Source organism: Saccharothrix luteola (genome assembly GCF_020859565.1).
In the GTDB taxonomy this organism is placed as follows: Bacteria; Actinomycetota; Actinomycetes; order Mycobacteriales; family Pseudonocardiaceae; genus Actinosynnema; species Actinosynnema luteola.
Genome location: NZ_JAJHUO010000004.1, coordinates 315,904 through 373,574 on the forward strand (window position 1 = coordinate 315,904; position 57,671 = coordinate 373,574).

Genomic DNA, 57,671 nt, shown 5'->3' on the forward strand with positions numbered 1-57,671 from the left:
GACCGGTTCAAGGGCACGTTGGACGAGTTCCGGGTCCAGCGCGGTGGCACGACGATCACCCACCTGCCGTTCGAGGTGGTGACACCGGGACCGTTCGCCCGGGGTTGATCAGGCGGCCCGTTCCTTGAGGGCGGCGAGGCCCTCGGTCAGCTTGCCGAGCAGCTGGCCGAGGGCGTCCTCGCCGAGCACGAGCGTGACGCCGTTGGTCACGCCGAGGACTTCGCTGCGCTCGCCGACGAACACCTCGACCTGGTCGTCCAGCAGCAGTTCGACGCTCACCTCCGAGACCGAGGCGACGTCCACGTAGGTGTGGCTGTAGACCGAGCTGTCACTGATGTGCATGTCAGGACGCTATCGGTAGACATCTACTGAGCACCATTACACGATTGAGCGATATACGGCTGGCGAGACGTTGGCTAGCGTTGATCACATGTTCGAGTTGGCCGCGCCATCGGCGCTCCAGTGGTTGATCGGCGTGGAGATCGCGCGCTACCGGAACGAGGCCGGCCTCTCGCTGACGCAACTGGCGGAGACCACCGGTATCGGTCGCCCCAAGCTCGGGCACATGGAGACCGGCCGCTCGGTGCAGTACCCGGCCGACATCCGCAAGGTCCTCAAGGCTTGCCAGGTCGACAAGGAGCACATCGACCGCATCGTGCAGCTGACCACGCGGGTGGACGAGGCTTCCTGGTTGGGCGCGTGGTCCGATGTCATGTCGGACTGGCTGCGCACCTTCGCGGGCCTGGAAGCCCTGGCACAGCGGGAGTTCGTCTTCGAACCGATCCTGCTGCCGGGCCTGCTCCAGACCGAGGACTACGCACGAGAGCTCACGAACGCGGCCATCAGGGTCCGACCGGACCATGCCGAACGACTGGTGGAGTTCCGCTTGCAGCGCAGCCGCCAACTCTTCAAGAACAACCCACTGCAATTGCATGCGATCTTCAACGAACAAGCCCTGCGGCTTCGGGTCGGCTCACGCGAGGTCTTGAACGACCAGTACCGCCACCTGCTGAAGATGGCGGAGTTGCCCAACATCACCTTGCAGGTGGTGCGCGCCGAGGCCGGACCCCACTCGGCGGTCAACGGGCAGTTCGTCCTGCTGGACTTCCGTGACGCGAGGCCGATCGTGTACGTGGAACTGCAGGACGCGGCGGTCTTCGTCGACGACTCGGTCCGCGTGCGTACGTATACCCTCAGTACGCAGAGCCTGGAGCGGGTCGCGCTGTCACCCGGTGAGAGCGCGACCTTGATCGAATCGTTGATCACGTAGGAGTCCGCCGTGTGGCGTACGAGCAGTTACAGCGGGGAGAACGGCAGCTGTGTGGCCGTCAAGTTCCCGGTCGCCGGACCCGTTGGCGTCCGGGATTCCAAGAACCCGACCGGGCCGCGGCTCGCCTTCCCGGCGAGTGTCTGGGCCGAGTTCGTCAAGCGCAGCAAGTGAGAACGGGCCGGGGCGCAAGTGCCCCGGCCCGATTCCACGAAACGGCTAGATCCTGCGGTCGATGAACCTCGGGGTGCCGTTCGGGCTGCGGAAGGTCACCAGCCACGATTCGCCGTTGGCGTTGGCGAACGGCACCGCGCTCGGGTCGGTGGCCGACGGGTCCGAGATGCCGTCGATCAACCACGACCACTCGCTCCACGTGTTGGAGCCCGTGGCGGTCTCCCACACCCGGTAGATCTCGTTGTCCGAGCCTCGGACCACCACGGCCACCCGGCCCAGGGCCGGATCGAGCACGGCGGCCGGAGCGCCGGCCGGTGCCACCGCACCGGTGCCGACCTCCGACCAGTCGGCCGGCCACGTGCCGCCGGCGTCCTGGAGCTTGGTGACGACCTTGCCCGCGCCGTCACGCACGAAGACCTGGAGCTGGTACCCGGGCCGCACGACCACGGCAGGTGCGCCGGACGAGCCGGAGCCGCCCAGGTTGGTCCACGGGGACAGCGAACCGTCGTGGTAGAACTGGACGGTCTTCACCACGCCCGCGCCGTCCAGGCCGAAGACCCGCACGCCGTCGCGCACCGCCACCACCGTCAAGCCGCCGACCAGGTTCTGGTCGCCCAGGTTCCGCCAGAACGGCACCGAGCCCTTCTGCTGGTACACCCACAGCTTGCCGTCGACGTCGACCGCGAACTGCGCCAACGTCCCGTCGGACAGCTTCGCCACCGACGGCGCCGCCGCCATCGAACCGCCGAAGTCCTTCCACGCGCCCCACGTCACCGCGCCGGCCGCCGTCTGGGTCACCGCCCAGATGTCGCCGTCACGGCGCTGTGCCGTCACCTGGATCCGCCCGTCGGACAGCTGCGCGATGGCAGGCTGCCCGGTGAACGCCTCGTTGCCCGAGATCACCGTCCACTGGACCGACCCGAAGTTGTCCACATCGGACTGGTGGCCGTAGACGACCCGGCCCGCGTTGTCGGTGTAGGCGTACTCCAGCGTGCCGACGCGCGCACCGGCCACCGGGGCGGCCTGGAACACCGTCGTGCGGCTGTTCGGCACCACCGGCACGGTGGGCAGCGGCTCGGCGAACCAGCCCTGGAGGTCCACGATCAGGTGCGTGCTGTCGGAGCTGCCGTTGCGGATGCGGATCTTGCCGTCGGTGCCCGGCTTGAGCACGATCGAGTTGGTCCGGCGGCTGATGCCGTGGTCCATCATCGTCAGCCCCGGCTCGGCCTCGCCCAGCGGCCACGCCTTGACGTAACCAGCGGCCTCCGAGGTCGTGGTGATCGACAGCAACGCGCCCGCGATGCCCCGCGTCGGCAGCCCGAACGTGCCGCCGACCTGCACGTCGATGGTGCTGTTCGCGGCCATCGGCACGCCCGCGCCCACCGACCGGGTGTTGATCAGGCGGCCGTCACCGGACCGGAAGCCGCTGCCCGTGGTGGCCGAGCCGGTGAAGTAGCCCTCGACGTTCAGCATGAAGTGCACGGCGGCGGTGCCCTTGTTGGTGAAGGTCACCTTGCCGTCCGCGCTCAGCTGCACGACCGCGGCCTGCTGCGTGGTGCCGTTCATGTAGTTCATGACCGGCCGGGTGGCCAGGCCCGACGGCGCGTACGCCAGCCAGCCCTTCGCCGACGCGCCCGGCACGGCCAGGTTCACGTACGCGGCCGACGCGCCGGTGGGGATGAGCCCGCCGGTCAGCGTCACGGTCCGGGTGCCGCCCGCCGGGATGGTCCCGGTGGACACGCCGAGCCCGCTGCGCGTGTCGATCATCCGGCTGTGCGCCAAGGGCACGAAGCCGCCGCCGTTGGTGCCCTGCGCGGACTTGAAGTAGCCGTGCACCTCGACCACGACGTGCGCCTTGCCCGCCGCCTGGTACACCGCGATCTTGCCGTTCGCGCCGACCTTCACCGCGACGAACGCGGACAGGTCCTCGCCCGGCCGTGCGGTGACGGCGGTGCCGTCCGACGTCCGGGGCGTGCCGTCGGGCCACAGCTCCAGCCACGTCTCCGCGGTCGGCGCGAGGACCGCCACCCGCACCATGACCGTGCCGACGCCGCTGGTCGGCACGCCGCCGACGCCGAGCACCGGGAACGTCGTGGTGCTCTCCGGGCCGCGCTGCCCGGTGACGCCGCCCGTGCCGTCACGGGTGTCCAGCACGTGCGCGTGCCCGTTCAGCGAGACGTAGTCACCGCCACCGCCGGACGAGTCCGCCTGGGCCGGTGGTGCGACCACCATCGCGAGCACTGCGGCGGCGACCGCCAGCAAGCCCACGCCGGATCTCTTGGACAACTTGATTCCCCTCACTCGGAGCCACCTGGGGCAACTCGGCTGCTTGGCTACTTGGGCTTGTAGGTGGGCCAGGCGTCGTGGGTCATGTTGACCGCGCACGCCATCGTCGAGCCGACCATCGCGCCGAGGGTGACGGCGGTGTTGTCGACCGTGGTCGACGCGCCCGTCACCGCGACCGGGAGCGCGATGCACTTGAGGAAGAACCGGGCCGGGTTGAGCGCGATGTAGTACCCGGTCCGCTTGCCGATGATCCGCGCGTGCATGCCGAGCCACCGGCCGGCGGACGCGACCCCGCGGCCGACCGCCTGCACGCCCCGACCGACGGCACGGGCGCCGCTCGCGACCGCCTTCGCGCCGCTGACCACGCCGTTCTTCACCGCGGTCGCGCCCGCGCGCACCTTGGCCAGCGCCTTGCCGCACCTGCCCGCGTTGTGCACGAGCACGTCCGCGTCACCGGCCACGACCTGGAAGGTGTGCACGGTGTCGACGGTCAGGTTGTGGACGGTCCGCTGCTCGGTCCACGACCGGACGCCGACGACCGTGCCCTCCGAGAGCCGTTGCCCGGCCACGAGGTCGCCTGCCTCGGCCCACGCGCCGTCCGCCCAGAACGGGTGGCCGTCGGTGGTCGTGAGGGTGGACGTGCGGCCCTCGGCCTCCACCGTCACCTCGACCATCTGCTTGACGCCGGCACGAGTGATCAGGTCGGTCACGGTGAAGGCACCGGACTCGCCGGTCGTCGGATCGGTCGCCGCGACCTGGTCACCGACGTGGACGTCCTCGATCCGCTTGGTCGAGCCGTCGCCCATGCGCACCGCCGTGTCACCGGTGAAGCTGTTGGACGCGACCAGCGCGCACGCCGCGCCCACGAGCTCGTCGGCGTGCTTGGCGCCCATCCGCACGCCCTTGGCCGCACGCACCGCGCCGACGCCGTACGGTCCGGCGAACAGCGACAGCACCGACACCCCGGCCCAGATGCAGCTCTCCACGTCGCCCTCGGTGACGCACCGCTTGCCGTCGTTGTAGCCGCTGATCTCGGCGAGGCCGTTCAGCAGGGCCTTGCCCTCGGCCTTCCAGCCCTGCCACTTCGGCCACTTCCACGCGAAGCCGCCGCCACCGGCGCCGGACTTGCTCGCCGCGGACGTGTTGCTCACCGGGTTGCCGGCCTTCTGCACGGCAGCGTCGTAGATCTTGTCCGTGCCGCGCTTGGCGTCGGCCACCACGTCGCGGTTCGCCCCGACCTGGTTCGCGGGCAGCTTCGGGTCGGAGGACACCGTCTTGGGCATGTTCGTCACCGGCGCGTGCGCCGCGCCCGACACGGTCCTGGGCGTGTGCCGCGCCGAGTACTGCGCCGCCGCCTTGGCCTGCGCGGTCACCCGCCGCTTGCGCTCGTGCTCCGCCCGCCGGGCCGCCTCGGCGCGTTCCGCCGCGGTGGGGCCGCCGCCACCCCTCTTGTAGCAACTGCCGCAGCTGCCGCCGCCGCCCGGACCCGAGTACGCCGGGCCGCGCGCGTAGTCCGGGTAGGTGCCGCTCGCGCCCGGCGACTTCTTCCGCTTCTTGCCCGACAGGTTGTCCGCCTGCTGGCGGATCAACCACGACAGGTCGGAGGCGTAGTCGCAGAAGACGATGCACTCGTAGGTCTCGACCCACTGGGACGGACCGTCGTCATCGTCGTCGTCGAACCAGTCCCACGGCCACGACCAGTGACCGTCCGGGTCGACCTGGCCGACCGGGTCGCCCGCGCCGTAGGTGTAGCGGTTGGCGCGGATGCCGTCGCCGCCCTGGAACGGGATGTCGTCACGCGAGGTGAAGACGCCGGCCGACGGGTCGTACCACCGCGCGCCCATGTCGACCTGGCCGGTCGCCGGGTCGGTCCAGTCGCCCTGGTAGCCGAGCGGACCGGTGTCGCCGGTCTTCGCGGTGACCTCGCCGAACGGGTCGTAGGAGGTCCGGTCGGACAGCGCCTGGCCGTCCGGGGCGATCGCGCCGATCACGTCGCCGTGGCCGTTGGCCACCGGCACGCGTGACGTTTCGCCCTTCCGGGTGGCCAGCAGCTCGTCACCCGGGCCGCGGGCGAACGTGGCGGCGCCGTCGGACACCACCTCGTCGTCCAGGCCCGCGTAGGTGAACGCGGCGCCGTTGCGGGTGGCGACCCGGTCCAGGCCGTCGTAGGTGAAGGTCTGGCCCGCCGCGCCCACCATCCGGTCGAACGCGTCGAACGCGAACGGCTCGGTGTGCCCGGAGCTGGTGCGGCTCGCCGTCGTGCCGCGCGGGCTGTAGGCGTAGGTGTAGTCGCCGTCGGACAGCAGGCGGTTGCGCTCGTCGTAGGTCGAGGTCTTCGCGCCCGCCTTGGTGCGGTTGCCCGCCGCGTCCCACTCGTACGGCGTGGTGACGCCGCCCGTGGTGGCGGTCTTCAGCCGGCCGACCGCGTCGTAGGTGTAGGTGGTCTCGACGCCGTTCTCGGTCTTGCTCGACACCAGGTCCAGCTCATCGCGCTTGTATGCGGTTGACGAAATGCTCTGCCCCGCCGAGCCCGCCAGGACGTCCGTGTGCAGTCGACCGTGGTCGTCATACGAGAGCGTTCGGGTGCGGCCCGCGCCGTAGCCGATCGTCTTCAGCGCGCCGGCCGCGTCGTAGCCGTAGGTCCGGGTGACGCCCGCCAGTCCTTCGGCGACTGCGTGCAATCGCCCCTTGAGGTAGCTGTAGGTGGCGGTGCCGGCCGCGTCGCGGCGGGTGGTCGGGTTGCCGTCGGCGTCGTAGCCGAACTCCGCCGCGCCGCCCGGACCGGCCGTGGTGAGCAGGTTGCCGCGGTCGTCGTAGGAGTAGGTGTCGGAGCCGACGCGGATCGCTCGGCCCACCACGTCGTAGGCGATGTCCCGAGCGGTGGTGGGCTGCTCGGCTCCGCTGCCGGTCTCGGCGGTGAGCTGGTCGGCCGGGTCGTGGGTCCGGGTCCGGACCACGCCGCCGGGCGCGGTCAGCTTCACCTCGTTGCCGTTCGCGTCGTACTCCGAAGTCCACGTCCGGTCGGTCGGGTGCGCCGCGGTGGCGGGCTCGATCACCTTCTCCGGCAGGCCCCACGCGTTGTAGGTGGTGATCGTGCGGTGCCCGCGCGGGTCGGTGTAGCGGGTCAGGTTGCCCGCCGCGTCGTAGCCGAACTCCTGCGTGACGCCTTCCGGCTCGACCTGCCTGACCAGCCGGTCGCCCGCGTCGAACTCGAACGTCGTGGTGTTCAGCTTGGCGTCGGTGACGGTGGTCGTGTTGCCCGCCGGGTCGTGGCCGAACCTCGTGGTGCGCAGGACCGTGCCGTCGGGCTTGAGCTCGGACTTCGCCACCTGGTCGCCGAACAGGTCGTAGGCGAGGCGGGTGGTGCGACCGAGGCCGTCGGTGACCCGCACGGCGTTGCCCGCCGCGTCGTAGCCGCGGTGCGTCGGCACGCCCGCCGGGTCGGTCTCCTTGATCAGCTGCCCGAGCGTGTCGTAGGTGAACGCCGCGGCGGCGCCGGAGGGCGCGACGGCCGAGGTCACGTTGCCCAGGTCGTCGTAGCGCTGCCACGCGGTGAACGTGCCGGTGGTGGGCTTGCGCTCGTACTGGGTCGCGGTGACCGGGCGGTCGAGGTCGTCGTAGGTCGACTCGGTCCGCGCGCCGTCCGGCAGGGTGGTGGAGAGCACCTGGCCGGACCGGGTGAACGCGTAGCGCGTGACGGCCCGGCCGGTGGTGGCGGGCTCGTCCCAGGTGACCACGCGGTCCAGCTGGTCGTAGGCGAGCCTGGTGGCGTGACCGCGGGCGTTGACGATCTCGGTGACGTTGCCGTTGCCGTCGTAGGACGTCTTCACGGTCGGCGTGACGCCCTGGTGCGTCGGCGAGCTCGCCGCGACCACGCGACCGAGGCGGTCGTACTCGGCGGTGGACACGTTGCCCAGCGCGTCGGCCGTGGCCACGACGTCGTCGAACGTGTTGTAGCCGGTCTTCGTGGTCGGCTTGGTGGTCGTCGGCGCGCCGCCGTCGCGTTCCACCGACACGGCCGCGCCGGTGGCCGTGACCTGGCGGCCCAGCTCGTCGAAGCCGTACGTGGCGGTGTTCAGGCGCGGGTCGGTGACCGACGTCTGGTGGCCGCGCTGGTCGTAGGTGAACTTCGTGACCCGGTCGGTGATGCCGTCGGTGACGGTCTCCTCGACCACGTTGCCCACGTCGTCGTGCCGGTAGCTCACCGCCTCCGGCGCCGCGGACACCTCCCACGGCGCGTTGGACGCCTTGCCGCCGGTGACCGCGCGGGTGACGTTGTCGCCGCCGTCGTAGGAGTAGGTGGTGGTGCGGCGCAGGCCCGTCGGGTCCACCACGACCGTCGCGAGCCGGCCGAGCCGGTCGTGGGTGTGCTCGGTGACGGACTTGCCGTTGGCGGCGACCTTGCGGGTCAGGTTGCCCGCGCCGTCGTAGGTGTTGTCCTCCAGCACGAAGTCGCGCTTGCTGCCGTCGGGGTTGCGCAAGTCCTTGAGCACCTTGCGGCGCAGCAGGCCGTCACCCCAGTACTGGAACTCCGTGCGGCGGCCCATCGCGTCGGTCTCGCTCGCGAGCCTGCCCGCGAAGTCGTAGGACAGCGACGCGAGGAGCAGGTAGCCGTTGGCCGGCGCGGGCACGCCCGCCGGGTCGCTGCGCCAGTCGCGCAGCCGCACCTCGGCGAGGCTGCCGCGGCTGGTGTGGGCGAAGTCGAACCGGTTGCCGTTCGGGTCGGTCTCCGAGGTCCGCTGCCCGAACGCGTCGTGCTCGTAGGACGTCTCGCCGCCCTCGGCGTCGGTCTCTCGGGCGAGGCGGTTGTGCTGGTCGTAGTCGTACTTGGTGACGCGCGGCGCGTCGTTGCCCTGGGCGTCGGCCTCCTCGACCTGGGTGATGTTGCCGTCGACGTCGAACGTGTTCGTGGTCCGCCGCTGGTGCTTCTCGCCGCTGACGGCGTCCGCGGTGAGCTGGCCGGTGGTGGTCCGGAGCCTCGACATGGCGTCGTAGGAGAACGTGGTGGTGACGCCGGCGGGGAAGCTGTCGGAGATCTCCTTGACCGTCACGCGGCGGCCCAGGTTGTCGTAGGTGTACTCGGTGACCAGGCCGTTCGGCGCGGTGACGCGGGCCAGGTCGCCGTTGTTGTAGTAGGCGTAGCGGGTCGTCCTGCCCCGTGCGTCCATTGTGGACGCGAGCAGGGCGGCGGGCGGTGAGCCGCCGTTGACGGCCGCCTCCGCGCCGTTGGTGTACGTGTGCTTGACGAAGCTGCCGTCCGGCGCGGTCTCCTGGACGAGCTGGCCGGTCGGGTGGTAGCCGAACGTGGTGCGGTAGGTGTTGTCGGTCGCGCTCGCCGAGCGGCCGTCACGCGACTCCAGCGGCAGGAAGTTGCGCGGGTCGTACTCGTCGGTGACGGTCGTCGGGTACGTCTCGTAGGTGGTGTGGCACTCGGTCGCGGTGCGGCAGGTCTTCTTCGAGGTGATGTTGCCGCGCGCGTCGTAGCCGAGGGTGACCGTGTCGCCGTTCTCGTCGGTGACGACGGTGAGCTGCCCCTTGTCGTCGTAGGAGTACGAGCGGATGCTCATGCCCTCCGCGCCGTAGCGGACGAACACCGGGCCGCCGGAGCCGTTCGGGATCGTGGTGCAGAACGACGGGTCGTTCGGGTCGGGCTTGCCGCACGTCTCCGCGGGTGGTGCGGGTGTGGAGGTCGGCTCGCCCGGCCGGTCCTCGGGGCGTGCCTCCAGGCCCAGCGGCTGGCCGAGGCGCAGCAGCCAGCCGCCCAGGGCGTCGTACTCGTACAGGCTCGGCCGGTTCGCCGGGTCGAGCACCTCGACCGTGCGGCGCAGGTCGTCGTCACCGCCGTAGACGGCGGGCGGGCCGACGCGCCACGTGCCGCCGTTGTCGTCGGTGTGCTCCTTCACGCGGTCGCGGGTGGTGTCGTAGGTGGTGGTGGCGGCGACCTTGCCGCTGGGCAGGGTGATCTTCGCCAGCTGGTCGGCCTGGTTGTTGGCGGCGCGGTGCGCGGTGGTGGTCGTCGGGCCGACCGGGCCGGCGTAGACGGCGACCTCGTCGATCACGCCCGAGAAGTGGCGCTGCGGCGTCGTGCCCCAGGCGGGCCACGTGCCGGTCGCGTAGGCCGCGCCGACCTGGTTGAACGTCAGCTTCTCGTGGTCGACCTGCTTGCCGGTGAGCTCGCCGACCTTCGCGCCGTCGAGGAACAACGTCTGGGTGGCGCCCATCGAGCTGAGCACGACGTGGTGCCACTTGCCGTCGTTGACCAGGACGCCGCTGGTGATCGGGCTGACCGAGCCGACGCCGAACTGGCCGCGCAGCTTGCCGTCCGTGCCGACGTACAGGATCGGTACGCCGGTGGTGGACGCGCTGCCGAGCGCCTTGTCCTGGTAGCCGAGCAGCGGACCGCCCGAGCCCGTGACCGAGGACTTGAACCACAGCTCGACCGCGCCGTCACGGCTCTTCTTCAGCGTGCCCTTGGGCAGGTCGACGGCGGACGTCGTGCCGTTGAAGGACGCGGCGGTGTCGGTGGCGTTGATGCCCGGGGTGTTGAGGGTGATGTTCTTGTAGGTGCCGACGTCCTTGCCGAGGTTGACGGCCACCTCGCTGGCGGCGGCCGTGCCCTCGGGCTCGCCGAGCCGCCAGTAGGACTCGGGGCGCGAGTCGAGCACGGTGGTGCGGTAGTGCGAGCCGGCGGTGTACTCGTAGCCGGTGCAGGCGGTGCCCACGCACGCCTTGGTGAGCAGGTCGCCGGTGTAGGTGTAGCTCCACGTCGTCTGGTCGGCCTTGACGGCGGTCACGCGGTCGCCGGTCCAGGTGAACGTGATGAACCGGCCGGCGGTGTTGGTCTGGCTGTTGGACACCTGGGCTTTCTGGAGCTTGCCGGTGGTGGTGTCGTAGGTCAGCACGACCGCGCGGTTGGCGCTGTCGGTGATCCGGTTCAGCCTGCCGTTGAGGGAGAACTGGTAGGTGGTGCCGGACAGGTCGAGCAGCCGCCACGCGGTCGTGTCGACGGTGAGCTTGGCCTGGCGGCCGAACGGCGCGGCGAACGTGCCGTCGGCGTTGCGGCCGAAGCGGACCTGTTGGCCGTCCGGGTAGGTGACCACGACGTTGCCGGAGCCGTCGTCGTCCGGGACGACCTTCATGTCGTAGCGGGTGGACCAGCCGGCGCCGAAGATGCCGTCCCGGCGCGGGTCCAGGCTGTTGTAGGTGCGGACCACGCGCAGCTCCGGGCCGACCGTGGTGACCGAGGCGTCAACGGCGGCGGTGGAGTAGTTGCCCGTCTGCGGGTCGAACTCCTGGTCCTTCGTGCCGTACGGGCCGCCCGCGAGGCGTGAGGTGATCTCCGGCTGCGGGACGCTGGTCAGGACCGTGGAGTAGGGCGAGATGATCTCGTTGGTGGCGTCCTTGACGTACGCGCGCCAGTCGTAAGCCTTGCTCCACTTGAGCGTGCCCGCCGGGACGGTCCAGGCGGTCTTCGCCTGGTAGCCCGAGTTCACGCAGTTGACCGGCTTGTTCGCGGCGTCGCGTTCGCAGACCTCGAACTTGAACTGCATGGTGACGCTCGGCGGCGCGTCGACGTCCAGCGCGCGTGCCCAGAGCTGCGGGGTGAGGGTGCGCGCCTGGTAGCCGTTCGGCGGGTACAGCTCCTGCACGACCGGCGGGATGTCGAAGACTTCCAGCACGATCCGGCCGGGCGGGACCTGGTGGTCGGTGAACACCGGACCGCCGGTCTTGACCATGGTGAAGTCGAGGAAGTACTTGCCCGGCGGCAGGGCCTTGATCGTGGCGTCGAGGGTGACGCGCTGGTTGCGGTTCACGGTGGCAGTGAGGTTGGCCGAGCGCTGCTGGACGACCGACGCGCCGGTCTTGGCGTTGTACGCGCGGTAGGCCAGGTAGTAGTCGCCGGGGGCCCAGGCGGCGGCACTCTTGTTGGTGACCGCGATCTTCACCTTGCCGTCCTGGTTCTGCAGCACGGGCGGGTTCGGCACCGGGTTGGCCAGCGCGTACGTCGCGTTGTACGGGCTGTGGGTGACGTAGAGGCGTGGCGGGTTGGCGGTGGCGGGGCCGGTGAACTTCTTGCCGGAGCCGTCGCCGCTCGCGCGCAGGGAGATGCCGTTGTCGGCCTGCGTGCCGTCGACCCACTTCTGCACCAGGTCGCGTCCGCCGCCGCCGAGGTTGATCAGCTCGCCGGCGGTGGGGCAGTTGGAGGACGACTGGCCGAACGCGATGTGGCCGTGGGCGAAGGAGCGTTCGGCGAGTTGGCGGCCGGTGCTCGGGCCGGGGAAGTCGACGTCGTCGCTGGACGCCCAGCTCTGCGTGACCGGGTGGACGGTGACGTTGCGCGGCTTGCACGAGTCGGCGTCGTAGTTCACCAGCCACAGCTGCGCGCCGAAGATCGTGTGGTGGCGGAGCTTGTCGACCAGGCCGCCGAAGCGGAGGTAGGAGGCGGCGTTGGGGCCGACCATCAGGGTGTTGCCGCCGGGGGACGACGAGGTGCCGTTGACGTAGAGGCTGCTGTCGGCGGCTTCGCCGGTGACCGGGAGCTGGACGGTCGGGTCGACCGCGACGGGGTAGGCGGCCTGGGCCAGCCAGGTCCCGTCCAGGGTGAGCCGGAGGGCTTGGCGGCCGTTGTGGCTGGTCAGGGTGTAGGTGACGGCGGTGGAGCGGACGCCGTTGGCGTCGACCATGTCGCCGGGCGGGATGACGGCCCTGGTCGTGTCGGTGCGGTCCTTGAGCAGGACCTGGTTGTGCTCGACGTGCGCGGTGAGGTTCTTGAGGGTGAGCGGGAACGTGAAGTCGGTGGGGCCGGGGCGGGTGAGGACCAGGGTCTCCTTCACGCCGCCCGGCTGCGACTCCAGCCGCAGGTCGACGCCCGGCTGGACCCCGGGGTAGGTGGCCGTGCTGCCGTTCGCGGCGCCGTCGACCTCGTTGGCGCCGGCGAGGCCGTAGGAGACCTCGTGGTCGGCGTCGACGGTGAGGGTGGTGAGGCGTTCGGCGTCGGCGTGGCGGGCCAGGCGGACGTCCACCTCGTCGGCGGCGTTGTGCCAGCCTTGGTCGTCCGGGACGAGCCGCGGCTCGATCGGCTTCCACTGGTCGCCGTCGCGGTAGTGGACGGGACCGGCGGAGAACTCGGTGGTCTCGGTGCCGTCCGGGTTCGTGTAGACCTTCTCGTGCTTGGTGCGCGCCTCGGGCTTCTCCTGGCTCTTGCCCTCTTCGAAGCCCTTGGTCTCGGTGGCGGGCGGCGTTTCCACCGAGGCGGTGTTGTGCGGATGGACGTCCCACTCGACCTTGGGGTAGCGGGATCTCAGCGAGTCGGGGACGGTGTGGTTGTCCGGCGCGCCGTCGAGGTGGTCGGGGTCGGCTTGCGCTTCACCCCACCGTTGGCCGGGTCCCGGCACGACCTCCGTGTCCGCCGCGTGGGTCTCCGACCGCCCCCACCCGTCGACCGCGTCCCCGCCGCTGGTCGCGGTGACGGCCAGCACCACGGCGACGGCGACCACCTTGGCCGGGCCGGACGCCCACAGCGCTCCGAGCAGCCCGGCTTTGCGCACACGCGACGACATACCGCTCCCCCAGTCGACTGAGCAGGCCGTCGCGGACGCTAGGCAACTTCACTTCCACCTCACTTCCCTTCCACTTCCACCCGCGAGAGTCCTACGTCCAGTGCGCGAGAGTCCTACGTTCAGGCAACCCGAGTTCAACGCTCAGCACAGCCGGCGGTGTGCTGAGCGTTGAACTCAGGGGTTCTGAACGTAGGACTCTCGAGGGCTGAAGGTAGGACTCTCGGGTTAGGTGAGGGTGGTGTGGAGGGCGGTTTCGGCTTCGGTCAGTTGCCAGGGGGAGCACCAGCGACGGGCGAGGGTGACGGCTTGGCGGTGGTGGAGTTCGGCGTCGAGGTGGTGGCCGGCGGCTGATTCGGCGTAGCCCAGGGCGATGAGGGCGCCCACCTCGGTCTCGCGGTTCTCCTCGCGGCGGGCGACGGCCAGGGCGTCGGTGGCGTGGGACAGGGCGCAGGCGAGGTCGCCGTGGTCGGTGGCGATCAGGCTCAGACCGGTCAACGCCGACGCCTCGCCGTAGCGGTTGCCCAAGTGCCGGTGCAGGGCGCACGCCGCCATGAAGTGCCCCCGAGCGCCGGCGAGGTCACCGCGTGACCTCAGCACGTGACCCAGGTTCACCCGCGCCACGGCCTCGCCCCACTGGGAGCCGTCCTCCGTGCTGATGGCCAACGCGCGGGTCAGGTGCTCAAGGGCCTTGTCCAGGCGGCCGGACTGGCGTTCGGCGAACCCCAGGTTGTTCAACGCCATCATCCGGTCGGTCCGAGTCCCCGCGTCCAACGACCGGGTGAACAAGTCACTCGCCTCGGTGAACCTGCCGGACGCCAGCAACGCGATGCCCAGGCTGTTCGCCGTCGCCGCCTCACCCTCCGGCCAGTCGGCCTCGCGGTGCGCCAGCAACGCCGCCTCCAAGTGCCGGATCGCCTCGTCACGCCGCCCGAGGTGCACGCACGCCGCACCGATGCCCTGCCGCATCAACGCCTCCACGCGCGGCACGCCGCGGGCCGCCTCCAGCACCGGGAACGCGACCTCCAGCCACTCCGCCCGCAGCCCGCGGTGCAGGAACACCGACCGGATCACGTCCGCCAGGTACCACGCCGCCGGGTGCGGACCGTGCACGGCGGCGTGCCGCAGCACGGCGGTCAGGTTGTCGTGCTCCGCCTCCAACCACGCCACCGCCTCGGCGGACGACGCGAAGTCCACCTGGAGCACGGGGTCGACGTCGCGCGGCAGCCGCAGCGGGTGGCGGCTGAAGTGCCGGTCCACCGCGTCCGCCGACGCCAGGCAGTACTCCACCAGCCGGTCCCACGCGCCCGACTCCGCGCCGAACGTGCGCGCGTAGTCGCGCACCAGGTCGTGGAACCGGAACCGGTCCGGCCCGTGCCGCTCCACCAGGTGCGCGGCGGCCAGCCGGTTCAGCAACCGTCCCGCCTCGGCGGGCGGCACGTCCAGCAACGCCGCCGCCACCCCGGGCGTGAAATCGGCGCCCGGCACCAGCCCGAGCAGCCGGAACAACCGCTGCGCACCGGGCGTCAGCGCCGCGTACGACACGTCGAACGCCCTGGTCAGCAAGCTCTCGTCGGCGCCGTCCACGGTCAGCCCGGTCAACGGGTCGGCCCGCAGCTCGGTCACCAAGTCCTCGATCCGCGCCTGCGGCCCGAGGTTCGCCGCGGCGATGCGCAACGCCAGGGGTAAGTGGCCGCACAGGCGCGCCAGCTCGTCCAGCGCGTCGGACGACTCGACGCCCAGCACCCCCGTGAGCAGGGCGCGCGAGTCGGCGGCGGGCAGCACGGACAGCGGCAGCGACCGCGCGCCGGTCCGCGCGACCAGGTCGCCGAGCCGGTGCCGACTGGTCACCAGGACCATCCCGGACGGCGGCAGCAGCGGCGCCACCTGGTCGGAATCCCGCGCGTTGTCCAGCAGCACCACCACGTCCCGGTCCGCCAGCACGGTCCGGTACAGCGCGGCCAGCTCGGCCACGTCGGACGGCAACCGCTGCTGCCCCAACGCCCGCAGCAGCTGCGCCAGGGCCGCGGCGGGCGGCACGGGCTCGTGGTCGGCGTCGAACCCGCGCAGGTCCACGTACAGCTGCCCGTCCGGGAACCGGTCGCGCGCCCGCCGCGCCCAGCGCACGGCCAACGCCGTCTTCCCGACGCCCGCCGCACCGGTGATCACCCAGATCCCGGCGTCGTCCAACCGCGCCAGTTCCGCGTGCCGCCCGGCGAACCCGCGCACGTCGTGCGGCAGTTGGGCGGGACGCGCCACCGGCACGGGCGCGGGCTCCTCGCCCTGCAACACCTGGACGTGCAGCTCCTGCAGCTCACGCCCCGGCTCGATGCCCAGCTCCGCGGTGAACCGCCGCCGCGTCTCCGCGTACACCGCCAACGCCTCGGACGTGCGGCCCGACCGGTGCAGGGCGAGCATCAACGCGCCCTGGAGCCGTTCCCGGAACGGGTACTCGCCGCCCGCCCGGCGCAGCTCGCCGATCACGTCCGCGTGCCGCCCGGCGCGCAGCTCGGCGTCGAACAGGTCCTCCACGGCGGCCAGCCGCCGTTCGTCGAGCAACCGGCTCTCCCGGTCCTGCAACGCCTCGGTCACCCCGCCGAGCACGGGGCCCTCCCACAACGCCAGCGCGTCCCGCAGCCGGGTGACGCCCGCGTCCACCCGTTCCTCGGCCAGGTCGGCGCGGGCCGCCGCGACCGCGTCGCCGAACACCTGGAGGTCCAACTGCCCCGGCGCGACCTCGATCAGGTAACCGGGCGAGCGGCGCACGATCGCGGACCGACCGAGGAGCTTGCGCAGCTCCCAGATCCGCACCTGGAGCTGACCGCGGGCGCTGGTCGGCGGCTCGCCGTCCCAGACGAGCCCGATCAGCTGCTCTTCGGAGACGACGCGGTTGGCGTTGAGCAGCAGGGCGGCGAGCACCGCGCGCTGCTTGGGCCCGCCGAGCCGCACCGGCTCGCCGTCGAGGTGTGCCGCCACCGGGCCCAGCAACCGGTAGCGGACTCCCCCCTCGACCACGGGATCATCCTGCCACCGAATTCGCCGAATTCAGGAGGGAAAAGTCTCGTAAATCACCTCAGGTCATTGTTCGACATTCCGACGATTCCCATTCAGATTGCAGTCACCCATTGTTCACCAGGATGCGGGTGGACGCCGTGCCGAGACCCGTCGGACCGCGCAGGGCCTGCGGCGTGAACGCGAGCTCCCGGCCGCCGAAGTGCTTGGCCAGGTCGGCGTCGTGGTAGCGGACGACCTGCTGGTGCCAGTTGAGGATGCCGGACAGCCAGTCCTCCAGCTCGCCCACGTAGTCGTTCAGCGCGTCGCGCACCTCGGGTTCGAGGCGGAATTCCTCGAACAACGCGGGCAGCTCGACCCGCACCGAGTGCTGGAACTGCGCCAACCGCGCGTTCGCCAGATCGGTCGCGATGCCCCACGCCCGGTCCAGGTCCACGTCGAGGAAGTTGCGCACGACGAGCACCAGGTTGTGCACCTCGCCCTCGAACTGGATCTCCTTGCGGTAGGAGAAGAGGTCGTTGAGGATCGTGGCGTAGTCCATCGCCGAGTTCTCGATGTTGCGGATGGTGCGGGTCCGGAAGAGCTCGTCGGGCACCAGCCTGCCGTGGCCGAGCCGGGACAGGCTCATGGTCAGCTCCGAGCCGAACGTGTGGCGGCGCATCTCGACGTAGTCGACCGGGTCGGGCACGCGGTTCTCGTGCTGGTTCTTCAGCTCCCACAGCCAGCTGTCGAGCATCAGCTCCACGGCGTGCCGCAGCTGCTGCCGGTTGTCCCGCGGCATCGGGGCGGCGGTGCGCTGCCAGACGTCGGCGAGGCCGCGTTCCATCGGGGTCAGCGGGGACGGCGGCGCGCCGTCCAGCGGCATCATCTGCTTGAACCGGTCGGTGGTGGCCTTCGCGGCGGCCAGGTCGGGCGTGCGGCCGAACGCGACCGGGTAGTAGTCGTCGCCGTAGGTGCCCCAGGTCAGCCACAGCGCGGAGATCTCCAGCTCCTCCGGGGTGGCGTCCGGGTCGATGCCCGCCGAGCACAGCGCGAGGTCCATGTCGCGCAGCCTGCTCTCGGTCCACACGCGCGGCACGTCGTCGAAGAAGCCCATCTCCCCCGCCCACGCGACGCTCTTCTCCCGCGCGTCGTGCCAGTGCGGGCTCACCGCCACCGCGAACGGCATGTCCAGCGCCGGTTCGGGCCTGGACGGCACCTCTTCGAACGGCACGTGGCTGAAGGAGCGCAGGCGTTGCGGCGCGGTGGCGATCAGCGAGCGGACAGCGCTCGTGCCGAGCCCGGTCGGGCCGCCGAGCACCGGGTTCGCGGTGACCGCGCCCTCGTTCATGTAGCGGCTGGAGCGGGCGTGCCACTCGTGACCGCCCGCCTGCCAGTCCTGCAGGCCCTTCACGTACGCCAGCACGGCGAGGCGGCCGGCCGGGTCGACGGCGTGCTCGTCGAGCAGGAGCGGCACCTCGGTGACGGCCGTGTGCTCGAACTGGTGCAGGCGGGAGGTGAGCAGGTCGTTGACCGCCTCGGCGGCCTCCTGGGTCGGGATGCCCAGGAACTTCTCCAGCACCAGCACGCCGTTGCTCAGCTCGCCCTCGTCCAGCACCTCGCGCTCGTAGGAGAACAGGTCGTTGCGCAGGTGCACGGCGTCGGCGAACGTGTCGCGCAGGACGCCGATCGGGCGGGTGAGGGCGATCCGGGCGGGCACTTCCAGGCCGGTGACGTGCTCGACCAGGTTCGCCGACCACGGCGCGCCGCCCACCTTGCGGCGCATCTCGACGTACTCGATCGGGTTGGCGAGCCTGCCCTCGGAGATGTTGAGCAGCTCCCACATGGACTCGTCGAGCAGGTGCTCGGTGTTGGCGGCGAACCGGCGGCGCCAGTCCGCCGAGTGGCTGCCGACGGTGCGCGCCCACAGGTCGGCGAGGCCCTTCTCGACCGGGTTCGTCGGTTCCTCGGTGATCGCGCCGTCGACCGGCATGAACAGCGGCAGCCGGTCGAGGTAGGCCTTCGCGCCCGCCACGTCCGGGTTGCGCTTGTAGAGCTCGACGAAGTGGTCGTCGAAGTAGAAGACCCACACGTACCAGTCGGTGACGAGGTCGAGGTCCTCCGGCGAGGCGTCCGGGTGGGTGTAGGCGCAGAGCAGGGCGTAGTCGTGGGAGTCGAGGTCCTCGTCGGTCCAGATGACCGTGCCGTGCTGGGGCACGTCGATCATGTCCATCTCGTGCGCCCACGTCTTCGTGTGGGCCCGCGCGCGCTCCAGGTTGGGATTGAGCCGTGCCGGGTAGGGCAGGTAGAAATCCGGCAGCTGGAACGGCTGCGCCATCGGCTCGCACCTCTCGTCGGGACCTGTCGGGTGTACGCAACCAGTGCCCGGCCGTGACCGCCAAGACCCGGCGGTGGTGATCCACACGTTCGAGCGCCGAGTCCGCCCGACCGGCGCAACGGGCCGCCGCTCTGGGTGGTCGCCCTCGGTCACCGCCGGATCGGGTGGTGGGACCCCGCAGTGCGCTCGCGCCGACGAGCGGTGAAACCGGCACGCAGGCCGCACACTGGAGGACGTGCCCCGCCTGGAGCCCTTCGACGTGGACTTCTTCGACTCGGCGCCGCAGCGCCGCAGCTACGTGCTGGACCTGCCGGTGTCACCCGAACGTGTCTGGCGCGGCCTGTCCGCCTCCAACCCCCTGTGGTGGTGCCGGCTGCTGTCCTCCGTCGAGTACACCTCCCCTCGCCCGTTCGGGGTGGGCACGACGCGGACGGCGGCGCTGCTCGGCGTGCTGCGGCTGCGCGAGGTGTTCCTGCGCTGGGAGGAGGGCAGGCGGCAGTCGTTCCTGGTCGACCGAGCCAACCTGCCGGTGTTCCGGCGGTTCGGCGAGGACTACCTGGTGGAGCGGTCGGCCGAGGGGGCGAGGCTCACGTGGACGTTCGCCTACGAGTCGGGGCTCAAGGTGGGCGACCGGCTGAACGTGCTGGTGTTCGACTCCCTGGTGGCCGACACGCGGCGCCACTTCAGCGGCTGATCTTGCTTGCGCTGCGTTACCGAATAGGCCGAGAAGTGCAGTAGATCACGGCCATATGGGTGATACTGGACATTAGGTTAGGCTCCCCTCATGTCTAAGGGAGACGCGCTGCTCGCCGGTGAGGGACTGGTCCTGGCGCACCACGACCGCGCGGTGGTGCACGGTGTCTCGCTCGGACTCCGCGCCGGCGCCGTGACGGCGCTCGTCGGGCCGAACGGGTCCGGCAAGTCGACCGTCCTGCGGTCGCTGGCGCGGCTGCACCGGCCGCGCGAGGGGAACGTCCGGGTGGGCGAGCGGTCCGTCTGGGGCCACTCCCCCCTGTCCGGCAAGGAGTTCGCCCGCAACGTCACCCTGCTCACCCAGCAGCGGCCGACGCCGTCCGGCGTCTCGGTGCGCGACGTGGTCTCCTACGGCCGGTACCCGTACCGGACCGGGTGGCGCGGGGTGGACCTGGAGGGCGGCGCCGCCGTCGAGCGCGCCATGGAGCTGACCGGCGTGACCGCGATGGCCGACCGCGGCGTGGACGAGCTGTCCGGCGGCGAGTTGCAGCGCGTGTGGCTGGCGTCGTGCCTGGCGCAGCAGACCTCCGTGCTCCTGCTCGACGAGCCGACCAACCACCTGGACCTGCGCTACCAGGTCGAGGTGCTCGACGTGGTGCGCGACCTGGCGAACGACCACGACGTCGCGGTCGGCGTCGTGCTGCACGACCTCGACCACGCGGCGATCATCGCCGACGAGGTCGTGCTGCTGAGCGAGGGCAAGGTCGTCGCGGCCGGCGGGGTCCGCGACGTCCTCACGGGTGAGCACCTGACCCACGCCTACGGCGTCACGGTGCACGTCGCCGACGACCCGGTGACCGGCGCGATCCACTGCCGCCCCCTCGGCAGGCACACCCCGCGACCGGTCTGATCCCTTCCCTTCACCCTGAGAGGTACCAGCGATGCGCTTGCTCGCCCCTGCCCTCGTGACGGCGGCCGTGCTGCTGTCCGCCTGCGGCACGACCGAGACCCCCACGTCCACGCCGACCGAGTCCGCCGGCGGGCCGGTCACCGTGACCGACGCCCGCGGCAAGGAGGTCAAGCTCGACGCCCCGGCCAAGAAGGTCGTCACGCTGGAGTGGGCCGAGACCGAAACCATCGCCTCACTGGGTGTCATGCCGGTGGGTGTCGCGGACGCAGCCGGTTACAAGACGTGGGACGCGTCGGTGCCGCTCGCCGCCGACGTGAAGGACGTCGGCAAGCGCAACGAGCCCAGCGTCGACTCGATCGTCGCGCTCGACCCCGACCTGGTGATCATGGCCAAGGGCCGGGACGAGACGCTGGCGAACCAGCTGGAGAAGTACGTCCCCGTGGTCGTCACCCAGGCCAGCGACGCCTCCCGCAACCTCGACCGGCTGCGCGAGGACACCAAGCTGATCGCGCGGGCGATCGGCAAGTCCGCCGAGGGCGACAAGCTGCTGTCCGAACTGGACACCGCACTGGCCGACGGCAAGAAGGCCGTAGAGGCCAAGGGTGCGACCGGCACGCCGTTCGTCATGGCCGACGGCTGGCTCGAGGGCAGCACGGTCAACATCCGCCCGTTCGGCAAGGGCTCGCTGGTGTCCGACGCCGCCGAGGCCGTCGGCCTGAAGAACGCGTGGACCGGCGAGGTCGACCCGCAGTGGGGCCTCGGCGCCACCGACGTCGAGGGCCTGACCGCGCTCACCGACCCGAAGACCGTGCTGTTCTACAGCGCTTCCGAGGACGACGTGTTCACCACCGGCCTCGCCGCGAACCCGGTGTGGCAGCGGCTGCCGTTCGTGGTGAGCAAGAAGGTCGTCAAGCTGGAGCCGGGCACGTGGACGTTCGGCGGGCCGAAGTCGGTCGTCCACGTCGCCGAGCAGTTCGTGAAGGCTGCCACCGCCTGATGATGCGCACCGCCGCCGTGACGGCGGGGATCGTGGCGCTCATCGCCGTGCTCTCCGCCGTCCACCTCACCCAGGGCACCGCGTCGACCGGTGTGCTCGACGTGCTCAACGCCCTGGTGGGCAACGGGGACGCGCAGACCCTCGCCGTGCTGGAGGGCTCGCGCGTGCCGCGCCTGCTGGCCGCGTTGCTGCTCGGCGTCGCGCTCGGCGTGGCCGGCGCGGGCATGCAGTCGGTCGCGCGCAACCCGTTGGCCTCACCGGACACGCTCGCCGTGAACGCGGGCTCGCACCTGGCCGTGGTCGCGATCGCGGCGTTCGGGCTGAGCCTGCCCACGCTGCCCGCGGGCGCGGCGGCGTTCGTCGGCGGGCTCGCGGCGTCGGTCGTCGTGCTCGGGCTGTCCGGCGGGGGTTCGACCAGCCCGCGGCTGGTGCTCGTCGGCTCGGCGGTCATGTTGACGCTCCAGTCGGCGACGGTCCTGCTCCTGCTGATGTACGAGCAGGAGACGACCGGGCTGTTCGCCTGGGGCTCCGGTTCGCTGACCGTGAGCGACCTGAACGCGACCGCGCAGATGACGCCGGTCGTGGTGGTCGCGGTGGCGGCGCTGCTGGTGATGGGCCGGTCGCTCGACATCCTGGCCCTGGGTGACGACAACGCGACCGTGCTGGGGTTGAAGGTGCGGCGCACGCGCGTGGGCGCGGTGCTGCTGACCGTGGCGTTGACGGCGGCGGCGGTGACGGTCGCGGGGCCGATCGGGTTCGTCGGGCTGAGCGCGCCGGTGATCACCCGGCTGCTGACGCCGTTCGTGCCCGGGTTGGGCAAGCACCGCGTGTTGCTGCCGTTCTCCGGGCTCGTCGGCGTGGTGATCGTGCTCGGCGCGGACGTGCTGCTGCGGGCCGTCATGGGCTCGGCGGCGGCCGTCCGGGTGCCGACCGGGGTGATGACCACGGTCCTGGGCGCGGTCGTGCTGATCTGGCTGGCGCGACGGGGGCGGTCCGGCGGGACGCCACGGCAGGCGCCGGCCGGACGGGTCGGCGTGGCGGGGTCGTCGCGCCGGCTCGTGGTGACGTCGGTGGTGCTGGGCGTGCTGCTGGTCGCGACGCCGACGGTGGGCCTCATGCTCGGGGACCGGTTGGTGCTGCTGGGCGACCTGGCGAACTGGTTCGCGGGGCGGACGGGCACCGCGCTGACGTTCGTGCTCGACCAGCGGCTGCCGCGCGTGCTGGCGGCGTTGGTGGCGGGCGCGGCGCTGGCGGTGGCCGGGTGCGGCATCCAGTCGGTGAGCCGCAACCCGCTGGCGGAACCCGGGCTGCTCGGCATCACGGCGGGCGCCGGGCTCGCCGCGATCGCGTTGATCACGGCGGTGCCGCTGGCCGGCGCGTGGCACATCGCGGGTGCCGCGGGCGTGGGTGCGATGGTGGCGTTCGCGCTGGTCTACGGGCTGGCGTGGCGGTCGGGGCTGGATTCGGACCGGCTGGTGGTCATCGGCATCGCGATGTGGTCGGCGGGGATGGCGTTGATCACGCTGCTGATCGTGACGTCGGACCCGTGGAACACGGCGAAGGCCCTGACGTGGATGTCCGGCTCGACCTACGGGCGGACGTTGGAGCAGGTGGTGCCGACGGCGCTGGCGCTGGTGCTGCTGACCCCGTTGCTGTGGGCGCGGCACCGCGAGCTCGACCTGCACAGCCTGGACGAGGACACGCCGCGCGTGCTGGGCATGCGGGTGGAGCGGTCGCGGCTGGTGATCCTGCTGGCGGCCGGTGTGCTGGCGGCGACGGCAGTGTCCGCGATCGGTGTGGTGGCGTTCGTCGGCTTGGTCGCGCCGCACCTGGCCCGGTCGTTGGTCGGCGGTCGGCACGCGCGCGTGCTGCCGGTCGCGGCGGCGGTGGGCGCGGTGCTCGTGAGCGCGGCGGACACCGTGGGCCGGACGGTCATCGCACCCGCGCAGGTGCCCGCCGGGCTGGTGATCGCGTTGATCGGCACGCCGTACTTCGTGCTGGTGATGTGGCGGACGCGCGAGATGCGCACCTGACCCCTGGTCGGCGCGGTCCGCGCCGACCAGGTCAGCCCAGGAGCTCCCGCAGCAGGTAGGCGGTCTGCTCGTCCAGGCCGACCGCCGCCCGCTCCAGCAACGCCCGCAAGCCCGGCGCCTCCGCCGCACCCACCTCCAACGGCGCGACGGTCCGCCGGCGCCACGGCACCGACACCAGGGAGTGCGCGATCCGCACGGCGTCCGCCCGACCGCGCCGCGCCAACCGGACGTGCGAATCACCCACCGCCGTCAACGCCGCGCGCAGCTCGGCGACCCGTCCGAGCCGCCGCGCCAACCGGTAGCCGGCGGTCCGCACCGCGGGCCGCTCGTCACCCAGCAACTCCCACGGCAACGCCGCCGGCACCGAGCGCAACGCCACCGTCGCCTCACGCACCACGACCGACGACGGGTCGCGCAGCAACGGCAGCACCAGGTCGTCGGTCACCTGCTCCAGCACCCGCAACGCCCGCACGGCACGTGCCCGGATCCGGCCCGTCGGGTGCGCCAGCAACTCCACCAGGTGCCGCCCGTCGCCGCCCACCTCGGCGAACCCGTCGATCGCGCCCGCGGTCACACGCGACCGGTAGTAGGCGGGCACGTCCACGCCCACCCGTGAAGCCGCCGCCCGCGCCAACGCGCGCACCAGCGACGACTTGTCGTCCAAGTGCGCCACCACCTCCGCGTCACGCCCCAACCGCACCAGGCCGGTCAACGCCTCCACCCGCACCTCGGCGTGCGGTGACGCGGCCAGCCGCCGCAACACCTCCACCCGCGCGGACCAGACGCAGTCCCGCGCCGCCGCCTCCGCCGCCGACGACCGCAGCCGCACGTCCGGCGCCGTCAACGCGACCGACACCTTCCGGTCCAGCCGCCACGCCCCGGCCTCGAACGCGAACGCGCGCACCTCCCGGTCCGGCGATCCCAGCAAGGACTCCAACGGCGCACGGGGATCGGCCGCGGCGGCCCGGAGCTGGTTGCGCACGAACGTGCCCCGCAGCCGCCCCTCGACCCACAACCCGACCCCCACCGCGGCGGGCAGCATCCGCGCGGGATCGCGGTGCAGCAGCACGGCCAGCCCCGCGCCGGCCCGTTCGCGGACCTCCGGCACCCAGTCCCCGGTCCGCAGCACCAGGAACGGCACCAACTCCGGCAGCCGCCGCGCGATGATCTGCTCGACCGCACGCTCCCGGAGCCGCCCGTCGCCGTGCGTGCTGGCCAACGCGACGCCCAACGGCGACCCGTCGCGGCGGGCACGGCCGGCCTTCGTGAGCTGCGGCGGGACATAGCCCTCCGACACGTGCCACCGCACCCGCCGGGCGGAGGAGTCCAGCAGGATCACCGCTCGCGGCCGACGGGCCAGCGTCGCCAACGCCGCGAGGCCCGCCGCCTCGTCGCCCGCCGCGTCGATCTCGGTGAGCAGCGCGAGCACGGGGTCCGGCTCGGTCCACCTCGCGCGGTAGGAGTCCAGGAGCCGTTCCAGTTCTTCCACCAGGGCATGGTGGCGCACCACCCGTGCTCGTGGCCTCCCTATTACCGAACGGCATCGGCACGGGTCTTGGACACCGCACCCTCCCGCTGCGGACGATCGGAACCATGGACGACGGGGACAAGGTGCGCCGACGCACGCTGTTGGCGGGCGCCGGTGTGGCGGGTCTGGTGGCTGCGGGGACGGGCGCTGCGGGCGCCGTGCAAGGGCAGCCCGGTGGCGAGTTGCGCGGGCAGGTCGCCCTGGTCACCGGCGCGGCGCGCGGCATCGGCCGGGCGACGTGCGTGGCGCTGGCGCGGGCGGGCGCGGACGTGGTGGCGCTCGACATCGCCTCGCCGAAGGCCATCACGCTCGACTACCCGCTGGGCAGCGCGGAAGAGCTGGACGAGACCGTGCGCGCGGTGCGTTCGCTCGGACGGCGCGCGGTGGCGGTGAAGGCGGACGTGCGCGACGCCGGGCGGATGCAGGACGTGGCGCGGCAGGCGGTCCGCGAGTTCGGCCGGCTCGACATCGCGGTCGCCAACGCGGGCATCACCACCTACGCGCCGCTGGACGCGATGTCGCCGCGCCAGTTCGCGGACGTCATCGACGTGAACCTGATCGGCGTGGCGAACACCATGCGTGCGGTCATCCCGCACCTGGTGGCGCGCAAGAGCGGGTCGATCATCGTGGTGTCGTCCAGCGAGGGCAGGCACGGCGCGCCGCGGCTCGCCCACTACCAGGCCGCGAAGTGGGGCGTGATCGGCCTGGTCAAGGGCGTGGCGACGGAGGTCGGGCCGGCGGGCGTGCGGGTCAGCGGCGTGGCGCCGACCGGTGTGCGCACGCCGATGGTGCTCAACGACGCCACCTACGAGTGGGTCGGCGGCACCACGGTCGAAGACCTGGAGCGCGCCCTGCGCGGCTACAACACCCAGCCGGTCGGGCTGATCGAGCCCGAGGACGTGGCCGACGCCATCGCGTTCCTCGCCTCGCCGCGCGCCCGGTACGTCTCCGGCACCGTGCTCGACGTGACGGCGGGCGCGAGCACCCGTTGGAACAGCTGATCAACCACCAGGAGTGTGAGATGACGGAACACCTGTCCCGGGCCGACGTGCTGCGGGGGCTCGGCGCGACCGCGGTGGGCGTGGCGGCGGGCTCGCTGCTCGGCACGGGCGGCGCGACGGCCTCGGCCGCCGCCGAGCACCCGAACGTGAGGCTGATCAAGGACTACTACGCGGCCTACGGCTCCGGTGACGTGAACGCCCTGCGCCGGTTCTTCGCCGACGACATCCGGTGGACGATCCCCGGCCACCACCCGTTGTCGGGCACCAAGGTCGGCGTCGAGGAGGTGCTGGCGTTCTTCGCCGAACTCGCCGAGGCGGGCTTCCGCGCGGAGCCGATCTTCCTGGCCGCGGACCGCGACTGGGTCGTCGACCTGCACCGGGGCTGGAGCACCACGCCGGAGGGCCTGGACATCACGTGGGCGCTCGCGTTCCGGATCCGCGGGCGGAAGATCGTGGAGGCGGTCAACTTCGCCGCCGACCAGCACGCGGCCGACCGGTTCTTCTGGCAGACCTACCCGTTGGCCCCCATCCCGAACCGGCTCGCCGGGCGCTGACGGCCGCCGGTCGCGCGGGCTCAGCCCCGTCCGCGCGACCAGGTCGCCGGGTCGGCGGCGGTCTGCGCGCCGGTGGCCAGGTCCTTCACCTCGTGCGGCCGGCCGTCCTCGAACGGCGGGAACCACACGAACGGGATGCCCTTGCGGGAGGCGTACCGGACCTGCTTGGCCAGCTTGTCCTCCTGGTGGTACAGCTCGACGTTGCAGCCGTTGTCGCGCAACGCCTTCGCGGTGTCGGTGGCGGTCCGGCGGCGGTTCGGCGGCAGGACGACGAGGACGTCGGCGGGCGTGCTCGGGCCCGTCTCGAGCAGGCCGGCGGACAGCACCTTGGCGAAGATGCGGGAGAACCCGATCGACATGCCGACGCCGGGCAGCCTGCGCCGGATGAACGACCCGGCCAGGTCCTCGTACCGGCCGCCGGAGCAGATCGAGCCGTACTCCGGCCAGTCCACGAACTTCCCCTCGTAGACGGTGCCGGTGTAGTAGTCCAGCCCGCGCGCGATGGAGAAGTCGGCGACCACCTCGGGCAGGTCGGACAGCTCGCGCAGGACGAAGTCCAGCTCTTCGAGCCCTTCGTCCAGGAGTGCCGACCGCACGCCCAACGCGCGCACGTCGTCGACACCGCCGCGGAGTTGCGCGAGGTCGAGGACGGACTTGATCCGCGTCTGGTCGAGCCGGTCGGCCAGCAGGGACGCCACGCCGTCGGGGCCGATCTTGTCGATCTTGTCCACGGTCCTGATGACGTCGAGCGGCTCCTCGATGCCGAGGCCTTCGTAGAAGCCCTGCAACACCTTGCGGTTGTTGACGTTGATGGTCCACGGCGGCAGGCCGAGCGAGGTCAGCACCTCGTGCACGATGCGCGGCAGCTCGGCGTCGAAGTGGATCGGCACCTCGTCGACGTTGATCACGTCGATGTCGCACTGGGTGAACTCGCGGAACCGCCCGTCCTGGGGCCGTTCGCCGCGCCAGGCGCGCTGGATCTGGTAGCGCTTGAAGGGGAAGACGAGCTCGTTGAAGTGCTGCGCGGTGTACCGGGCGAACGGCACGGTGAGGTCGAAGCGCAGGCCGAGCTGCCCGTCGTCCGACCCCTGGACCCGGCCCAGCGAGTAGACCTCCTTGGAGGTTTCACCCTTGGCCATGAGCACTTCGAGGCGTTCCGCTGCCGGCGTTTCGACGGAGCAGAAGCCGTAGCGCTCGAAGGCGGCGCGGATCCCGTCCAGCCAGCGCAGCTCGACCAGGCGCACGTGCGGCAGCCACTCCGGGAAGCCGCTGACGGGCGCCGGTCGCACTACGGGTTGGTCGGTCATGCCGGCAAGTCCACCGGAAACCCGGCGAACGCGCCAACGGCTTTTCCGATCGGGTGTACGTGCGGTGGCCGGAGTTCGACGTGCGGCTTTGCGCCGTTCGGCGCGTTGACCGCACTAGGTTTGTGATGCAAACTTGATTGCATCAGCGAGGAGTTGGGGGGCGCGCAGTGGCCGGTGATCCGAAGGACCTGCTCGACGAGTTGACGGCGTTGCGGCGGCGCGCCCGCCGCGACCGGCACGGCTACTGGGTCCCGTTCCTGCTGTTCGGGGCGATCGTCGCGGCGGCGATCCCGCTGTACCTGCCGGAGCGGTGTGAGTCCGTGTGCTACTGGTCGGCGAACGAGCTGCCGCCGCTGTGGCACTGGCTGCACCCGACGGGGCAGGCGAGCGGGGTGCTCGCCTTCGGCAACCACCCGTCCCTGTGGAAGGACTTCTACTGGATGGGCACGCTGGCGGTCGCGTTCCTGGCGACGGTCGGGTGGTACCGGTGGCGGGCGGGGAAGGTCGGGGTGGAGACCTCGACGCTGCTCTACGCCCAGGTGACCTTGTTCGTGCTGGTCCTCCCGCTGGTGGGCGTGCCGGTGGTCACCCGGTTGGTCTTCACCGGACTGGGTTGGCCGGTCGCGCTCCCGGTCCTGGTCGTCGGGGTCGTGGTGGCGACGGTGCTCGCGAAGCGGAAGCTGCGGACCGCGATCGTGATCCTGTCGCTGATCCTGGTCGCCCACCTGGTGATGATCTTCCCGTACGGACCGTTGCTCGTGGTGGCGGTGGGGGTGCTCGGTCTGGCGTGGGTGGAGCGCAGTGCGCTGTGCACGTCGTTCGCCGTGCTGTTCACGGTCTGGGCGCTGTTCGTGAACGGGTGGGCGACGTGGGTCTACGGCGCGTTCCTGTGGCCGGTCCCGCTGATCGAGGTCGGCGACCTGCTGTCGTCGGCCGTGATCCTCGTGCTCGGCGGGGTCGGCGGTCTCGTCGCCCGTCGGGCGCGGGGCAAGATCGCGACATGACCGAGCACCCCACGTCGGGGCTGGACGACACCGTCCACCAGCGGCACCGGTTGGGCATCCTGACGATCGCGGCCGAGGTCGAGAGGGTGGAGTTCGGCTACCTCAGGTCCACTCTGGACCTCACCGCGGGCAACCTGTCCCGGCACGTCACGGTGCTCGAAGAGGCCGGTTTGCTGGAGGTCGAGAAGGGCTACGACGGCAGGCGCCCGAAGACGTGGGTGAGGGTCACCGCCGCGGGCCGCGAGGCGCTCGCCGCGGAGATGGCGGTGTTGCGGGCGCTGCTGGAGCGGCACGGCCGGGCGTGACAGCGCCGTCACCAGCCGCGCGTGTGCCGAAAGGACTGGCGGGGGGGGGGCCCCCCCGCCGGGGCCGGGGGGGCAGGGCCGCCACCGCCACGGCGCGGCCGGGCGTGACAGCGCCGTCACCAGCCGCGCGTGTGCCGAAAGGACTGGCGGGCGATCACCCGGCGGCGTCGCGCCGGGTGATCGCCCATCCGGCTAGCCCTGGCGCACGTTCCAGTGCGGCAGTGGCGCGAGCGCGGTCATGATGTCGTCGACGGCCGCGCCCAGCTTGGCGTACTTCTCGGTGTAGAGCACCGGGAAGACGCCGGGCCGGTTGGCGGGGCGGTAGGCGTCGACGTAGTCGGTGCCCAGGTTGCTGAACGCGACCACGATGTAGTTGCGCCGCGCCTTGCCGGGCAGGGACTTCACGATGCCCGCGTCGCTGCCGGTCGTGTCGACCCAGCCGGTCTTGTGGCCGAACGTCACCTCGGCGACCGCGTCGCACGGCCGGACGTCGCTGTCGTACACCGCGTCGCCGACCTTCATCGTGCCGTCGGCCTGGATCCAGCGCGGCGGGGTGAGCTGCGCGATGCCCTGCACCGGGTAGTCGCGCCCGCAGTGGTTCGTGGTGGACAGCATCTCGTTGTGGCCCTGGTTGCCCAGCGACTTGATGAACTGCACGCGGGACGCCTCGGTGAGCTCGTTGCGGGTGACGAGCTTGCCCGCGTCGGTCGTCCACAGCACGCCGGAGCCGCCGTTGACCAGCAGGAGCAGCTTCGCGGTGTCGATGGCGCTCATGTTCGACCCGATCCAGCGCCCGCCGTTCTCCGGGTTGGTGCCGGTGACCATCAGCGTCGGCATGCCCAGCTCGACGAACGTGCGGTTGACCTCGTCCCACGCGCCGAGGTCGTGGATCATCTTGATCAACGCGCAGGTGGACTCGTTCTGCGACTTGGTGATCATCTCGTCGAAGTGCTGCCGGATCACCTTGCTGGACGCGGCACCGCACACCGGGTGCTGCGTCACCGGCCGGTAGTCGTAGACCGCGTCGAGGTCGACCCGGCCCTGGTCGGCCAGCCGGAGCACGCCGAAGCCGACCATGAGCTTGAGCACCGACGCGGGGTACGGCGAGGAGAAGTCGATGGGCGCGTTCTCCCGGCCGGCGAGCACGTCACGGGTCCCCCGGCCGCCGTTGACGTCCCACTCCGTGTCGTCCCACCAGCGGTAGCGCACCTTGTCGGTGGACAGCTTCCGCTCGTTCACCGGCACCACGACCCCGTTGGGGTACTGCGGGCTGAGCAGGACGTCGGCCACCGCGATCGGCCGGCCGAGGCGGTCGAGCTCGATCACCGCGAGGTCCACGTTCGGCGTCTGGTGCAGCGGCCGGGCCGCGGCGGCGTCGAGCCTGGCCGTCGACGCCTCCTCGGCGGACAGCGGGTCGTACTTCTCCGGCGCGCCCGCCTTCGACGCCGCCGCCGCCTGCTCCGGCGGGGTCAGGTCGAGCACGTCCTTGAAGTCCTGCGCGACCACGGCCTGCCGCAGCGACTCGGCCAGCAGGGCGTTGACGTCACCGCCCGCGGTCGCGGCCGGCACCGTGGCCAGGGCGCTGACCAGCACCGTCGCCGCCGTGAGGGCGGTCGCGGTGAGCAGTCTGCGTCGGAACGCTTTCATTGCACTCCCCCGTGAAGTCATCCGTCTGCGCCGCCGACGGTAGTGCATTCGGCGCTGACGCCTGATCGGACATCCACCGGGAGCGGCTAGCGGAACGTGGTCAGGAATTGGTCGCGGAAGGTGTCCATGGGGCGCACGGGCGCGCGAGGACCTGGCTTCAGGCCGTCGGTCCAGCCCCAGGCGTCGGTGCGGTCGAGCACGGCCCGGTCGCGGGTCACGATGGTGATCGGCACGTCCCGACCCGCGTCCGGGCCGGTGACGAACGGCGCGGGCTGGTGGTCGCCGAGGAAGACGAGCACGAGGTCGTCGTCGCCGTAGGTCTCCACGTAGGACACGAGGGTGTTGATCGAGTACTCGACCGTGCGCGAGTAGTCGGACCGCACGAGCGCCGGGTCGCGACCGAACATGTCCTCCGCGGGCGCTTCGCCCGAGGCCATGGAGTGGAACACCGAGCCGTCGCCGACGTTGTGCCAGCCGACCGCCGTCGGCGCGGGCGACCACGGCGCGTGGCTGGACAGCAGGGGGATCGCCGCCATCACGGGCGCGTGCCCGTCGGCGCGCTCGAACTGCTGGAACCTCGCCATCGTGAACTCGTCGGGCGCGGTGGCGTAGCCGAAGCGCGGTCCGCGGTAGCCGAGGTCGTCGAGCGCGTAGATCCGGTCGTAGTCGAAGAACCCGCCTTCGGGCCACGCCCTCGTGATGCCCGGCATGACGCCGACCGAACGCCAGCCCGCGCGCCGGAACGCGCCGCCGAGCGTCAGCCGGTCGCTGCCCAGGAGGGTGCGGTAGCGCTGCTGGTTGTCGATCCACAGCCCGGACAGCAGGGTGGCCTGGGCGAGCCAGCTGCCGCCGCCCGCGGTCGGCGAGGTGAGGTACGCGCTGCGCGAGGTGTACCCGGCGGCGGCGAGCCGGCGGGTGCCCGCGTCGAGCACCGGGGTGACGTGCGGCGCGATGCCCGGGTGCTCGACGGCGGAACGCCCGTAGCTCTCGACGAACGCCACGACGACGTCCTTGCCGCGCAACGAGGTCAGCATCTCCTCGGCCTCCGCGCCGGCGAACGGGTCCACCGCGGACTCCGCGGCGAACCGATCGCGGTCGCGCAGGCCGTCGTGCACCCTTCGTGCCTGGTCGTAGGCGAACGCCGCCGTGCTGTGCGACGCGATCGCGGGTTGGAGGCCGGCGAACGTGATCCACCCGACGGTGAGGACGGCGACGACGCGGGCGGCGGGGACCCGGTGGCGCACCACGACTCCGCTGAGCCGCACCGCGGACCGTGCGGCCAGGAACACCACCCCGGCGGCGAGCAGGACGGCGAGGACGACTACCGCCACCGCCGCGAACCGCCCCGCCGTCACGTCCACGTAGTCCACCGCGGGTTCCAGCAGCGGCCAGTCGAGCACCGGGTCGAACGGCCGGTGCAGCACCGCGTCGAACCCCAGGTCCAGCGTTTTCAGGACGAGGATGAGGCCGAGGAGGGCCCCGCCGACCGGCGCCGCGACGCGTCGCGCCCGTTCCGGCAGGACCAGCACCAGGACGACGCCGAGCAGCGCCTCCACCGGGAGGCGGAGGAACGCGGCCGGGGTCAGCGAGTCGGAGTCGCCGGGCACGAGCAGCGCGAGCAGGACGAGCGCGGCGGCCGAGGCGGTGACTGCCGCGCGGCGGCCACGGCGGTCCGGGGTGTCCTCGGTCATGCGGTCCTCTCTGCTCTCCTTGCCCGGTACAACGTGCGCCGACCCCTGGCGGGTTCACCGATGAGCCATTCCGCCACGGCGATGTTGATCAGCCAGCCGAGGCCGAGCAGCAGCGTCCTGGTCAGGCCGGTGGCCGGGCCGACGAGCACGACCCAGGCGATGGTGACCAGCGCCTGCGTGCCCGCGCCCTGGGCGATCGCGTAGGCCCGGATCATCCACGCGCGGTGCCGGACGACGTCCCGCCGCAGGATCGCCCGGACGCCGAGGACGAGGGCGAGGACCGTGGCGGAGCCGGTCACGAGCCGGAAGGCGGCGAGGAGGTCGCCGTCCCCCTCGGGGTAGGGGTAGAACAACGTCATCCACAGGCCGGTGAGGGCCATCAGCAGGCCGGCCGGGACGAGGACCCGGCCGAGGACGCGGTGCCCGGCCCGGTGCCGGCGGCGGAAGCCCGGCGCGAACTGGAAGGCGCCCCCGAGGCAGTACAGGACGGCGCCGACGATGTGCAGCACCACCGGCGCCGGGGCGGCGAAGAACCTGGCGTTCTCCGGGGTGACCTCACCGCCGGCCAGGTCGGTGAGGCGCATGGCGCCGCCGGCCATCGGGATGAGAGTGAGCGCGATCAAGGCGGTGGGCACGAGCCAGTCGGCCCTGCGGGAGGAGGTCACGGCGGAGGCCCTTCGTCGGTCCGGTCGCCCGGTCTCGGTGTGATCCGAGTCTGGTGATCGGCGACGTGGCGGACATCGGGAGAAGGGCCGGAGCCGGGCAGTACTCCCGGGCAGGCGCGACTAGTACTTTCGGCCGGCTAGGTCGGGCGGGTCCGGTCGGGCGGCCCGGTCAGGTCGGTCGGGGTCGGCCGGCGAGGCGGTCGGTCTCGTAGGCCCACATGGCGATCTCGACCCGGTTGCGGGCGCCCAGCTTGGTCATCAGGCTCGCGATGTGCGTCTTGACCGTGCTCAGGGTGATGTGCAGCTCGTCGGCGATCTCGCGGTTCGTGCGTCCGCGCGCCACGGTGACGAGGACCTGCTCCTCGCGGTCGGTGAGCGGTTCGAGGGGTTGGGCGGGCGCGGCCGGTTCGGCGGCGGCGAAGGTCTTGAGCAGCCGTGCGGTGATGCTCGGCGCGATGAGCGCGTCGCCCTCGGCGGCGGCGTGGACGGCCTGGGCGAGCAGCGCGGGACCGGCGTCCTTGAGCAGGAAGCCGACGGCGCCCGCCCGCAGCGCCGCGAACACGTACTCGTCCAGGTCGAACGTGGTGATGACGACTACGGCGAGCGGGTCGGCCACGTCCGGTCCGGCCAGGAGCCGGGTGGCCTCGATGCCGTCCAGGCCGGGCATGCGGATGTCGAACAGGCACACGTCCGGGCGCAGGCGTCGCGCGAGCTCCACGGCCCGTCGCCCGTCGCCCGCCGCGCCGACGACCTCGATGCCGGGTTGGGCGTCGAGGATCATCGTGAGCCCGGTGCGGACGATCTCCTGGTCGTCGGCGACCACCACCCGGATGCTCATGCGCCCGTTCCCGTCCGGGGCAGGGTGGCGGTCACGGTCCAGCCCCGGTCGCGGTCGGGACCGGCGGTGCAGGTGCCGCCGAGCAGGTCGACGCGCTCGACCATGCCGATGAGCCCGTACCCCGGCTCGTCGGCCGTGCCCGCGGAGGGGTCGCCGTCGTCGCTCACGCGCAGGTGCACCGACGTGTCGTCGGCGTCGACGCGCACCTCGATGCGGGTGGCGTGCCGGGCGTGCCGCCGCGCGTTGGTGACCGCTTCCTGGGCCAGGCGGTAGACCGCGGCGTCGACCGACGGGTGGACGCCGTCGAGGTCGCCCGCGAGGCCGACCTCGACCGACGGGCCGGTGCGGGTCGACGTCGCGAGCTGCCCGAGGTCGGCGATGCGCGGGCTGGGCGCCAGGTCGACGGGTTCGTCGCGCCGCAGCACGCGGACCATCGCGCGCATCTCGGTGAGGGCGCGCGAGGCCTCGGCCTCGATCAGGCGCAGCGCGTCGGTCGCGGCGTCCGGCTGCGTCACGGCGGTCGCGAGGCCGGCCTGGGCGCGGATCGCGATCGCCGACACGTGGTGGGCGACCGTGTCGTGCAGGTCGCGGGCCAGCCGTTCCCGCTCCACGAGCTTGGCCTGGTCGAGTTCACGCGTCCGCAGGCGGGCCCGGTAGCGCATCGCGACGCCGAGGGCGGTCGCCGTGAACATCACGGTGAGCCCGCCGATCGCGTCGACGGGTGCCAGCCGGCGCAACGCGATGGACACGCACACGCCGCCGAGCACGATCGCCAGGCCGACGACGGCCTCGCGCCCGGAACCCCACCTGACCACCGAGTACACCAGGATCAGCACGAACGCCGTCGTGTAGGGCTCGACGCGCTCGCCCGTGAGGAGCGGGACCAGGCCCGTGGCGGCCATGGCGATGACGAGCACCAGCAGCGGTCGGGTCCGGCGCCACAGCAGCGTGGGCGCCAGTCCGATCACCACGACGGCCCACAGGCCCGGCCACGGCAGGTCCGACCGCAAGGCCATCTCCAGCGCCGCCGCCGGCACGAGCGCGCCCACGAGCGCCCAATCGCGCCACACCCGCCGTGGCGGGTGGTGAGGTCGGGGTTCACCCCACGTCGAGCGGAGGACGGCGTGCACGGGCCGATGGTACGAGAGCCGGGCGCGCGCCGGATCGGCCTGAAGTACGAGAGGACGTCGGTACGGTGGGCTCGTGACCCGTCCGTACGTCCTGCTCAGCGTGGCCGTCAGCGTGGACGGCTACATCGACGACCGCAGCGCGCACCGGTTCCCGCTGTCCAACGCCGAGGACTTCGACCACGTGGACCAGGTGCGCGCGGAGTCCGGCGCGATCATGGTCGGCGCGGCCACGATCCGCTGCGACAACCCGCGCCTGCTGGTCAACGGCGAGCACCGCCGGGCAGCCCGGGTGGCCCGGGGCCACCCCGAGCACCCCGTGAAGGTGACCGTGACCGGCAGCGGCGACCTCGACCCGGCGCTCAAGTTCTGGCACCACGGCGGCGACAAGCTCGTCTACACCACCGATGCCGGCCACCGCCGGGCCGTCGAGGCCGTGGGCGACCTGGCGGAGGTCGTGTCGCTGGGACCGGCGGTCGACTTCGGGGCGTTGCTGGACGACCTCGGCGCACGCGGCGTCGACCGGCTCATGGTCGAGGGCGGCGCCACGATCCACACCGCGTTCCTGTCCGCCGGGCTGGCCGACGAGATCCGGATGGCGGTCGCGCCGATGCTGATCGGGCAGGCCGCCGCGCCGCGGTTCGTCAACCCGGCCGAGTTCCCCGGCGGTCCGGCGCGCCGCTTCCACCTGGCGGAGGTGGGCCGGCTCGGCGACGTCGCCGTGCTGCGCTACTTCCCGAAGGTCTGAAGGACGGTGGCGCGGCGGCCGAACGCCACCACGGCCGCGAGCCCGAGCAGCACCGCGGGCAGCACCGCGCCGTCCGGGTCGCCCAGGATGACCAGCTCCGTGGCGACGGCGCCGGCCATCACGCCGACCAGGCCGGCCGCGGCGAGCCCGCACAGCCTCGGCACGAGCAGGCCGAGCGCGCCGGCGAGCTCCAGCACCCCGGTCACGTACCGCAGCCACTGGCCGAAGCCGATCTTGTCGAACTTGCCGACGAAGTCGTCGCCCAGCAGCGACACACCGCTGTAGACGAAGTACGCGGCCAGCAGCACCTGCAACGCCCAGAGGGCGATGTTCGCGACGCTGATCTTCGTTCGGGCTGCGTCAGCCATGGCTGATTCCTTCCACCGATGCGGGAGCGTTGCGCCACAACCAGGCGATGTCGCGGCCGAACGACCAGACGAGCGAGACCAGCGCGAGCCCGACGAGGACGTCCGCGTGCGGCAGCAGGCCGGACGCGGCGACGACCAGCGCGATCCCCTGCACGGCGGCCACGACCTTGCGCGCTTGGCTCGGCGGCAGCGGTTCCCTCAGCCAGGCCAGGCCCCAGGACGCCACGACGAACGCGTACCGCAGCGCGCCGATCACCATCACCCACGGGCCGAGGGTGAGCGCCACGTGCACGCTCAGCACCAGGATCAGGAAGGCGTCGACCTCCATGTCGAACCGCGCGCCCATCGCCGAGGCCGTGCCCGTGCGACGTGCCACCTGCCCGTCCACGAAGTCCAGCGCCAGGGCGACGGCGGCGGCCACGACGAGCAGCGCCGGCTGGTGACCGCCGTCGGCCACCAGCGCCGTGACGCCGCCGACCAGCAGCCCCCTGACCACCGTGACCCGGTCGGCCGGCCCCAGCGCCCCGCGCGAGGACCGCTGCACCGCACCGCTCAGCAACGCCTGGTTCGCCACCGCGTACGCGATGCCCGCGAGCCACCCGAGCACGCCCAACCCGACCGTGCCCTCCAGCACGGCGAGCAGGACCACTTGGACGCCCGCCCAGGCGACCGGCTCTGTGTTGGATTGCCGCTGCTCCGCAGACGGCGACCCGGTCGCCCGGAAGTCGGCCGCTCGCGCCTGATTCACCGACGATCGAAAAACGTGATCGCCGGCGAACGAGCCGCGAACGACCGACGCGACCTCGGTGTCGGATTGCCGCTGCACCGCAGACAGCGACCCGGTCGCCCGGAAGTCGGCGGTGGACTGCCGCCGCCAGGCAGCGCTGTGGTGAAGTGTCGTCATCGTGCCCCTCGTGGCGGTGGCCCCGTTGTTCGGAGGTTGTACAGGTGACACGCTCTGCGAGGGCCCTCTGGTTCACCTCATCGGGAAAAAGTGAGATCCGCGAGGTGTCCCTGCCCGAGCCCGGGCCCGACGACGTGGTGGTGCGCACGCTGTACTCGGGGATCAGCCGGGGCACGGAGAGCCTGGTCCTGCGCGGTGGGGTGCCGGAGAGCCAGCACGACGTGATGCGGGCGCCGTTCCAGGAGGGCGACTTCCCGTGGCCGGTGAAGTACGGCTACCTCAACGTCGGCGTGGTGGAGCGGGGACCGCTGCTCGGCCGCACGGTGTTCTGCCTCTACCCGCACCAGACGCACTACGTGGTGCCCGCCGACGCCGTGACGCCCGTGCCGGACTCGGTGCCCGCCGCGCGCGCGGTGCTGGCCGGGACGGTGGAGACGGCGGTGAACGCGCTGTGGGACGCCCGGCCGTTGATCGGTGACCGGATCGCGGTCGTCGGCGGCGGGATGGTGGGGTGCGCCGTGGCCGCCGTGCTGGCCCGGTTCCCGGGCGTGCGGCTGCAACTGGTCGACGCCGACCCGGACCGCGCGTCCGTGGCCGCCGCGTTGGGGGTCGACTTCGCGACGCCCGGGGAGGCGGCGGGGAACTGCGACCTGGTCGTGCACGCGAGCGCGTCCGAGGAGGGGCTGGCCCGGTCGTTGGCGCTGCTCGCGCCGGAAGGGCAGGTGGTGGAGCTGAGCTGGTACGGCGACCGGCGGGTGTCGGTGCCGCTCGGCGAGTTCTTCCACTCGCGACGCCTGCGGCTGCGCAGCAGCCAGGTCGGCGTGGTGGCGCGGCCGGACCGCACGTACGCCGAGCGGATGGCGCTGGCGCTGGACCTGCTCGCCGATCCCGCGTTCGACGCGCTGATCACCGGTGAGAGCCGGTTCGACGACCTGCCGTCCGTGCTGGCGGGTGGCGCGCTGCCGCCCCTGTGCCACCGCGTCGACTACCAGCGTTGACTACCGTGCCCGGCATGTACCTGCCTGACACCACCGAAGACGTGCGTGCGCGTGCGGCGACCGTGGCGGTGCTGCCGATCGGCAGCCACGAGCAGCACGGCCCGTACCTGCCGCTGGCCACGGACACGGTGGTCGCCTGCACGATCGCGCGGGCGATCGCCGACGCGCACCCCGTGCAGCTGCTGCCCCCGATCACGATCTCGTGCTCGCAGGAGCACGCCGCGTGGCCGGGCACGGTGAGCATCTCGGCGCGCACGCTGTACGCGGTGGTGCGCGACGTGGCGGACTCGTTGCGGCGGTCGGGCGTGCCGAACCTGGTGCTGGTCAGCGGGCACGGCGGCAACTACGTGCTGTCGAACGTGGTGCAGGAGTCGGAGGGGATGGCGCTGTTCCCCGGCAGCGGCGACTGGGCCGCGGCACGCACCGCCGCCGGGGTCGAGACGTCGTCGCGCGGCGACATGCACGCGGGTGAGCTGGAGACGTCCATCCTCCTGCACGCCCACCCTGAGCTGGTGAGACCCGGGTACGAGACGAGCGACCACCTGGCGGACGACCGGCCGCACATGCTCACGCTGGGGCTCGCGCCGTACACGTCGTCGGGGGTGATCGGGCGGCCGTCGCTGGCGTCAGCCGACAAGGGCCGGGACGTGCTCGCGGCGCTGGTCGAGTCGTTCGGGCCGTACCTGTCGGTGTTCTGACCCGGGTATCGAGGAGAGGACGCCGGGCAGGCTGCCGATCAGCGCCAGCACGCCGTAGACGACACCGGTCGTTACCCCTTGCGCGGCACCCAGGCCGGCCGCCCCGAACGCCACCGCCAGGAACGCCTCGCGCGGCCCGAAGCCGCCGACGTTCAGCGGGACTGCCATCACCAGCAGGGCGAGCACGATCAGCGGGAGCAGGCTGGTGGTCGGCGCTTGCACGCCGGCGGCCTTGGCCGCCACCACGAACAGCGCCACGTGCCCGGCCAGCGTCACCACCGACAGCAGGGCGACCTTGGGCAGGACCTCGCGGTTCACCAGGCCGGTGCGGGCATCGGCCCACGTGGTCCGCGCCGCTCGGCGGACCGTCGGGGAGAGAGTGGTGAGCGCGACGAGGGCGAGGCCGGTCAGCAGGCCCGCGACCGGCAGCTCGACGGGAAGGGACCCGGTGACCAGGACGGTGACGCCGACGGCGACCAGCACCGCCTGTCCGGCGCCGCGCTCGAACACGACCGCCCGGACGCCGCGCCCGACGTCGCCGGCCCGCCGGCCGTGGCTCACGGCCCGGTGGACGTCGCCGAGGACTCCGGCCGGGAGCACGGCGTTGAGGAACAGGCCGCGGTAGTAGTCGGACACGGCGGCGGGGAGGGTGAGCGGCAGGCCGAGGCGGCGGGCGATGAGGCACCACCGCCAGGCGCTGGTCACGGTGGTCAGCAGCCCGATGCCCAACGCGGCGGCGACCGCCCCGCCGTCGACCGCGCGCAGGCCGTCCACGAACGCGTCGGCGCCGAGCCGCCGGCCAAGGGCCACCAGGATGGCGACCGCCGCCGCGAGCCGCAGCCAGGGCCACGCGCGCTTCACCGACGGTCGCCCGACCACCCGTCGACCGGCCGCCGCTGGAGCGCCGGCGGCGCCCACCACGCCAGGCCCAACCACGCCAGGCTCGACCCCGCCGGACCCACCAACCACGCCGGGCCGCGTCATCGGGGTACCGCCAACAGATCCGTGTGGTGCACCACCACGCGGCGGCCGTTGTCCAGCTTGCGCCGCAGGTAGGCGGGCGCGTCGGCGGCCAGCTCCGGTTCCTGCTCCACCGCCGCCTCCACCCAGCCGCGCAGCCACTCCCCCGCCAGCGCGGCCTGCTCGGGCCCGAGCCGCCACGGGCTCGGGCTCGCCGTCACCTCCGCGCCCCGCCGTTCGAACGCCTCCGAGATGGCTGCGACCGCATCCGGCCCCAGCAGCCGACGCCCGTCGACCACCCGCCGCTGGTGCGCGTTGAACGCCGCGGCGAAGTCCCCGTCCAGCGACTCGGCAGGCTCGAACTCCACCCGACCCGCCACCGACAGCGTGAACAGCGCCGGGCACCCCGCGTCGACGCACGCGCCGGCCAGGGCGTCCACCTCGTCGGCGGTCAGCAGGTCCAGCAGCGCCGACGCGGTGACCAGCGACGTCCCGGCGAAGTCCGCACCGGTCAACCCGGTGAGGTCGCCCTCGTGCGTCTCGATCGTCACCCCGCTCACGGTCGCCGCCGCGATGCTGAGCAGCCGGGGGTCGCGGTCGTGCAGCACCCAGTGCTGCGGACCGCCCAACCGGCCGGCGAGCCATCGTCCCAACGATCCCGTTCCACACCCGAGATCACGCACCACGAGGGGGTCCCGGTTCAGATCGATCTTCAGGAGCCGGTCGACCAGGTCCACCGCGCGGGCCTCCGCGTCGGCCTTCTCGCGCAGTGACAGCCATTCCGGTGCGAAGGTGCTCATGGCCGCAGACTAGCCAGCACCTCCGCCAGCCGAACGGCCGTTTCGTCCCATGTGGACAACTCGCGCCGACGTGCCGCCGCACGCCCGCGCAGCTCACGCCGCCACCCGTCATCGGTCAGCCACCGCCGCAGGGCTTCGGAGAACCCCGGCACGTCACCCGCGGGCAGCAGCACGCCGCCGGCGCCGAGCGCGTCCGGCACGGAGCTGGCCACCACCGGCACGCCCCGCGCCAGCGCCTCGGTCACCACCATCCCGTACGTCTCGGCCAACGACGCCAGCACGAACAGGTCCGCGGTCGCGTACGCGCGGTCGAGCGCCGGGCCGCTGAGGGGACCGCGCAGCTCGACCCGCGAACCCAGCCCGTGCCGGTCGACCAGGTCGCGGACCGGCGACCGCACCGGCCCGACGAACGCGCAGCTCCACGGCAGGTCGGCCACCGAAGCCAGCGCGCGCACCAGCACGTCGTGCCCCTTGCGCGGCGTGAGCGAAGCGACGCAGAGCAGCCGGGACACGCCGTCCGTGCCGGTGGCCAAGGGCGCGGGGTCCGTGCCGGGCACGACGACGTGGACCCGGGCCAACCCGTGGTGCGAGGTGAGCCGCCGAGCGGCCGACGGGCTGGTGGCCACGACGGCGTGCGCGGCCCGGAGCACCTGCCGCTCGGCGGTGTCGAGCCGGGCGGCCAGGGTCGGTGACAGGCCCGTCTCGTCGGCCAGCGGCAGGTGCACCAGGACCACCAGCCGCAGCCGATCGGCGTGCGGCACGACGACCTCCGGCACACCGCACGCCACCAGCCCGTCGAGCACGACGACCGAACCGTCCGGGATCCCGCCCAACGCCCGGCTCAACGCCGAGCGGGCGGCCCCCCGGGGCTGAGGCCACGAACCGGGCACCTCGATCTCGCGCACCGAGGGGAGGGCTCGGATCACCCGCCGGTCGTAGACGTTGCCGCCGCTCGGTGACGCCGGGTCGTCCACGCCACCGGGCAGGACGAAGTGGACCGTCACAGCGGGCGTTCGTAGCTCGCCCACGCGACGTGCGACTCGTGCAGCGAGACCTCGATGCCGGACAGCCCCCGCGCGCCCTCGCCGAGCGAACCGGCGTGCACGGCCTCCGCCAGCTTGTCGGCGATGTGCTTGGCCAGGAACTCGGTCGACGTGTTGATCCCGGCGAACTCCGGCACGTCGTCCAGGTTGCGGTAGTTGAACTCACCGAGGACGGCCCGCAGCCGCTCCGTGGCGAGTCCGATGTCGACCACGATGTTGTCGGCGTCGAGCTCCGGCCGCTTGAACCTCGCGTCCACCACGAACGTCGCACCGTGCAGGCGCTGGGCCGGCCCGAAGACCTCGCCGCGGAAGCTGTGGGCGATCATCACGTGATCGCGGACGGTGATGCTGAACAGGGTGACCTCCGCCGAGTGAGCGAGCTACGGTGCAACTACCGGCCGAGCGTAGTGACCTCCTCGCCGGTGTCGGGTTCGGGTGACGAGGGAGCCGGATGCGCGAAGAAGCCTTCAACGACGAGGACCTGGCGGAGTCGGACCTGGTGACGCGGCGCGGCACGTTCCGCGCGGTGGCGTTCCGGGCCGACGGGCACGAGCACATGGCGCTCGTCTACGGCAGGACGGCGCTGCGCGAGAACGTGCTGGTCCGCGTGCACTCCGAGTGCATGACCGGCGACATCTTCGGCGCGATGCGCTGCGAGTGCGGCGACCAGCTCGACGCCGCGCTGGACCGGATCGTGGCCGAGGGCAGCGGCATCCTGATCTACCTGCGCGGTCACGAGGGGCGCGGCATCGGCCTGGTGGCGAAGGTGCGCACGCACGTGCTGCAGGACGAGCAGGGCCTGGACACGCTCGACTCCGCGACCACGCTCGGGCTCCCGGTCGACGTCCGGGACTACTCACCGGCCGCGCGCGTGCTGAAGCACCTGCGCGTCACGTCCGTGCGGTTGATGTCGAACAACCCGGACAAGATCGAGGCGTTGGAGGCCAACGGCATCGAGGTCGCGGCCCGCGTGCCGCACCTGATGCGGCCCAACCCGCACAACATCGGCTACCTGACCGCGAAGCGCGACCGGCTGGGCCACGACCTGCCGCAGGTGGACCGGCCGGCGGGCTACGAATACCCCACGGCTCGGTGAGCCGGACCTCCTGAACTGTGCACGGAGTGTGTGCGGGGCGTTTGGTGACGCGTGCGAGGCTATGCGACGCCGACGCCCCGTGCGTCATTTGCCCGCCGTTCCTCGAAACGGAGAACGGTGCCACGACGCGCATTTCCGGTGAGCCGCGGCTCGCTCGGCGCACACATCCCGCAATTCAGGCAATTCAGGAAGAGAAAAGAACGCATGTGCCGGCAGGCCTCCTATCCGCCAGTGCCGCCGCCGATCAGCCGGCTCCTCGCAACGGCTGGGCACGGCGGGGTTCGTCCTCGGCCTGCCACAGCGCCGGCGCGCTGCGGTAGAGGTCGGCGGCGAGGGCGTGCTCGCCGCGGCGTGCGGCGTCGACCTTGGCCCGGAACACGAGCAGGTCGACCTCGCCGCGGCCCGACGCGCAGGAAGTACTGGCCGTCGATGTGGTCGATCCGCAGGCCGGGCAGCCGTTCGCGCAGCCGTGACACGTAGGTGTGCAGGTTGGAGAGATAAGACTCGGGCGGGTCACCGTCCCGTATCGCGTCGACCATCCGATCCGGACACGTTATCGCGAGTTCACCTCGCGGATCAGGGGCTGGGGAATTTGAAGCGTCCTCGCCGGACGGGCAGATCAGCAGGATGACCCTGGTGGGAAGTTATGCGCCGGGTCCGTTGTTGGTCGGGTTTCGTGTCATCCCACCGACCTCCCTACGGGCTACCACACGTATCAAGGGGGCGGTCATCAGTGGACGCCGACAGGTATCGGTGAACGGCCCCCTTGACACGCGCGGTAGGGCGGAGCCAGGTCGGCGGGATGACACGAAGCCCTTCTGTTGGGAGGGCGGAGGTGGCAGTGGGGGGGGGGGGAGGGGGGTGTGGGGGCGGGTGCGGGGAGGGCGGGGGTAGGGGTGGCCATACCGTGGAGATCCGAGGTTGCACGGTGGGGTTTGGAGGGCGGCGGCGGCAGGGTTTGCGGCATGGATCTGGTGCGGGATGTTGTGTCGTTGACCGATGTGACGAAGGTGTACTCGGGGCGCGTTCGGGCGCTTGACGGGGTTTCCGTCGGGTTTGGTCGGGGGTCGTTCACGGCGGTCATGGGGCCGTCCGGGTCGGGGAAGTCGACGTTGCTGCACTGCGCGGCCGGGTTGGACTTGCCGGACGGTGGGCGCGTGGTGCTGGCGGGGCAGGATGTCGGCGCGTTGCGGGAGCCCAGGTTGACGGCGGTGCGGAGGCGGCACGTCGGGTTCGTGTTCCAGTCGTTCAACCTGGTGGACGCGTTGTCGGTGTGGGACAACGTGTTGTTGCCGCAGAGGTTCGCGGGGAGGCGGCCGGACAAGGCTTGGGCCCGGGAGGTGTTGGAGAAGGTCGGGCTCGGTGGGCGCGAGAGGTCACGGCCTGGGGAGTTGTCCGGTGGGCAGCAGCAGCGGGTGGCGTTGGCGCGGGCGTTGGCGGGGCGGCCCGAGGTGATCTTCGGTGATGAGCCGACGGGGGCTTTGGACTTGGCGACGGGGCGTGAGGTGCTCGGGTTGTTGCGGGGTTTCGTCGACTCTTCCTCGGCGACGGTGGTGATGGTGACGCACGACCCGGCTGCGGCGGCGTGGGCGGATCGGGTGGTGTTCTTGGCGGACGGCAGGCTCGCGGGTGAGTTGGTCCGGCCGACGGCGGAGCGGGTTGCGGCTCGGATGACGGAGCTGACCCGATGATGCTGAAGCTGGCGGCGACGAGCGTGCGGCGGCGGGTGGGGGCGTTCGTCGGGACGTTCCTGACGGCGTTCCTGGCGGTCGCGTTGATCTCGGGCAGTGGGCTGTTGCTGTACTCGGTGTTGACGGCGGGGCCCGGTGGGGATCGGTTCGCCGGGGTGGACGTGGTGGTGGCGGCGGAGCGGTCGGTCGAGTTGACGACGGAGGTGGACAAGGGTGACGAGCTCAAGGTGAAGACCAAGACCGAGCGGCTGACCGGTGCGGGGGTGTTGTCCGGGGAGTTGGTGAGGTCGGTGGCCGCTACGCCCGGTGTTGGAGAAGTGGTGGCGGATGTGGCGTTTCCGGTGGCGTTGGACGTCGGAGGCGTTGCGGTGCGGGCGCCCGAGCGGGCGGCGGTGGTGGCGCACGGGTGGGTTTCGGCGGCATTGACGCCTTACGTGTTGCGGGAGGGGGTTCAGCCTGCGGACGGTGAGGTGGTGGTGGGGTCGGAGTTGGGGTTGGTGGTGGGGCAGACCGTGCGGCTGACGACGCGGACGGGTGCGCGGGACGTGCGGGTGGCGGGTTTGGTGACCGGTGGTGTGCCGGGGCAGGCGGCGGTGTTCGTGGCCGACGGGCAGGTGGCCGAGTGGTCCGGGTTGGGTGGGCCCACGGCGGTCGCGGTGCGGTTGGCCGAGGGGGCGGAGTTGAGTGGTGTCGTTGCCGCGTTGGAGGAACTTGGGGTTGGGGTGTTCAGCGGGGCTGGGAAGGTGAACGGTGACCTGCCTGGCGCGGTGCCCGATTACGTCGGGGCGATCTCGATCTTCGGGTTCGTGTTGGGCATCACGGGGTTCGCGGCGGTGTTCGTGCTGACCGGGACGGTGTCGTTGGCGGTGCGGCAGCGGTTGCGGGAGTTGGCGTTGTTGCGGACGGCCGGTGCGACGCCGCGGCAGTTGAGGCGTCTGTTGCGCTTGGAGGTCGCGTTGGTCACCGTGGTGGCGACGGTGCCGGCGTTGCCGGTCGGTGTGGTGGTGGCGCGGGTGGTGGCCGGTCGGTTCCGCGAGTTGGGTGCGGTGCCGGCGCAGTTCGCGGTGGCGGTCAACGTGGTGGTGCTGATCGCGGCGGCGGTGGTCGGGTTGGTGGTGACGCTGGGAGCGACGTCGGTGGCCGCGCGGCGGGCGGTGCGGATCGCGCCGACGCAGGCGTTGCGCGAGACGGTGACGGCCGGTGGTGGCAGTCCGGTGCCGAGGGTGGTGGCGGCGGTCGTGCTGGCGTTGGGTGCGGTGGCGGTGTTGGTCCTGGTGCCGTTGGGTGGTCCGTTGGGCATGGGCATGGGGTTCGTGTCGTGTGCGCTGCTGTTGTGCGCGGTGGCCGCGTCGGGGCCGGTGGTGGTCGGTGGGGTCACGGCGGTGGTGTCGCGGGCCGTCGGGTTGGCGGGTGTGGTCGGTCGGGTGGCCGGCGCGATGACGCGGGCCGAGGGGCGGCGGGTGGTGGGGGTGGCGATCCCGTTGACGCTGATGTTCGCGATCAACGCGACGATGCTGATCAACGGCGATGTGCTCGGTGTGGTGACGGCTGAGCAGGAGGCGGCGCGCACGGCGCCGGCGACCGTGCGGGTCATGGCGACGAACGCGCCCGGGTTGCCGATGGCGACCGCGGAGCAGGTGGCGGCGTTGCCGGCGGTGACGGGGTCGGCGCTCACCGTCGGCACGAGGGTGGTGGTGGATCAGGAGGGCAAGCCGGAGGACTACCCGGCGCAAGGGTTGCGGTTGGCCGGTGAGTCCGCGTTGGACCTGGGGGTGGTCGAGGGCGAGTTGAGGCTTTCGGCCGATTCGGTGGCGGTCAGTGGGCCGTTGGCCGAGCAGCGGGGGTGGACGGTTGGTGATCGGCCGTCGTTCTGGTTGGCGGACGGCACGCGGGTGGCGTTGGTGGTGGTGGCGGTGTTCTCGAACTGGCGCGGGTTCGGTGACCTGGTGCTGGACGCGGAATTGGTGGCGGCGCACGATCCGCGCGGGCTGGTCGGGGCGGTCTACCTGCGTGGCGAGCCGGATCTGGCCGGGTTCCCGGTGGCGGTCGGTGCGGGTGGTCTCGCGGAGGTGCAGAACCAGCAGGCGGCGTGGGAGTTGATGGTGGCCGTGTCGTCGGGGTTCACCGCGATCGCGGTGGTCAACACGTTCGCCGTCGCCACCGGGGCGCGGCGGCGGGAGTTCGGCGAGTTGCGGTTGGCCGGCGCCACCTCGCGGCAGCTGCACCGGTTGCTCGACTGGGAGGCGTTGATCACGGTGGTGGTCGCGTTGGTGCTCGGCTGCGTGATCAGCGGGGTGGTGGTCGGCGCGTTCAGCGTGGCGCAGGACGGGCGGTGGCGGTTGTTCGCCGATCCCGTGCGGTACTTCGGGATGGTGGCGGGTGTCGGGGTGCTCGGCCTGGTGGCCGCTGCGGTGCCCGCACGTCTGGTGGTCCGGCTGCGCGCCCTGCCTCAGCTAGGTTGACCAGGTGTTTTCGCGAGCGGCCAGAGGACTGGCGCACCTGGCGACCGGGCTGGTGATCGGGCCCGCGTCGTTCGTCTGGGCGGTGGTCACGACGGTGGCCGGCGGTCTGCTGTCGTTCACGTACCTGGGGCCGCCGGTGTTCCTGGTGGCGACGTGGGTGAGCCGGCGGATCGCGCGGCTGGAGCGGTGGCGGGCCGGGTGGGTGCTGGGGAGGGCGATCGGCGACCCGTACGGGCCCGTGACCGGCGGGAACCCGTGGACGCGCGGGCGTTCGGTGCTCCGCGAGCCGGGGACGTGGCGTGACCTGGCGTGGCTGCTGGCGGGGTTCCCGGTGGGCCTGGTGACCGGGGTGGTCGGCGTGGTCGCCGGGGTGGTCTGGCTGGGCACGGTGCTCGCGCCGCTGTGGCTGTGGGCCGTGCCGAACCCCCACCTGTACCCGGTCGCGGATTGGCTGTTCAACACCGTCGGCGGGCGGTTCGTGCTGACCTCGGTGGCGCTGGTGGCGGCGTGGCCGGTGTGGTGGCTGGTCGCGGCGGTGTCACGGGTGCAGGCGTCCGTGGCGGCGCGGTTGCTGGAGGCCGGACCGCGGGCGCGGTTGCGGCAGCAGGTCAGCGCGTTGCGGGCGACGCGGTTGCGGGTGGTGGACGCGCAGGCCGCCGAGTTGCAGCGGATCGAACGGGACCTGCACGACGGCGCGCAGGCCCGGATCGTGGCGGCGGGCATGACGCTGGCGTTGGCGGATCGGAAGCTGCGCGCGTCCGGGTTGGCGGAGGACCCGGCGCGGGCGGACGTGGTGAGCGCGCGGCGGCAGTTGGACGAGGCGCTCGCCGAGTTGCGGCGGCTCGTGCGCGGGATCTACCCGCCGATCCTGACCGACCGGGGGCTGGTGGCGGCGTTGACGGCGTTGGCCGGTGACGCGCCGTTGGCGGTCGTGGTGGACGCGTCGGAGTTGGGCGAGCTGCCGGCGGCGGTGGAGTCGGCGGCGTACTTCGTGGTCGCGGAGGCGTTGGCGAACGCGGTGAAGCACGCGGACGCGGACGAGTGCGTGATCACGCTGACGCGGTCGGACGGGGTGCTGGCGCTGGTCGTGCGGGACGACGGGTGCGGGGGCGCCGATTCCTCCGGCTCCGGTTTGGACGGGTTGCGGCGTCGGGTCGAGGCGTTGGACGGCACGATGGAGGTCACCAGTCCACCCGGTGGGCCCACCACCGTCCTCGCGGAGTTCCCATGCGCATCGTGATCGCCGAAGACCTGCTGCTGCTCCGCGACGGCCTGGTGCGGATGCTGACCGACACCGGGCACACCGTGGTCGCGGCCGTGGACAACGCGCCGGACCTGGAACGGGCCGTGCTCGAACACCGGCCGGATCTGTCCATTGTGGACGTCAGGTTGCCGCCGGGTTTCCGGGACGAAGGGCTGCGCGCCGCGTTGTCCGTGCGCAGGCAGGACCCGAAGGCACCGATCCTGATCCTGTCGCAGTACGTCGAGCGCACGTACGCGACCGAGCTGCTGGCCGACGGCAACGGCGCGATCGGCTACCTGCTCAAGGACCGCGTGACGGCGTTGGACGAGTTCCTGGACGCGCTGGACCGGGTGGCCGCCGGCGGCACCGCGATGGACCCGGAGGTGATCCGCCAGCTGTTCGCCCGCAACACCCGTGACCAGCGGATCACCGCCTTGACCGCGCGTGAGCGGGAGGTCCTGGCGCTGGTGGCGCAGGGGCTGTCCAACTCGGCCATCTGCACCGAGCTCGTGCTCGCGCCGCCGTCGGTGGAGAAGCACATCGGCAACATCCTGACCAAGCTGGACCTGCCGCCCGCGGACAACACCCACCGTCGCGTCCGGGCGGTGCTGGAGTACCTGAACCAGTGAGCGTCGTGCCCGGTCGGGTGTCACCCCCTAGGGTCGGCGGGTGCCTATCGCATTCGACACGACCGGCTTCCAGCAGCACGACCAGACCACCTGGGTGAACCCCGCGAATGGCGACCAGGTCAGCCTCACGTACTTCGACCTGGCGCCCGACCTGCCCGCGTCGTTGGACGAGATGCCAAAGCTGCGGCACGACCTGGCCGTGACCACCGGCGTCGTCGGCTGCCTGATCGAGGCGCACCACGTGCGGCTCGGTGACGTGCCCGCGTTGTTCCAGGTGGTGAAGGTGCCGCTGCCGGACCAGCCGTCGGGCCAGGTGTTCATCGGCTCGTTCACCGTGCCCAGGGCCGGCAGCAGCGCCGTGCTGAAGCTCCAGGCGGCGGAGCGGGGGACGACCGGGGTGCGCGAGGCGGTGCTGGTGGCGCAGCTCGGGTTCGACGGCTGGGTGATGCCGCACCCGTACGCGCCCGAGGTGGAGGGGCGGTTGCCGTTCCACAAGGGCGACGACCCGCGTTACGACGCGCAGTTCGCCGACCACCCGTTGACGCGTGTGCGGAGGTGGGCGCACCACGTCATCCGCACCGCGCGCGTCGACCCGGCGTTCGCCGCGCTCGCGCCGTTCCAGCCCGGTGCCGCTCCGGTTCCGGCTCCCGGCCCGGAGGTCGGTTCGACGGTGACGATGGTCGTGCCCGGTCTGCCGATCGGCGGTTACCTGCCGTTGTGGATCGACGACGAGTGCACGTTCTGGCGGATGGCGGAGCCGGAGGCGGTGCTGGAGAAGCTGGCCCTCGGCGCACTGGCGCGCACGCCGTTGACCGACCGGCGGTTCCGCGACCTGGTGGCGCTGGACGAGGCGTCGGGCACGATCATGCTGCTCGACCGGTACCGCTCCGAGGACGGTGGGATCGCCGGCGGCGTGGTGGGGCTGACCAGGGTGACCGGGCTGGAGGCGCACGAGGCGTTGACCACCGACACGCTGCTGGAGGCGTTCCGCTGGATCGGCCGGGTGAGCGGGGCGGCGGCGGAGCGGGGCGAGTACGTCACCGTGGAGCCGGGCAGGCACACGGCGGACCTGACCGAGCCGTACGTGCTGCTGGCCGTGCAGGAGCAGGAGGGCCACCCGGTCTCGATCGCCCGGACCGCGCCCACCCCACCCCCGGGCACGCCGATGTGGCTCGGCCAGGCCTCCCTCGACGTGCCGGCGACGCGTGAGTCGGTCGAGTCGGGCGGCCTCCTGGCCATGTACGCGATGAACACGTGGGGCGAACACCCCCTCCACCTCTGCCTGACCTTCACCCCCCACTAACCGAGAGTCCTACGTCCAGAGCTCGAGAGTCCTACGTTCACGCACCCCGAATTCAACGCTCACGGCCAGCGGCACGTCGGCTGAGCGTTGAATTCAGGTGTCGTGGGTGTAGGACTCTCGCCGCTTGGACGTAGGACTCTCGCGGGACGCGCGTTTGGGGGTGGTGGGGGTGGCGTGAGACGCTGGGGGGACACAGCCCGCATCCGGGCTGCTCGCCCACGGCTCACGTTTCCGGTTTCCCGAGTATCGACGGGGCCGACAGTGGACGCCGCCTCGCGCGCACGGCACGTCTTCACCGCTCTCGCTCCGCCTTACGGCATGACGTCCACACCACCGTGTTGGCCGTGCGTGGCCGTCCCGACTCACCCCCACGGAGCACGTCATCAGCATCTCCACACCGCTGCCGCCGGCAGTCGGCGCGCCTCGCGCGCTCACCGATGTCTACGGCCCCGGCGTCGCCGTCTGCGCACGTCCGGCCATGACCGCCGCCAACCGGCACCGCAGCACCGTCGACGCGCTCTCCGCCCGCCCGATCGCGGTCGCCGGCGACGCGCCGGTGATCTGCAGCGCGGGCGGCACGGACCCGGAGCTGCTGGCGCGCCTGCGCGACGGCGGGCTGCCGGTCGGGGACGACCTGCGCGACTTCCGCGACGAAGCCGGGTTCGCCGCCCGCGTCACCGAGGCGATGGCCGACGGCCTGCTGATCTCGATGGAGTACCCGCACCCCACCGCGCGGTACCCCGACGAACGCGTGGTCAAGACCGGTCACCTCGTCGGCTACCTGAACAACAAGGCCACCATCAGCACGTTCGTCGCACCGCGCTTCCACGCCCGCCGCAGCCTCGTCACTCGCGCGGACCTCGCCGAAGCGGCGCCGGCGGAGAAGTCCTGGGTCCTCAAGGCCGCCACGAACGACGCGCACGGCGGCAGCCTCGACGTCTACCTGCACGAGGCGGGCGAACGGGTCGAGTTCCCGGCGTTCACCGACCTGCTCGGCGAGTTCGTGATCGAGGAGTACCTCACCCTCGCGCGCAACTGGGGCATCCAGCTCTACGTCGGCCCGGACGCCGTCGCCCGCCTGCTCGCCGTCACCGAACAGCGCGTCGACGACACCGGCGTCTACGTCGGCGGCCGGTTCGGCCTGGTCAGGCAGCCGCCGGCCGACCTGCTCGCGGAGTGCCTCGCGATCACCCAGCGCGCCGCCGACGTCGGCTACCGCGGCCTGTGCAGCCTGGACTGCGCCGAGACCCTCGACGGCCGGCTGGTCGTGCTCGACCTGAACTTCCGGATCACCAGCGGCTCGATCCCGCTGCTCGCCCTGCAGTCGGTCCGGCCCGACGCCCTCGACGGGTACGCCGAGTCGGTCAAGCTCACCGCGGCCGCACCACTGGCCGCACTGCTCGCCCACGTCCGACCGGCGCTGAACGCGGGCGGCGTGCTCATCACCTCCGGCCACGACACCACCCGCACCGACGACCCGGCGGTGCTCAGCACCCTCCAACTGCTGGTCTTCGGCGACGACCCGGACGACGTCACCGCCCGTCGCAGCGCGCTGGAGTCGACCCGCTAGGAACCACGGCACACCTGGCGCGATCGTCAGGTCGAGGAGCGGACGACCAGTTCGGTCGGCAGGATGGAAGCGGCCGGTGGTTCGCCTTGGATCTGTTCCAGCAGCAGGCGCACCATCTCGCGGGTGATGCGCTGGAACGGCTGCCGCACCGTCGTCAGCGCGGGGCGGGTGGAGGTGGCGATGCTGGAGTCGTCGAAACCGCCCACGGCGACGTCGTCGGGCACGCGGCGGCCGGAGTCGTGCAGCACGTTCAGCGCACCCGCCGCCATCAGGTCGGACGCGACGAACACCGCGTCCAGGTCCGGCGCACGCGAGAGCAGCTCGGCCATCGCCGCCTCACCACCGGCACGGCTGTAGTCGCCGTGCGCGATCAGGTTCGAGGTGGCCTCCGCACCCAGCACGTCGCGGTAGCCGGCGAGCCGCTCGACGCCGCCGGGAGTGTCCGGCGGCCCGGTGATGGTGGCGATCCGCCGCCGCCCGCGCGAGCGGAGGTGCTCCACCATCTGGCGCGCCCCCGAACGGTCGTCCGCCGCGGCGTAGGCGACCTGTCCCTCGTGCCCGATCGGCTTGCCGCAGGCCACGACGGGGATGCCCGAGTCGCGCAGCTCCTCCAGCAGCGGGTTGCCGGTGTGCGACGACACCAGCAGCACGCCGTCCACGTGACCCGCGGCGATGAACCGGCTGGTCCGCTTGCGCTCCACCTCGGTGCTGGCGGTCATCAACAACACCGGCACGTCGAGTTCGGCGAGCTCCTGCGTGCAGCCCTGGAGCAGGATGCTGAAGTTCGGGTCCTCGAACAGCCGCTGCTGCGGTTCGGTGAGCACGAACGCCACCGAGTGCGCCCGCTGCGTGACGAGGCTGCGCGCGGCCGGGTTGGCGACGTACCCGGTGGTCCGCACGGCCTTCAGCACGGCCTCCAACGCCGCCGGGCTGACGTTGCGCCCGCCGTTGAGCGCGCGCGACACCGTGCCGCGCGACACGCCGGCGGCGGCGGCCACGTCGTGGATGGTCGGCCGGTTGCGCGGCGCCCTGTTCCCGCTCATGACTCCCTCATGCTTTCACCGCTCCGGAGAGCAAGTCGATGCGCCAGTATCGCTGCAAGGTGAGGAACAGCGCGATCAGAGGCACCACCGACACCAGCGAACCGGTGACGACCAGGGTGTACAGCGCGGGCGTGGTGTTGCCCTGCTTGAGCATCGTGTAGAGCCCCAGCGTGACCGGGAACTTCCCGTCGTCGCCGAGCATGATGTAGGGCAGCATGAAGTTGTTCCAGATCGACACGAACTGGAACAGGAACACCGTGACCAGGCCCGGGACCATCATCGGCAACGCGATCGAGCCCAGGATCCGCACCTCGCCCGCGCCGTCCGTGCGGGCCGCCTCCACCACGTCCTCCGGCACGGACGCGGCGGCGTAGATCCGCGCCAGGTAGATGCCGTACGGGCTGATCACGCTCGGCAGCAGCACGGACAGGTACGTGTCGGTCAGGCCGACCTTCGACATCAGCAGGTACTGCGGGATGGCCAGCACCACGGCGGGCACCAGCACGCCCGCGATCAGCGCGTTGAAGATCAACGCCCGACCCCGGAACGCGTACTTGGCCAGCGCGTACCCCGTGACGCCGGACAGCACCGCGGACAGCAGCGCGCCCACGCCCGCGTACAGGGCGGAGTTCGCCATCCACTGCCAGAACACGCCGCCGCGGTAGGAGCCGAGCTCGCCCAGGTTCGACATCAGGGACGACCCGACCGACAAGGTCGTCGTGGAGAACAGCTCGCCGGTGCTCTTCGTCGCGGCGATCAGCACCCACGCCACCGGGAACAGGCAGTACGCCGCACCCACCAGCAGCACGAACGTCGGCAACCCGCCCAAGCGCGCCCTCACCGCTCACCCCCGAACGCCCGCGACCGCGTCACCCGCAGCAGCACGAACGAGATCACGAACATCGCCACGGCGATCAGCACCGACGTCGCGGCGGCGGAGTAGATGTCACCGCGGCCGAACGCGTCCTGGTAGACCTTCATCAACGGCGTCCAGGTGAGCGAGAGCGAGTTGGTCAACGGCGCCAGCGTGGTCGGCTCGGCGAACACCTGCAGCGTCGCGATGATCGAGAACAACGACGTCAGCACCAGCGCCGGCGCGAGCAGCGGGATCTTGATCCGCACGGCGACCTGCCACGGCGTGCAGCCGTCGATGCGGGCCGCCTCGTACAGGTCGTGCGGGATCGAGCGCAACGCGGTGTAGAGGACGACCATGTTGTAGCCGACACCGCCCCACACCGCGATGTTTGCCACCGCGAAGTAGATGGCGGTCGGCGACAGCAGGTCCACCTCGGGCAGCGACAGCGCGCGCAGCGCCTGGTTGAACGGGCTGGTGCCCGGCAGGTACAGGAACCCCCACAGCAGCGACGCGATCACGACGGGGACGGCGTACGGCAGGAAGATCGCGATCCGGCTGAACCCGCGGGCCCGCACCCGGTCCTCGTCCAGCAGCAGCGCGAACACCAGGGCCAACCCCAGCATCGTCGGCACCAGGATCGCGCCGTAGCCGAGCACCCGCAGCGCGCCCGCGCCGAGTTCGGCGTCGGTGAGCGCGCGCACGTAGTTGTCCAGGCCGACGAAGACCTCGGTCCGGCTGCCCCTGCCCAGCCCCAGCCCCTTGACCTCGGTGCGGAACAGGCTCAGGTAGACGGTGTAGGCGATCGGCAGCGCGAACACCAGCAGGAACAACACCACCGCGGGCGCGACGAAGGCGTACGGCGCCACTCTCGGCGCCGTACCACCCCGCCCGGACACGCGTGTCGTCGTCACGGGCGCACCCTCCTAGTTGCCGACGGTGAAGCCGTTGGCCTTCATGTCGTCCACGGTGGCGCTCTGCATCTTCGCCAACGACGGCACCAGGTCCGCGCCGCCGCTGATCGCCTCTGCCATCGCGTTGCGGTACGTGGTGTAGGTGACGTTGACGTTCGGGCCCCACGTGAAGCCGGACGACGTGGCGGCGATCTTCGCGGCCGTGGTGTAGAAGTCCGGCTGGTTCGGGAAGAACGCCGGCGGGTTGGTCAGGGCCTCCTGCGCCGAGGTGGCCGCCGGGTAGATGCCGCTCTGGGTGACCAGCGCCGCGACGGCGGTCGGGTCGGTGTTCAGCCACACCGCGAACTCGGTGGCCGCCTTCTGGTGCTTCGACCCCGCGGTCACCGCCGTGGTCGAGCCGCCCCAGTTGCCGGTGCGCGGCTTCGACGCGTCCCACTGCGGCATGGGGGCCATCGCCCACTTGCCCGCCGTGCTCTCCGCGTTGCCCTTGAGCACGCCCGGCGCCCACACCGCGCTCAGCCAGCCGATCTGCACGCCGTCGTTGAGCGCCTTGTTCCACTCCGGCGTGTACATCGGGGACTTGTCGACCGCGCCCTCCGCCACCAGGCCGCTCCAGTACTGCGCGACCTTCTTCGTCGCGGCGTCGTCCACGGAGACCTTCCACGTGTCGCCGTCGACCGACCACCACGACGCGCCCGCCTGCTGCGCGAGGCCCGCGAACCAGCCCGGGTCGTTGGAGGAGAACGTGCCGAGGAACTTGTCGGGCGCCTTGGCCCGCAGGTCACGGGCGGTCCGCGCGTACTCGTCCCACGTCGTCGGCACCTCGAGCCCGTACTGCTCGAACAGGTCGGCGCGGTAGTAGAACATCATCGGCCCGGAGTCCTGCGGCACGGCGTAGACACCGGCGCCGCCCAGCGTCACCTGGTCCCACACACCGGGTGCGAACTTGTCCTTGGCCACCGCCGCGCCCTCGGCGATGTCCGCCACCACGTCGTTGCTGACCAGGGTCGGCAGCGACTGGAACTCCACCTGCGCGAGGTCAGGCGGGTTGCCGCCCTTGGCCGCGGTGAGGAGCTTGGTCACCAGCTCGTCGCCCTGGGCCTGCTTGCTCACCACCACCTTGGTGTCGGGGTGGGCGGCGTTCCACTTGTCGACCACCTTGTCGATGTCGGGCGCCCAAGCCCAGAAGGACAGTTCGACGGGGCCGTCGGCGGCCTCCTCGGCGCCACCGCCGCAGCCGGCGAGCAGGGTGAGGCCGAGTCCGAGTGCCAGGGCCTTCTTCGCGATGTCGAGTCGCATGAGGTCTCCGGGGGTTCCGCGTCGCTGACGCCGCTGCCAGCGAGAACCGCGCTGTGAACGTGCACAGTAGTTGTCCGGACGTCACGCCTGTCAACCACTTGACACCCTGTCTTATCTGCACCGTAATCTGCGATCAGACCGTGCACGTTCACATCCACTGGAGTGTTCATGACGTTTGTGGTGCCTCGCCAGGCCGACGAGCGGGCCGCGCAGGACCCGTTCGCGCCGCGGATGCCGGTAGGCGTGGACGGGCTCGTCTACGGCGGGGACTACAACCCCGAGCAGTGGCCGGAGGAGGTGTGGGTCGAGGACGTCGCGCTGATGCGGCAGGCCGGGGTCAACCTGGTCAGCGTCGCGATCCACGCGTGGGCGGCGCTGGAGCCGCGGCCCGGCGAGTTCGACTTCGGCTGGCTGGACCGGCTGCTCGACCTGCTGCACGGCGCGGGCATCGCGGTCAACCTGGCCACGCCGACCGTCGTGCCGCCCGCGTGGCTCTACCGCGCGCACCCGGAGATCCGGCCGGTCACCCGGGACGGCACGGAGCTGGAACGCGGGTCGCGCGCGACGTTCTGCCCGAGCGCGCCCGCCTACCGCCGGGCCGCCGCGACCATCACCCGGCAGCTCGGCGACCGCTACGGCACGCACCCTGCCGTGGCGCTGTGGCACGTGCACAACGAGTACGGCGCACCCGTCGGCGCGTGCTACTGCCCCGAGTCGGCCACCGCGTTCCGGCGGTGGCTGCGCGAGCGGCACGGCGACCTCGACGCGCTCAACGCGGCCTGGGGCACCAGCTTCTGGGGCCAGCGCTACGGCGAGTGGGCCGAGATCGAGCCGCCGCGCGTGTCCGGCACCACCGGCAACCCGGCGCACGAGCTCGACTTCGCCCGGTTCTGCTCGGACGAGCTGCTGGCCTGCTACACGGCCGAGCGCGACGTCCTGCGCGAGCGGTCGACCGTGCCCGTGACCACGAACTTCATGACCACCAACTGCAAGTCGATCGACTACTGGCGCTGGGGCCGCGAGGTCGACGTGGTGGCCAACGACCACTACCTGACCGCGGAGGCCGACCGCAACCACATCGACCTGGCCATGTCGGCGGACCTGACCCGCGCGGTGGCGGGCGGGCGGCCGTGGATGCTCATGGAGCACTCCACCGGCGCGGTGAACTGGCAGCCGCGCAACATCGCCAAGCGGCCCGGCGAGATGCGCCGCAACAGCCTGGCCCACGTGGCGCGCGGCGCGGACGCGGTGATGTTCTTCCAGTGGCGCGCTTCCCGCTTCGGCGCGGAGAAGTTCCACTCCGCGATGCTGCCCCACGCCGGCACGAGCAGCAGGCTGTGGCAGGAGGTCGTGCGGTTGGGCGGCGACCTCGGCGCGCTGCACGAGGTGCGCGGCAGCCTGGTGCGCGCCGACGTCGCCGTGCTGTGGGACTGGGAGTCGTGGTGGGCGCTGGAGCTGGACTGGCGGCCGTCGGTCGACCTGTCCTACCGGGAACGGGTCGGCGCGTTCTACGAGCAGCTGTGGGACGCCCGGCTGACGGTGGACTTCGTCGCGCCGGGGGCCGACCTGGGCGGCTACCGGCTCGTGGTGGTGCCGTCGCTGTACCTGATGTCGACGGCGGCGGCGCAGGTGCTGCACGACTACGTGGCCGGCGGCGGCACGCTCGTCGTCTCGTACTTCTCCGGCATCGTCGACGCCAACGACACCGTGCACCCCGGCGCCCACCCCGGCGCGTTGCGCGACGTGCTCGGCCTGGAGGTCGAGGAGTTCCTCCCGCTGCGCTCCGGCGAGGAGGTCTCGCTGGACGGCGGGCTGCGCGGTGACGTGTGGGCCGAGCACGTCCGGCTGGCCGGTGCGGAGAGCGTGCGCTCGTACCTGGACGGCCCGGCGGCGGGCGGACCGGCGGTGACGCGCCACCACCTCGGCGAGGGCACCGCCTGGTACGTCTCGACCCGGCTGCGCGGCGCGGCGCTCGACGCGGTGCTGCGCGAGGTCTTCCCGGACGCCGGCGTCGAGGCCCGCGACGACCTGCCGCACGACGTCGAGGTGGTGCGCCGCCGCGGCTCCGACGCCGAGTACCTGTTCGTGCTCAACCACAGCGAAGCCGAGGTGCGGCTGGCCGCGTCCGGTACCGAG

At 72.0% G+C, this 57,671-nt stretch carries 45 protein-coding genes (2 of these 45 only partly in view); 22 read left to right on the forward strand and 23 right to left on the reverse strand.

Features of this window, described 5'->3' with window-relative positions; all coding sequences use genetic code 11:
• On the forward strand, positions 1 to 108 hold the final stretch of the coding sequence (locus LNK82_RS06920) for a LamG-like jellyroll fold domain-containing protein (RefSeq protein WP_230566087.1). 2,856 nt of this gene lie to the left of the window's left edge; only the last 108 of its 2,964 coding nucleotides appear in the window; its start codon lies off the left edge, out of view; it ends in the stop codon at positions 106 to 108.
• Here LNK82_RS06920 and LNK82_RS06925 read toward each other — a convergent pair whose 3' ends face one another.
• Entirely contained in the window at positions 109 to 342 is a 234-nt protein-coding gene (locus LNK82_RS06925) for a hypothetical protein (RefSeq protein WP_230566088.1), read from the reverse strand.
• 88 nt (positions 343 to 430) lie between these two features.
• Here LNK82_RS06925 and LNK82_RS06930 point away from each other — a divergent pair, with 88 nt between their 5' ends.
• Entirely contained in the window at positions 431 to 1,270 is an 840-nt protein-coding gene (locus tag LNK82_RS06930; RefSeq protein WP_230566089.1) for a helix-turn-helix domain-containing protein, read from the forward strand.
• Positions 1,271 to 1,279: 9 nt separating this feature from the next.
• Positions 1,280 to 1,441, forward strand: a complete 162-nt coding sequence (locus LNK82_RS06935) for a DUF397 domain-containing protein (protein ID WP_308257174.1) — start codon at positions 1,280 to 1,282, stop codon at positions 1,439 to 1,441.
• Positions 1,442 to 1,486: 45 nt separating this feature from the next.
• On the opposite strand, the gene LNK82_RS06940 is transcribed toward LNK82_RS06935, so the two are convergent.
• The 4 genes from LNK82_RS06940 to LNK82_RS06965 form a co-directional block, all read right to left on the reverse strand.
• Entirely contained in the window at positions 1,487 to 3,727 is a 2,241-nt protein-coding gene (locus tag LNK82_RS06940; protein WP_230566091.1) for a DUF8189 domain-containing protein, read from the reverse strand.
• A 47-nt stretch (positions 3,728 to 3,774) separates the two neighbouring features.
• Positions 3,775 to 13,287, reverse strand: a complete 9,513-nt coding sequence (locus LNK82_RS46615; protein ID WP_268995872.1) for an RHS repeat-associated core domain-containing protein — start codon at positions 13,285 to 13,287, stop codon at positions 3,775 to 3,777.
• Positions 13,288 to 13,512: 225 nt separating this feature from the next.
• Positions 13,513 to 16,299, reverse strand: coding sequence for an AfsR/SARP family transcriptional regulator (locus LNK82_RS46620; protein ID WP_308257175.1), 2,787 nt, complete (start codon positions 16,297 to 16,299; stop codon positions 13,513 to 13,515).
• Between the two features lie 103 nt (positions 16,300 to 16,402).
• On the reverse strand, positions 16,403 to 18,613 hold the full coding sequence (locus tag LNK82_RS06965; RefSeq protein ID WP_230566092.1) for a terpene synthase family protein: 2,211 nt from the start codon (positions 18,611 to 18,613) through the stop codon (positions 16,403 to 16,405).
• Between the two features lie 235 nt (positions 18,614 to 18,848).
• On the opposite strand from LNK82_RS06965, the gene LNK82_RS06970 reads away from it, so the two are divergent.
• The 4 genes from LNK82_RS06970 to LNK82_RS06985 all read left to right on the forward strand — a co-directional run bounded on the left by LNK82_RS06970 (position 18,849) and on the right by LNK82_RS06985 (position 23,246).
• On the forward strand, positions 18,849 to 19,307 hold the full coding sequence (locus LNK82_RS06970; RefSeq protein ID WP_230566093.1) for an SRPBCC family protein: 459 nt from the start codon (positions 18,849 to 18,851) through the stop codon (positions 19,305 to 19,307).
• A gap of 90 nt (positions 19,308 to 19,397) precedes the next feature.
• A complete protein-coding gene (locus tag LNK82_RS06975) occupies positions 19,398 to 20,216 on the forward strand; it encodes an ABC transporter ATP-binding protein (RefSeq protein ID WP_230566094.1) in 819 nt (272 codons plus the stop codon).
• Between the two features lie 31 nt (positions 20,217 to 20,247).
• Positions 20,248 to 21,213: an ABC transporter substrate-binding protein gene (locus tag LNK82_RS06980; protein ID WP_230566095.1), complete on the forward strand. Its 966-nt coding sequence runs from the start codon at positions 20,248 to 20,250 to the stop codon at positions 21,211 to 21,213.
• The gene (locus tag LNK82_RS06985; protein ID WP_230566096.1) at positions 21,213 to 23,246 is read left to right on the forward strand and encodes an iron ABC transporter permease; all 2,034 of its coding nucleotides are present in this window, start codon (positions 21,213 to 21,215) and stop codon (positions 23,244 to 23,246) included. The genes LNK82_RS06980 and LNK82_RS06985 overlap by 1 nt, the downstream gene beginning before the upstream one ends.
• A gap of 31 nt (positions 23,247 to 23,277) precedes the next feature.
• Here the strand turns inward: LNK82_RS06985 and LNK82_RS06990 are convergent, their stop codons facing one another.
• Positions 23,278 to 24,735 (reverse strand): HEAT repeat domain-containing protein, encoded by a 1,458-nt coding sequence (locus tag LNK82_RS06990; protein ID WP_230566097.1) that lies wholly within the window; start codon positions 24,733 to 24,735, stop codon positions 23,278 to 23,280.
• Between the two features lie 104 nt (positions 24,736 to 24,839).
• On the opposite strand from LNK82_RS06990, the gene LNK82_RS06995 reads away from it, so the two are divergent.
• Both LNK82_RS06995 and LNK82_RS07000 read left to right on the forward strand, forming a co-directional pair.
• Positions 24,840 to 25,775, forward strand: a complete 936-nt coding sequence (locus LNK82_RS06995) for a mycofactocin-coupled SDR family oxidoreductase (RefSeq protein WP_230566098.1) — start codon at positions 24,840 to 24,842, stop codon at positions 25,773 to 25,775.
• 20 nt (positions 25,776 to 25,795) lie between these two features.
• Positions 25,796 to 26,329 carry a nuclear transport factor 2 family protein gene (locus LNK82_RS07000; protein ID WP_230566099.1) on the forward strand — a complete coding sequence of 178 codons (534 nt, stop codon included), beginning with the start codon at positions 25,796 to 25,798 and terminating at the stop codon, positions 26,327 to 26,329.
• Between the two features lie 20 nt (positions 26,330 to 26,349).
• Here LNK82_RS07000 and hisS read toward each other — a convergent pair whose 3' ends face one another.
• Complete coding sequence (gene hisS, locus LNK82_RS07005; RefSeq protein WP_230566100.1) at positions 26,350 to 27,636, reverse strand: histidine--tRNA ligase; 1,287 nt, start codon at positions 27,634 to 27,636, stop codon at positions 26,350 to 26,352.
• A gap of 167 nt (positions 27,637 to 27,803) precedes the next feature.
• On the opposite strand from hisS, the gene LNK82_RS07010 reads away from it, so the two are divergent.
• Positions 27,804 to 28,640, forward strand: coding sequence for a hypothetical protein (locus tag LNK82_RS07010; protein WP_230566101.1), 837 nt, complete (start codon positions 27,804 to 27,806; stop codon positions 28,638 to 28,640).
• Positions 28,637 to 28,945, forward strand: coding sequence for a winged helix-turn-helix domain-containing protein (locus LNK82_RS07015; protein WP_230566102.1), 309 nt, complete (start codon positions 28,637 to 28,639; stop codon positions 28,943 to 28,945). The genes LNK82_RS07010 and LNK82_RS07015 overlap by 4 nt, the downstream gene beginning before the upstream one ends.
• Positions 28,946 to 29,137: 192 nt before the next feature.
• Here the strand turns inward: LNK82_RS07015 and LNK82_RS07020 are convergent, their stop codons facing one another.
• From LNK82_RS07020 to LNK82_RS07040, 5 genes are all read right to left on the reverse strand, one after another.
• Complete coding sequence (locus LNK82_RS07020) at positions 29,138 to 30,592, reverse strand: serine hydrolase (protein WP_230566103.1); 1,455 nt, start codon at positions 30,590 to 30,592, stop codon at positions 29,138 to 29,140.
• 86 nt (positions 30,593 to 30,678) lie between these two features.
• Positions 30,679 to 32,283, reverse strand: a complete 1,605-nt coding sequence (locus tag LNK82_RS07025; protein WP_230566104.1) for a sulfatase-like hydrolase/transferase — start codon at positions 32,281 to 32,283, stop codon at positions 30,679 to 30,681.
• Positions 32,280 to 32,948: a DUF2306 domain-containing protein gene (locus tag LNK82_RS07030; RefSeq protein WP_230566105.1), complete on the reverse strand. Its 669-nt coding sequence runs from the start codon at positions 32,946 to 32,948 to the stop codon at positions 32,280 to 32,282. Before LNK82_RS07030 ends, LNK82_RS07025 begins: the two co-directional genes overlap by 4 nt.
• 169 nt (positions 32,949 to 33,117) lie before the next feature.
• Positions 33,118 to 33,786: a response regulator gene (locus LNK82_RS07035; protein ID WP_230566106.1), complete on the reverse strand. Its 669-nt coding sequence runs from the start codon at positions 33,784 to 33,786 to the stop codon at positions 33,118 to 33,120.
• Positions 33,783 to 34,916: a sensor histidine kinase gene (locus LNK82_RS07040; protein ID WP_230566107.1), complete on the reverse strand. Its 1,134-nt coding sequence runs from the start codon at positions 34,914 to 34,916 to the stop codon at positions 33,783 to 33,785. The genes LNK82_RS07035 and LNK82_RS07040 overlap by 4 nt, the downstream gene beginning before the upstream one ends.
• A gap of 73 nt (positions 34,917 to 34,989) precedes the next feature.
• On the opposite strand from LNK82_RS07040, the gene LNK82_RS07045 reads away from it, so the two are divergent.
• Entirely contained in the window at positions 34,990 to 35,661 is a 672-nt protein-coding gene (locus LNK82_RS07045) for a RibD family protein (RefSeq protein WP_230566108.1), read from the forward strand.
• Here LNK82_RS07045 and LNK82_RS07050 read toward each other — a convergent pair.
• Positions 35,643 to 36,029 (reverse strand): DoxX family protein, encoded by a 387-nt coding sequence (locus LNK82_RS07050; RefSeq protein WP_230566109.1) that lies wholly within the window; start codon positions 36,027 to 36,029, stop codon positions 35,643 to 35,645. The genes LNK82_RS07045 and LNK82_RS07050 overlap by 19 nt on opposite strands.
• The gene (locus LNK82_RS07055) at positions 36,022 to 36,777 is read right to left on the reverse strand and encodes a CDP-alcohol phosphatidyltransferase family protein (protein ID WP_230566110.1); all 756 of its coding nucleotides are present in this window, start codon (positions 36,775 to 36,777) and stop codon (positions 36,022 to 36,024) included. The genes LNK82_RS07050 and LNK82_RS07055 overlap by 8 nt, the downstream gene beginning before the upstream one ends.
• Positions 36,778 to 36,977: 200 nt before the next feature.
• Between LNK82_RS07055 and LNK82_RS07060 the strand changes: the two genes are divergently transcribed.
• A complete protein-coding gene (locus LNK82_RS07060) occupies positions 36,978 to 37,931 on the forward strand; it encodes a zinc-dependent alcohol dehydrogenase (RefSeq protein ID WP_230566111.1) in 954 nt (317 codons plus the stop codon).
• A 14-nt stretch (positions 37,932 to 37,945) separates the two neighbouring features.
• Positions 37,946 to 38,629 (forward strand): creatininase family protein, encoded by a 684-nt coding sequence (locus tag LNK82_RS07065; protein WP_230566112.1) that lies wholly within the window; start codon positions 37,946 to 37,948, stop codon positions 38,627 to 38,629.
• Here the strand turns inward: LNK82_RS07065 and LNK82_RS07070 are convergent.
• From LNK82_RS07070 to LNK82_RS07085, 4 genes are all read right to left on the reverse strand, one after another.
• Positions 38,558 to 39,490 carry a lysylphosphatidylglycerol synthase transmembrane domain-containing protein gene (locus tag LNK82_RS07070; protein WP_230566113.1) on the reverse strand — a complete coding sequence of 311 codons (933 nt, stop codon included), beginning with the start codon at positions 39,488 to 39,490 and terminating at the stop codon, positions 38,558 to 38,560. The genes LNK82_RS07065 and LNK82_RS07070 overlap by 72 nt on opposite strands.
• Before the next feature lie 119 nt (positions 39,491 to 39,609).
• Entirely contained in the window at positions 39,610 to 40,389 is a 780-nt protein-coding gene (locus LNK82_RS07075) for a class I SAM-dependent methyltransferase (RefSeq protein ID WP_230566114.1), read from the reverse strand.
• Positions 40,386 to 41,393 (reverse strand): glycosyltransferase family 4 protein, encoded by a 1,008-nt coding sequence (locus LNK82_RS07080; protein WP_230566115.1) that lies wholly within the window; start codon positions 41,391 to 41,393, stop codon positions 40,386 to 40,388. The genes LNK82_RS07075 and LNK82_RS07080 overlap by 4 nt, the downstream gene beginning before the upstream one ends.
• Complete coding sequence (locus LNK82_RS07085; RefSeq protein ID WP_230566177.1) at positions 41,390 to 41,788, reverse strand: 6-pyruvoyl trahydropterin synthase family protein; 399 nt, start codon at positions 41,786 to 41,788, stop codon at positions 41,390 to 41,392. Before LNK82_RS07085 ends, LNK82_RS07080 begins: the two co-directional genes overlap by 4 nt.
• Before the next feature lie 95 nt (positions 41,789 to 41,883).
• On the opposite strand from LNK82_RS07085, the gene LNK82_RS07090 reads away from it, so the two are divergent.
• Positions 41,884 to 42,528: a GTP cyclohydrolase II gene (locus tag LNK82_RS07090; protein WP_230566116.1), complete on the forward strand. Its 645-nt coding sequence runs from the start codon at positions 41,884 to 41,886 to the stop codon at positions 42,526 to 42,528.
• A gap of 244 nt (positions 42,529 to 42,772) precedes the next feature.
• Here the strand turns inward: LNK82_RS07090 and LNK82_RS46625 are convergent, their stop codons facing one another.
• Positions 42,773 to 42,907 (reverse strand): hypothetical protein, encoded by a 135-nt coding sequence (locus LNK82_RS46625; RefSeq protein WP_268995873.1) that lies wholly within the window; start codon positions 42,905 to 42,907, stop codon positions 42,773 to 42,775.
• Positions 42,908 to 43,493: 586 nt separating this feature from the next.
• On the opposite strand from LNK82_RS46625, the gene LNK82_RS07095 reads away from it, so the two are divergent.
• The 6 genes from LNK82_RS07095 (at position 43,494) to LNK82_RS07120 (ending at position 51,426) form a co-directional block, all read left to right on the forward strand.
• Positions 43,494 to 44,219 carry an ABC transporter ATP-binding protein gene (locus LNK82_RS07095; RefSeq protein ID WP_230566117.1) on the forward strand — a complete coding sequence of 242 codons (726 nt, stop codon included), beginning with the start codon at positions 43,494 to 43,496 and terminating at the stop codon, positions 44,217 to 44,219.
• Entirely contained in the window at positions 44,216 to 46,681 is a 2,466-nt protein-coding gene (locus tag LNK82_RS46630) for an ABC transporter permease (protein ID WP_268995874.1), read from the forward strand. The genes LNK82_RS07095 and LNK82_RS46630 overlap by 4 nt, the downstream gene beginning before the upstream one ends.
• Positions 46,682 to 46,685: 4 nt before the next feature.
• The gene (locus LNK82_RS07105) at positions 46,686 to 47,921 is read left to right on the forward strand and encodes a sensor histidine kinase (RefSeq protein ID WP_230566118.1); all 1,236 of its coding nucleotides are present in this window, start codon (positions 46,686 to 46,688) and stop codon (positions 47,919 to 47,921) included.
• Positions 47,909 to 48,553 (forward strand): response regulator transcription factor, encoded by a 645-nt coding sequence (locus LNK82_RS07110; protein WP_230566119.1) that lies wholly within the window; start codon positions 47,909 to 47,911, stop codon positions 48,551 to 48,553. The genes LNK82_RS07105 and LNK82_RS07110 overlap by 13 nt, the downstream gene beginning before the upstream one ends.
• Positions 48,554 to 48,593: 40 nt before the next feature.
• The gene (locus tag LNK82_RS07115) at positions 48,594 to 49,856 is read left to right on the forward strand and encodes a hypothetical protein (RefSeq protein ID WP_230566120.1); all 1,263 of its coding nucleotides are present in this window, start codon (positions 48,594 to 48,596) and stop codon (positions 49,854 to 49,856) included.
• A gap of 400 nt (positions 49,857 to 50,256) precedes the next feature.
• A complete protein-coding gene (locus LNK82_RS07120; protein ID WP_504947122.1) occupies positions 50,257 to 51,426 on the forward strand; it encodes a hypothetical protein in 1,170 nt (389 codons plus the stop codon).
• Positions 51,427 to 51,452: 26 nt separating this feature from the next.
• On the opposite strand, the gene LNK82_RS07125 is transcribed toward LNK82_RS07120, so the two are convergent.
• Genes LNK82_RS07125 through LNK82_RS07140 form a run of 4 tightly spaced genes read right to left on the reverse strand, consistent with a single transcriptional unit; the run spans position 51,453 to position 55,535 of the window.
• Positions 51,453 to 52,469 carry a LacI family DNA-binding transcriptional regulator gene (locus tag LNK82_RS07125; protein ID WP_230566122.1) on the reverse strand — a complete coding sequence of 339 codons (1,017 nt, stop codon included), beginning with the start codon at positions 52,467 to 52,469 and terminating at the stop codon, positions 51,453 to 51,455.
• Positions 52,470 to 52,476: 7 nt separating this feature from the next.
• On the reverse strand, positions 52,477 to 53,310 hold the full coding sequence (locus LNK82_RS07130) for a carbohydrate ABC transporter permease (protein WP_230566123.1): 834 nt from the start codon (positions 53,308 to 53,310) through the stop codon (positions 52,477 to 52,479).
• The gene (locus LNK82_RS07135) at positions 53,307 to 54,236 is read right to left on the reverse strand and encodes a carbohydrate ABC transporter permease (RefSeq protein ID WP_230566124.1); all 930 of its coding nucleotides are present in this window, start codon (positions 54,234 to 54,236) and stop codon (positions 53,307 to 53,309) included. The genes LNK82_RS07130 and LNK82_RS07135 overlap by 4 nt, the downstream gene beginning before the upstream one ends.
• Positions 54,237 to 54,248: 12 nt before the next feature.
• Positions 54,249 to 55,535 (reverse strand): ABC transporter substrate-binding protein, encoded by a 1,287-nt coding sequence (locus tag LNK82_RS07140; protein WP_230566125.1) that lies wholly within the window; start codon positions 55,533 to 55,535, stop codon positions 54,249 to 54,251.
• 168 nt (positions 55,536 to 55,703) lie between these two features.
• On the opposite strand from LNK82_RS07140, the gene LNK82_RS07145 reads away from it, so the two are divergent.
• Positions 55,704 to 57,671, forward strand: partial view of a beta-galactosidase gene (locus LNK82_RS07145; RefSeq protein WP_230566126.1) — the 5' portion only. Its footprint extends 72 nt past the window's final position; only the first 1,968 of its 2,040 coding nucleotides appear in the window; the start codon lies at positions 55,704 to 55,706; its stop codon lies beyond the right edge, outside the window.

Bases quoted from the DNA above. Each gene is read 5' to 3' on its own strand.
- LNK82_RS07125 (WP_230566122.1), bottom strand. From the start codon at position 52,469: ATGAGCGGGAACAGGGCGCCGCGCAACCGGCCGACCATCCACGACGTG.
- LNK82_RS07110 (WP_230566119.1), top strand. From the start codon at position 47,909: ATGCGCATCGTGATCGCCGAAGACCTGCTGCTGCTCCGCGACGGCCTG.
- LNK82_RS07075 (WP_230566114.1), bottom strand. From the start codon at position 40,389: ATGAGCACCTTCGCACCGGAATGGCTGTCACTGCGCGAGAAGGCCGAC.
- LNK82_RS07140 (WP_230566125.1), bottom strand. From the start codon at position 55,535: ATGCGACTCGACATCGCGAAGAAGGCCCTGGCACTCGGACTCGGCCTC.
- LNK82_RS06965 (WP_230566092.1), bottom strand. From the start codon at position 18,613: ATGGCGCAGCCGTTCCAGCTGCCGGATTTCTACCTGCCCTACCCGGCA.
- LNK82_RS07015 (WP_230566102.1), top strand. From the start codon at position 28,637: ATGACCGAGCACCCCACGTCGGGGCTGGACGACACCGTCCACCAGCGG.
- LNK82_RS06975 (WP_230566094.1), top strand. From the start codon at position 19,398: ATGTCTAAGGGAGACGCGCTGCTCGCCGGTGAGGGACTGGTCCTGGCG.
- LNK82_RS07035 (WP_230566106.1), bottom strand. From the start codon at position 33,786: ATGAGCATCCGGGTGGTGGTCGCCGACGACCAGGAGATCGTCCGCACC.
- LNK82_RS07000 (WP_230566099.1), top strand. From the start codon at position 25,796: ATGACGGAACACCTGTCCCGGGCCGACGTGCTGCGGGGGCTCGGCGCG.
- LNK82_RS06985 (WP_230566096.1), top strand. From the start codon at position 21,213: ATGATGCGCACCGCCGCCGTGACGGCGGGGATCGTGGCGCTCATCGCC.
- LNK82_RS06980 (WP_230566095.1), top strand. From the start codon at position 20,248: ATGCGCTTGCTCGCCCCTGCCCTCGTGACGGCGGCCGTGCTGCTGTCC.
- hisS (WP_230566100.1), bottom strand. From the start codon at position 27,636: ATGACCGACCAACCCGTAGTGCGACCGGCGCCCGTCAGCGGCTTCCCG.
- LNK82_RS07095 (WP_230566117.1), top strand. From the start codon at position 43,494: ATGGATCTGGTGCGGGATGTTGTGTCGTTGACCGATGTGACGAAGGTG.
- LNK82_RS06930 (WP_230566089.1), top strand. From the start codon at position 431: ATGTTCGAGTTGGCCGCGCCATCGGCGCTCCAGTGGTTGATCGGCGTG.
- LNK82_RS46615 (WP_268995872.1), bottom strand. From the start codon at position 13,287: ATGTCGTCGCGTGTGCGCAAAGCCGGGCTGCTCGGAGCGCTGTGGGCG.
- LNK82_RS07025 (WP_230566104.1), bottom strand. From the start codon at position 32,283: ATGACCGAGGACACCCCGGACCGCCGTGGCCGCCGCGCGGCAGTCACC.
- LNK82_RS07050 (WP_230566109.1), bottom strand. From the start codon at position 36,029: ATGGCTGACGCAGCCCGAACGAAGATCAGCGTCGCGAACATCGCCCTC.
- LNK82_RS07090 (WP_230566116.1), top strand. From the start codon at position 41,884: ATGCGCGAAGAAGCCTTCAACGACGAGGACCTGGCGGAGTCGGACCTG.
- LNK82_RS46630 (WP_268995874.1), top strand. From the start codon at position 44,216: ATGATGCTGAAGCTGGCGGCGACGAGCGTGCGGCGGCGGGTGGGGGCG.
- LNK82_RS06925 (WP_230566088.1), bottom strand. From the start codon at position 342: ATGCACATCAGTGACAGCTCGGTCTACAGCCACACCTACGTGGACGTC.
- LNK82_RS07020 (WP_230566103.1), bottom strand. From the start codon at position 30,592: ATGAAAGCGTTCCGACGCAGACTGCTCACCGCGACCGCCCTCACGGCG.
- LNK82_RS07065 (WP_230566112.1), top strand. From the start codon at position 37,946: ATGTACCTGCCTGACACCACCGAAGACGTGCGTGCGCGTGCGGCGACC.
- LNK82_RS06995 (WP_230566098.1), top strand. From the start codon at position 24,840: ATGGACGACGGGGACAAGGTGCGCCGACGCACGCTGTTGGCGGGCGCC.